Origin of the sequence: Brachybacterium tyrofermentans (assembly GCF_014897585.1) — a bacterium.
GTDB classification, from domain to species: Bacteria; Actinomycetota; Actinomycetes; order Actinomycetales; family Dermabacteraceae; genus Brachybacterium; species Brachybacterium tyrofermentans.
The window spans coordinates 1-56,782 of record NZ_JABUXW010000019.1; the positions used below are offsets into that span (position 1 = coordinate 1).

At 69.9% G+C, this 56,782-nt stretch carries 52 protein-coding genes and 2 tRNA genes (1 of these 54 cut by a window edge); 19 read left to right on the forward strand and 35 right to left on the reverse strand.

The genetic code is table 11. The annotated features are described in order from the left end of the window. Positions 1-179 precede the first annotated feature (179 nt). The 3 genes from INT49_RS14195 (at position 180) to INT49_RS14205 (ending at position 1,543) form a co-directional block, all read left to right on the forward strand. Positions 180-253, forward strand: a tRNA-Met gene (locus INT49_RS14195). A 166-nt stretch (positions 254-419) separates the two neighbouring features. Then, on the forward strand, positions 420-1,094 hold the full coding sequence (locus tag INT49_RS14200) for a pentapeptide repeat-containing protein (protein ID WP_319021630.1): 675 nt from the start codon (positions 420-422) through the stop codon (positions 1,092-1,094). Between the two features lie 92 nt (positions 1,095-1,186). Continuing rightward, a complete protein-coding gene (locus INT49_RS14205; protein ID WP_193118406.1) occupies positions 1,187-1,543 on the forward strand; it encodes a VOC family protein in 357 nt (118 codons plus the stop codon). Positions 1,544-1,612: 69 nt separating this feature from the next. Here INT49_RS14205 and INT49_RS14210 read toward each other — a convergent pair whose 3' ends face one another. The 7 genes from INT49_RS14210 to INT49_RS14240 are packed head-to-tail and all read right to left on the reverse strand — an operon-like array spanning position 1,613 to position 9,997. Next, complete coding sequence (locus tag INT49_RS14210) at positions 1,613-2,215, reverse strand: CoA-binding protein (RefSeq protein WP_193118407.1); 603 nt, start codon at positions 2,213-2,215, stop codon at positions 1,613-1,615. Continuing rightward, the gene (locus INT49_RS14215) at positions 2,212-3,723 is read right to left on the reverse strand and encodes an O-acetylhomoserine aminocarboxypropyltransferase/cysteine synthase family protein (protein WP_319021631.1); all 1,512 of its coding nucleotides are present in this window, start codon (positions 3,721-3,723) and stop codon (positions 2,212-2,214) included. The genes INT49_RS14210 and INT49_RS14215 overlap by 4 nt, the downstream gene beginning before the upstream one ends. Then, entirely contained in the window at positions 3,720-4,958 is a 1,239-nt protein-coding gene (gene sfnG, locus INT49_RS14220; RefSeq protein ID WP_193118408.1) for a dimethylsulfone monooxygenase SfnG, read from the reverse strand. Before sfnG ends, INT49_RS14215 begins: the two co-directional genes overlap by 4 nt. Before the next feature lie 56 nt (positions 4,959-5,014). After that, positions 5,015-7,102 (reverse strand): acetate--CoA ligase, encoded by a 2,088-nt coding sequence (acs, locus tag INT49_RS14225; RefSeq protein ID WP_193118409.1) that lies wholly within the window; start codon positions 7,100-7,102, stop codon positions 5,015-5,017. After that, complete coding sequence (locus INT49_RS14230; protein WP_193118410.1) at positions 7,099-8,031, reverse strand: ABC transporter permease; 933 nt, start codon at positions 8,029-8,031, stop codon at positions 7,099-7,101. The genes acs and INT49_RS14230 overlap by 4 nt, the downstream gene beginning before the upstream one ends. After that, complete coding sequence (locus INT49_RS14235; protein ID WP_193118411.1) at positions 8,028-9,068, reverse strand: aliphatic sulfonate ABC transporter substrate-binding protein; 1,041 nt, start codon at positions 9,066-9,068, stop codon at positions 8,028-8,030. Before INT49_RS14235 ends, INT49_RS14230 begins: the two co-directional genes overlap by 4 nt. Beyond that, entirely contained in the window at positions 9,065-9,997 is a 933-nt protein-coding gene (locus INT49_RS14240) for an ABC transporter ATP-binding protein (RefSeq protein ID WP_193118412.1), read from the reverse strand. Before INT49_RS14240 ends, INT49_RS14235 begins: the two co-directional genes overlap by 4 nt. Positions 9,998-10,537: 540 nt before the next feature. Here INT49_RS14240 and INT49_RS14245 point away from each other — a divergent pair. Beyond that, entirely contained in the window at positions 10,538-11,431 is an 894-nt protein-coding gene (locus tag INT49_RS14245) for a C40 family peptidase (RefSeq protein WP_193118413.1), read from the forward strand. 166 nt (positions 11,432-11,597) lie between these two features. On the opposite strand, the gene INT49_RS14250 is transcribed toward INT49_RS14245, so the two are convergent. From INT49_RS14250 to INT49_RS14260, 3 genes are read right to left on the reverse strand one after another with little or no spacing between them, the layout of a single operon-like run. After that, positions 11,598-12,293, reverse strand: coding sequence for a GNAT family N-acetyltransferase (locus INT49_RS14250; protein ID WP_319021632.1), 696 nt, complete (start codon positions 12,291-12,293; stop codon positions 11,598-11,600). Continuing rightward, complete coding sequence (locus tag INT49_RS14255) at positions 12,290-13,408, reverse strand: glycosyltransferase family 4 protein (protein WP_193118414.1); 1,119 nt, start codon at positions 13,406-13,408, stop codon at positions 12,290-12,292. Before INT49_RS14255 ends, INT49_RS14250 begins: the two co-directional genes overlap by 4 nt. Positions 13,409-13,418: 10 nt before the next feature. Continuing rightward, entirely contained in the window at positions 13,419-14,567 is a 1,149-nt protein-coding gene (locus tag INT49_RS14260) for an NAD-dependent epimerase/dehydratase family protein (protein ID WP_193118415.1), read from the reverse strand. A 154-nt stretch (positions 14,568-14,721) separates the two neighbouring features. Here INT49_RS14260 and folP point away from each other — a divergent pair, with 154 nt between their 5' ends. Continuing rightward, positions 14,722-15,765: a dihydropteroate synthase gene (folP, locus tag INT49_RS14265; protein WP_226850590.1), complete on the forward strand. Its 1,044-nt coding sequence runs from the start codon at positions 14,722-14,724 to the stop codon at positions 15,763-15,765. 21 nt (positions 15,766-15,786) lie between these two features. Here the strand turns inward: folP and INT49_RS14270 are convergent, their stop codons facing one another. Then, entirely contained in the window at positions 15,787-19,098 is a 3,312-nt protein-coding gene (locus INT49_RS14270) for an alpha-mannosidase (RefSeq protein ID WP_193118416.1), read from the reverse strand. A 162-nt stretch (positions 19,099-19,260) separates the two neighbouring features. After that, entirely contained in the window at positions 19,261-20,097 is an 837-nt protein-coding gene (locus tag INT49_RS14275; RefSeq protein WP_319021633.1) for a serine hydrolase domain-containing protein, read from the reverse strand. Between the two features lie 246 nt (positions 20,098-20,343). On the opposite strand from INT49_RS14275, the gene INT49_RS14280 reads away from it, so the two are divergent. The 9 genes from INT49_RS14280 to INT49_RS14320 all read left to right on the forward strand — a co-directional run bounded on the left by INT49_RS14280 (position 20,344) and on the right by INT49_RS14320 (position 31,467). Next, positions 20,344-21,096, forward strand: coding sequence for a L,D-transpeptidase family protein (locus INT49_RS14280; protein WP_193118417.1), 753 nt, complete (start codon positions 20,344-20,346; stop codon positions 21,094-21,096). A 336-nt stretch (positions 21,097-21,432) separates the two neighbouring features. After that, the gene (locus tag INT49_RS14285; protein ID WP_193118418.1) at positions 21,433-22,164 is read left to right on the forward strand and encodes an FhaA domain-containing protein; all 732 of its coding nucleotides are present in this window, start codon (positions 21,433-21,435) and stop codon (positions 22,162-22,164) included. Positions 22,165-22,171: 7 nt separating this feature from the next. Then, positions 22,172-22,699, forward strand: a complete 528-nt coding sequence (locus tag INT49_RS14290; RefSeq protein ID WP_193118419.1) for an FHA domain-containing protein FhaB/FipA — start codon at positions 22,172-22,174, stop codon at positions 22,697-22,699. Then, entirely contained in the window at positions 22,696-24,087 is a 1,392-nt protein-coding gene (locus tag INT49_RS14295) for a PP2C family protein-serine/threonine phosphatase (RefSeq protein WP_193118420.1), read from the forward strand. The genes INT49_RS14290 and INT49_RS14295 overlap by 4 nt, the downstream gene beginning before the upstream one ends. Then, complete coding sequence (locus tag INT49_RS14300) at positions 24,087-25,478, forward strand: FtsW/RodA/SpoVE family cell cycle protein (protein ID WP_193118421.1); 1,392 nt, start codon at positions 24,087-24,089, stop codon at positions 25,476-25,478. Before INT49_RS14295 ends, INT49_RS14300 begins: the two co-directional genes overlap by 1 nt. Beyond that, positions 25,475-26,920, forward strand: coding sequence for a peptidoglycan D,D-transpeptidase FtsI family protein (locus tag INT49_RS14305; RefSeq protein WP_193118422.1), 1,446 nt, complete (start codon positions 25,475-25,477; stop codon positions 26,918-26,920). Before INT49_RS14300 ends, INT49_RS14305 begins: the two co-directional genes overlap by 4 nt. Continuing rightward, a complete protein-coding gene (locus INT49_RS14310; protein ID WP_193118423.1) occupies positions 26,917-28,485 on the forward strand; it encodes a serine/threonine-protein kinase in 1,569 nt (522 codons plus the stop codon). The genes INT49_RS14305 and INT49_RS14310 overlap by 4 nt, the downstream gene beginning before the upstream one ends. After that, complete coding sequence (gene pknB, locus INT49_RS14315) at positions 28,482-30,788, forward strand: Stk1 family PASTA domain-containing Ser/Thr kinase (RefSeq protein ID WP_193118424.1); 2,307 nt, start codon at positions 28,482-28,484, stop codon at positions 30,786-30,788. Before INT49_RS14310 ends, pknB begins: the two co-directional genes overlap by 4 nt. Further along, positions 30,781-31,467 (forward strand): anthranilate synthase component II, encoded by a 687-nt coding sequence (locus INT49_RS14320; protein ID WP_319021634.1) that lies wholly within the window; start codon positions 30,781-30,783, stop codon positions 31,465-31,467. Before pknB ends, INT49_RS14320 begins: the two co-directional genes overlap by 8 nt. Before the next feature lie 104 nt (positions 31,468-31,571). On the opposite strand, the gene INT49_RS14325 is transcribed toward INT49_RS14320, so the two are convergent. Genes INT49_RS14325 through INT49_RS14335 form a run of 3 tightly spaced genes read right to left on the reverse strand, consistent with a single transcriptional unit; the run spans position 31,572 to position 33,273 of the window. Next, complete coding sequence (locus tag INT49_RS14325; protein ID WP_193118426.1) at positions 31,572-31,751, reverse strand: hypothetical protein; 180 nt, start codon at positions 31,749-31,751, stop codon at positions 31,572-31,574. Next, positions 31,751-32,494 carry a class E sortase gene (locus INT49_RS14330; RefSeq protein WP_226850592.1) on the reverse strand — a complete coding sequence of 248 codons (744 nt, stop codon included), beginning with the start codon at positions 32,492-32,494 and terminating at the stop codon, positions 31,751-31,753. The genes INT49_RS14325 and INT49_RS14330 overlap by 1 nt, the downstream gene beginning before the upstream one ends. Then, positions 32,491-33,273: a DUF881 domain-containing protein gene (locus tag INT49_RS14335; protein WP_193118427.1), complete on the reverse strand. Its 783-nt coding sequence runs from the start codon at positions 33,271-33,273 to the stop codon at positions 32,491-32,493. The genes INT49_RS14330 and INT49_RS14335 overlap by 4 nt, the downstream gene beginning before the upstream one ends. Positions 33,274-33,388: 115 nt before the next feature. Here INT49_RS14335 and INT49_RS14340 point away from each other — a divergent pair, with 115 nt between their 5' ends. The 5 genes from INT49_RS14340 (at position 33,389) to INT49_RS14360 (ending at position 36,265) form a co-directional block, all read left to right on the forward strand. Beyond that, entirely contained in the window at positions 33,389-34,072 is a 684-nt protein-coding gene (locus INT49_RS14340) for a cell division protein CrgA (RefSeq protein WP_193118428.1), read from the forward strand. Positions 34,073-34,219: 147 nt separating this feature from the next. After that, positions 34,220-35,272, forward strand: a complete 1,053-nt coding sequence (locus tag INT49_RS14345) for an LppM family (lipo)protein (RefSeq protein ID WP_193118429.1) — start codon at positions 34,220-34,222, stop codon at positions 35,270-35,272. A 109-nt stretch (positions 35,273-35,381) separates the two neighbouring features. Then, positions 35,382-35,454, forward strand: a tRNA-Arg gene (locus INT49_RS14350). Positions 35,455-35,616: 162 nt separating this feature from the next. Then, positions 35,617-35,880 carry a hypothetical protein gene (locus INT49_RS14355; protein ID WP_193118430.1) on the forward strand — a complete coding sequence of 88 codons (264 nt, stop codon included), beginning with the start codon at positions 35,617-35,619 and terminating at the stop codon, positions 35,878-35,880. A 58-nt stretch (positions 35,881-35,938) separates the two neighbouring features. After that, positions 35,939-36,265 (forward strand): hypothetical protein, encoded by a 327-nt coding sequence (locus tag INT49_RS14360; RefSeq protein WP_193118431.1) that lies wholly within the window; start codon positions 35,939-35,941, stop codon positions 36,263-36,265. Between the two features lie 59 nt (positions 36,266-36,324). Here INT49_RS14360 and INT49_RS14365 read toward each other — a convergent pair whose 3' ends face one another. From INT49_RS14365 to INT49_RS14460, 20 genes are all read right to left on the reverse strand, one after another. Further along, positions 36,325-36,660, reverse strand: a complete 336-nt coding sequence (locus INT49_RS14365) for a hypothetical protein (protein WP_193118432.1) — start codon at positions 36,658-36,660, stop codon at positions 36,325-36,327. Then, positions 36,657-37,070 carry a hypothetical protein gene (locus tag INT49_RS14370; RefSeq protein WP_193118433.1) on the reverse strand — a complete coding sequence of 138 codons (414 nt, stop codon included), beginning with the start codon at positions 37,068-37,070 and terminating at the stop codon, positions 36,657-36,659. The genes INT49_RS14365 and INT49_RS14370 overlap by 4 nt, the downstream gene beginning before the upstream one ends. Next, positions 37,063-37,518, reverse strand: a complete 456-nt coding sequence (locus INT49_RS14375) for a hypothetical protein (RefSeq protein ID WP_193118434.1) — start codon at positions 37,516-37,518, stop codon at positions 37,063-37,065. Before INT49_RS14375 ends, INT49_RS14370 begins: the two co-directional genes overlap by 8 nt. Beyond that, entirely contained in the window at positions 37,518-39,236 is a 1,719-nt protein-coding gene (locus INT49_RS14380; RefSeq protein WP_193118435.1) for a peptidoglycan-binding protein, read from the reverse strand. Before INT49_RS14380 ends, INT49_RS14375 begins: the two co-directional genes overlap by 1 nt. Before the next feature lie 113 nt (positions 39,237-39,349). After that, entirely contained in the window at positions 39,350-40,894 is a 1,545-nt protein-coding gene (locus tag INT49_RS14385; RefSeq protein WP_226850618.1) for a right-handed parallel beta-helix repeat-containing protein, read from the reverse strand. Positions 40,895-40,896: 2 nt separating this feature from the next. Continuing rightward, positions 40,897-41,748 carry a hypothetical protein gene (locus tag INT49_RS14390; RefSeq protein WP_193118437.1) on the reverse strand — a complete coding sequence of 284 codons (852 nt, stop codon included), beginning with the start codon at positions 41,746-41,748 and terminating at the stop codon, positions 40,897-40,899. Positions 41,749-41,939: 191 nt separating this feature from the next. Continuing rightward, a complete protein-coding gene (locus tag INT49_RS14395; RefSeq protein WP_193118438.1) occupies positions 41,940-45,302 on the reverse strand; it encodes a hypothetical protein in 3,363 nt (1,120 codons plus the stop codon). Beyond that, positions 45,302-48,898: a phage tail tape measure protein gene (locus INT49_RS14400; RefSeq protein ID WP_193118439.1), complete on the reverse strand. Its 3,597-nt coding sequence runs from the start codon at positions 48,896-48,898 to the stop codon at positions 45,302-45,304. Before INT49_RS14400 ends, INT49_RS14395 begins: the two co-directional genes overlap by 1 nt. A gap of 195 nt (positions 48,899-49,093) precedes the next feature. Continuing rightward, entirely contained in the window at positions 49,094-49,603 is a 510-nt protein-coding gene (locus INT49_RS14405) for a DUF7426 family protein (protein WP_193118440.1), read from the reverse strand. A 121-nt stretch (positions 49,604-49,724) separates the two neighbouring features. Further along, positions 49,725-50,216 carry a phage tail tube protein gene (locus tag INT49_RS14410; protein WP_193118441.1) on the reverse strand — a complete coding sequence of 164 codons (492 nt, stop codon included), beginning with the start codon at positions 50,214-50,216 and terminating at the stop codon, positions 49,725-49,727. A 12-nt stretch (positions 50,217-50,228) separates the two neighbouring features. Then, entirely contained in the window at positions 50,229-50,663 is a 435-nt protein-coding gene (locus INT49_RS14415) for a minor capsid protein (protein WP_193118442.1), read from the reverse strand. Further along, on the reverse strand, positions 50,660-50,998 hold the full coding sequence (locus INT49_RS14420; protein ID WP_226850594.1) for a minor capsid protein: 339 nt from the start codon (positions 50,996-50,998) through the stop codon (positions 50,660-50,662). The genes INT49_RS14415 and INT49_RS14420 overlap by 4 nt, the downstream gene beginning before the upstream one ends. 13 nt (positions 50,999-51,011) lie before the next feature. Then, positions 51,012-51,338 carry a hypothetical protein gene (locus tag INT49_RS14425; RefSeq protein ID WP_193118443.1) on the reverse strand — a complete coding sequence of 109 codons (327 nt, stop codon included), beginning with the start codon at positions 51,336-51,338 and terminating at the stop codon, positions 51,012-51,014. Beyond that, positions 51,335-51,760, reverse strand: coding sequence for a hypothetical protein (locus INT49_RS14430; protein WP_193118444.1), 426 nt, complete (start codon positions 51,758-51,760; stop codon positions 51,335-51,337). Before INT49_RS14430 ends, INT49_RS14425 begins: the two co-directional genes overlap by 4 nt. 149 nt (positions 51,761-51,909) lie before the next feature. Next, the gene (locus INT49_RS14435) at positions 51,910-52,236 is read right to left on the reverse strand and encodes a hypothetical protein (protein WP_193118445.1); all 327 of its coding nucleotides are present in this window, start codon (positions 52,234-52,236) and stop codon (positions 51,910-51,912) included. Positions 52,237-52,323: 87 nt separating this feature from the next. Then, complete coding sequence (locus INT49_RS14440) at positions 52,324-53,172, reverse strand: N4-gp56 family major capsid protein (protein ID WP_193118446.1); 849 nt, start codon at positions 53,170-53,172, stop codon at positions 52,324-52,326. A 12-nt stretch (positions 53,173-53,184) separates the two neighbouring features. Next, positions 53,185-53,937, reverse strand: a complete 753-nt coding sequence (locus tag INT49_RS14445) for a hypothetical protein (RefSeq protein WP_193118447.1) — start codon at positions 53,935-53,937, stop codon at positions 53,185-53,187. 56 nt (positions 53,938-53,993) lie between these two features. After that, positions 53,994-55,076 (reverse strand): phage minor capsid protein, encoded by a 1,083-nt coding sequence (locus INT49_RS14450; protein WP_193118448.1) that lies wholly within the window; start codon positions 55,074-55,076, stop codon positions 53,994-53,996. A 6-nt stretch (positions 55,077-55,082) separates the two neighbouring features. Further along, positions 55,083-56,654 (reverse strand): phage portal protein, encoded by a 1,572-nt coding sequence (locus INT49_RS14455; protein WP_193118449.1) that lies wholly within the window; start codon positions 56,652-56,654, stop codon positions 55,083-55,085. Continuing rightward, positions 56,611-56,782, reverse strand: the final stretch of a protein-coding gene (locus INT49_RS14460; protein ID WP_193118450.1) for a PBSX family phage terminase large subunit. Its footprint extends 1,127 nt past the window's final position; only the last 172 of its 1,299 coding nucleotides appear in the window; the start codon falls outside the window, past its right edge; the stop codon is at positions 56,611-56,613. The genes INT49_RS14455 and INT49_RS14460 overlap by 44 nt, the downstream gene beginning before the upstream one ends.

Sequence of the window (56,782 nt, forward strand, 5' to 3'; positions counted from 1 at the left end):
CCTCGCCTCAAGCCCCCACCGACCGGGAGTGTTGCTTAGACGCTATGACACCACCCGAAGAACCCGGACGACGCCCCGAGTCAGCAGGAGTCGGCTCATGACAGGATGCTCGACACCGCCGCTCACGGACCTTCAGGATGGGCTTCGTCGCCGGGCGCTCGCCTCCGGACCTGGCGTCACGCTCCGTAGCTCAGCCCGGTAGAGCAGCTCCCCCATAAGGAGGCGGTCGCAGGTTCGATTCCTGCCGGAGCGTCGTCGTCACTCGACAGCCCGTCGGCGCCACCCGTCGGCGCCACCCGTCGGCATCACCCGTCGTCGCAGCCCCACGTCGTCGCCCGTCAGCCCCGCCACGTAGTCTCGGAGTCGTCTCCCGCCACTGCAGTCCCGTCGCTGCAGGAGGCCCCACCCCCGATCTCGAGGTGTCCCCCATCGCACGCCGGAATGCCACCACCAAGAAGCCTGTGCTGAGTCGACTCATCCTGCCCGACCTCGAGCCGGCGGACGCCGATCAGCTCGAGGCTCACGACAGCCACGAAGGGCTCCGGCTCGAGGGGGCGGACCTCTCCGGGCTCGACCTCACCGGCGCCACCTTCACGGAGTGCGAGCTGGTGGGCGTCACGGCGCACACGACCACGCTGACGCACGCACGGCTGATCGAGACGCGCCTGGAACGGCTGAACGCCCCGGTCCTGGACGCGACCCGCAGCACCTGGCGCGACGTCGAGCTGAGCGGGTCGCGGCTCGGCGCGCTGGACATCTACGACGCGGAGATCCGCTCCACCCGGATCGTGGGCAGCAAGTTCGACTGGATCAATCTGCGCTCCTCGACGCTCGAGGACGTGCTCTTCGAGGACTGCACGATCGACGAGCTGGACCTCGCCGGCGTCACCGCCACGCGAGTCGCCTTCGTGAACTGCCGCGCCAGCAGCGTCGCCCTCGCCCACGCCCGATTGAAGGACGTGGATCTGCGAGGGCTCGAGATGGGCGCGATCAGCAACCTCGAGGGCATGTCCGGCGCAACGCTCGACGCCCAGCAGGTCACCGAGATGGCGCCGGCGTTCGCGAGCCACCTGGGGATCCGCGTCGAAGGCTGACCACGCCCTCTCCACTCCCGAGTCCCGGACGCCGACGCTCCTGGTGCACTACGGTGCGAGAACCGCTGGCACCCTGCCGAAGGAGCATCCCGATGACCGGAATCCGCGCTCTCACCCTCGTCCTCGACGAACCGTCCTCGATCGCGAGCGCCCTGCGCGACGCGCTCGGCTGGACCATCGAATCCGATGTCGGCAGTTTCGCCTCGCTGACTGCGCCGGGCAGCATCCCGCTCTGGATCAACGCCCCGGCCCCGGGCGACGAGACGTCCCGCGGCGTCGTGATCCACATGCACTGCGACGACGTCGACGAGGCGTTCCAGCAGGCGATCGAGCGCGGCGCGCTCGCGGTGCGGGAGCCGGTCGACATGGACTTCGGCGAGCGCTCCGCCTGCGTGCAGATCCCCGCCGCCCCCGGCGTCACGATCGACTTCTCGCGCCCGCTGGGTTGATGCCCACCCCGGTCAGCAGAACGCGGGCCGAGGTGATCCCCGACCCGCGCCTGACTTGCGAGCGTACGCTCAGCCGCGCCCGCTGAGGCGCTGTTTCCGCGAGGTGATCTCGCCCGTGTTGAACCCGGCCAGGTGCAGTCCGCCGTGGAAGCGGGCGTGCTCGATCTTCACGCAGCGGTCCATCACCACGTCGAGCCCGGCGGCCTCGGCGATCGCCGCGGCCTCCTCGTTCCACGAGCCCAGCTGCAGCCACAGCGCCTTCGCGCCGACGTCCACCGCCTCCTGGGCCACGCCCGGCAGGTCGGCGTCCTTGCGGAACACGTCCACCAGGTCCGGCACCACCGGGAGGTCGGCGAGCGAGGCATAGGCCGGCTGCCCGAGGATCGTGTCGGCCCGCGGGTTGACGAAGTACACGTCGTACGGCGAGCTCGAGCGCAGGTAGGTCGCCACGAAATAGCTGGCCCGCGAGGGGTTCGCCGAGGCGCCGACGATCGCGATGCTCTTCGCCCGACGCAGGATCGCCAAGCGATCTGGGGCCGACGGACCCTGCCAGGTGCGCAACGGGGCGCCTGCCTCGGTCGCCCCGGTCTGGCCTGACGGGCCCGACGGGGCTGAGGGAACTGGCGGGACGGCGCAGGCCGAGCCCGCACCCTCCACACTGATGCCGGTCATCGTGCCTCCTCCGTCCGCTGGGCTTCCGTCCGCTGGGTTTCGGTCCGCGGGGTTCCTGTCGCCGTGGTGATCGCCTGGTCAAGGTCCCACAGGATGTCGTCGATGTCCTCCAGGCCGACCGAGATGCGGATCAGGTCCGCCTTGACGCCGCCTGCGGCGAGCTGCTCCGGGGAGAGCTGCTGATGGGTGGTCGAGGCGGGGTGGATCACGAGCGTGCGCGCGTCACCGATGTTCGCCAGGTGCGAGGCGAGCTGCAGGTTCGCGATGACCTCCTCGCCCGTCGCCCGGGCGGCAGCGGCTTCTTCCTCCTCGGTCCCGAACTCCCCCGTCGGCCGCACGCCGAAGGCGAAGACGGATCCCGGGCCGAGCGGCAGGTACTTCTGCGCCCGCGCATGGTGCGGATGGGACGGCAGCCCCGCCCAGGTCACGTACGAGATCCGCGGATCCTCCTCGAGCCACTGCGCGACGGCCGCGGCCCCCGCGAGGTGGGCGTCGATGCGCTGCGGGAGCGTCTCGACGCCCTGCAGCAGCTGGAAGGCGGACTGCGCGGGCAGCGATGGGCCGATGTCGCGCAGCTGCTCCGAGCGCAGCTTGGTGAGGAAGCCGTACTCGCCGAAGTTGTCCCACCACCTGATGCCGCCGTACGACGCGACCGGCTCTGTCATCTGCGGGAAGTTGCCGTTGCCCCAGTCGAAGCGGCCGGACTCCACGACCACGCCGCCCAGGGTCGTGCCGTGCCCGCCGAGGAACTTCGTGGCGGAGTGGATGACGATGTCGGCCCCGTGCTCGAGCGGACGCACCAGGTAGGGGGTCGCCAGCGTCGCGTCGACCACGAGCGGCACCCCGTGCTCATGGGCGAGGGCGGCGAGGCCCTCGAGGTCGGCGATCTCGCCGGAGGGGTTGCCGACCATCTCGACGTAGAGCACCTTCGTCTCCGGCCGGAACGCCGCGCGGAAGTCCTCCGGGTCCGACGAGGGCACGAAGGTGGTCTCCACGCCGAAGCGGCGCAGGGTCACGTCGAGCTGGGTGACGGTGCCGCCGTACAGCTGCGCAGAGCTCACCACGTGGTCGCCCACGCCCACGAGCGCGGCGAAGGTGATGAACTCCGCGCTCATCCCCGAAGCCGTCGCGACCGCACCGATCCCGCCCTCGAGCGAGGCGATGCGCTCCTCGAAGGCCGCCACGGTGGGGTTGCCGATGCGGGAGTAGATGTTGCCGTACTTCTGCAGGGCGAAGAGGTTCGCCGCGTCGGCCGCATCGTCGAAGACGAACGAGGTGGTCTGGTAGATCGGGACCGCTCGCGCGCCGTGCTGGGCATCGGGCGTTCCGCCCGCGTGGAGGGCCCGGGTGCGGAACCCGAAGCTGCGCTCGGGGCTCGGCGCCGGTCCGACCGACGAGGTCTCCGCCGGGGCCGACGAGGACTGCGCCGCGGTCGCCGGGGACTCCGCCGAGGCCGACGGGGGCTGCTGCTCCTGCGCGTGCTGGGTCAGATCGGTCGGCTCGTTCACGCAGACACCCCCACCGTCGACGGGTGGTCCTCGGGCAGCGTCTCGGCGGTCGCCGCGGCGGCCTCCTCGGCGCTCACGCCGGGCACCACGGGCAGCAGGTCGGTGTTCAGCTCGGTCCCCTGGGCCCGGGCGAGGGCCTTCTCCTTCTCGCGCACGATCGGCATCACGTCGCGGCCGAAGGCGGCGGTCTCCTCCGTGAAGTGGAGGTAGCAGGTCAGCAGCAGGTTCACGCCCACCTTCTTGTACTCGATGATGCGGTCCGCGATCTCCTCGGGGGTGCCGATGAGCTGAGTCTTGAAGCCGTCGTTGTACTGCACGAGGTCCTCGAAGGAGGAGTCGGCCCACATGCCCTTGCCGTCCTTGGTGGAGGCGCCGGCCTCCTGCACGGACTGCCTGAAGCCCTCGACGGCGGGACGGTGCGCCTTGGCGACGATCTCGCGCAGGGTCTCCTCCGCCTCCTTCCGGGAGTCCCGCGCGATGACGAAGCCGTTCAGGCCGAACTTCGGCGCACGACCGGCCTCCTGGGCGGATGCCAGCACGCCGGCGACGTTCTCCTGGTAGCCCTCGAGGGTGCGGCCGTTGGAGAAGTACCAGTCGGCGACGCGGCCCGCGGTGGCCTGTGCGGCGGTGGAGTTGCCGCCGAAGAAGATCTCCGGGTGCGGGCGACCGGGCACGTCGACGGGCTTGGGCGAGAGGGTGAAGTCGTCGATCGAGTAGTACGTCCCGTCCTGGGAGTAGCCGTTCTCGGTGAGCAGACCGCGCAGCGCGGAGATGAACTCCTCGGTGCGCACGTAGCGCTCGTCGTGCTCGAGCCAGGGCAGCCCGAACTTCACGAACTCGTCCTTGAGCCAGCCGGAGACGATGTTCACCGCGGCGCGACCGCCGGAGAGGTGGTCCGCGGTGATCAGCCACTTGGCGAGCACCCCGGGGTGCCACATGCCGGGGTGGAAGGCGGCGATCACCTTCAGGCGCTCGGTCGCGCCGAGCAGGGCGAGGCTGAAGGCGGAGGCCTCGTGCTGCTTGTCCGCGCCGTAGCTCGCGGCGTAGCGGGTCTGGGTCAGCGCGTACTCGAAGCCGGAGTTCTCCGCGACCTGGGCGAGGCGCGAGTTGTAGGGCAGCTGCCAGTCGGTGCGCTGCTCGATGGTGGAGACGACGAGGCCTCCGGAGACGTTCGGCACCCAGTACGCGAACTTCAGCGGCGTCTCGAAGGTCGAGGCGGGGACGGTGGTGGTCATGGGTCCTCCAGGGTCGTGGGTGGGAATCGACGTCGGGGTCCGGGTCGGAGTCTGGGTCAGGGGTGCGGAGCGACGGCCGGGTCGTCCGCGGGGAGCTCGGCGAGCACCGCGGCCACGGCGTCGACCGCCTCCGGGTTCTGCAGGGACGTGACGTCCCCCAGCGGCTGCGGGGTGCGCCCCGCACGCCGGGCGCGCTCAGCATGGACCAGCTGGGCGAGCAGGCGCCGCATGATCTTGCCGGAGCGGGTCCGCGGCAGGTCCGGCACCTCGATCACGAAGCGGGGCTTGGCGATCGGCCCGATCTCCGTGGCGACCCGGGCGCGGAGAGCTCCCGGGTCCAGAGCTGCCGTGCCCGAGGGGATCACGAACACGGCCACGGCCTGCCCGGTGAGCGGGTCCTCGACGCCGGCGGCGCCGACCTCCTGCACCGACCGGTCCGCGACCAGCGCGGATTCGATCTCGATGGTGGAGAGCCGATGTCCGGAGACGTTCACGACGTCGTCCAGGCGGCCGAGGATCCAGAAGCAGCCGTCGGCGTCGACCGTGGCGGAGTCGCCGGCGACGTAGTAGCCGCCGTGCTCGCCCCGGCCGGCGTAGTCCGCCCAGTAGGAGTCGCGGTAGCGCTCGGGGTCGCCCCACACGGTGCGCGCCATCCCGGGCCAGGGCCGACGGGCCACGAGCGTGCCGGCCACACCCGTGGGCTGCTCGGCGCCCGCCGCGTCGACGACGGCCATGTCGATGCCGGGCAGCGGCACGGTCGCCGAGCCGGGCTTGAGGGTGGTCACACCGGGCAGGGGCACGAGCATCGAGGCGCCGGTCTCGGACTGCCACCAGGTGTCGATGATCGGCAGCACGCCGCGGCCGAAGGTGCGGTGGAACCACACCCAGGCCTCGGGGTTGATCGCCTCGCCGACGGTGCCCAGCAGGCGCAGCGAGGACAGGTCGTGCCCGGCGGGCAGCTCGTCCCCGAACCAGCTCATGAAGGTGCGGATCAGGGTGGGCGCCGTGTAGTAGACGGTGACGCCGTAGCGCTCGATGATCTCCAGGTGCCGCTCGCGGGTCGGCTCGCCGGGGGTGCCCTCGTAGATGACCTGCGTGAGCCCGTTGGAGAGCGGACCGTAGATCTCGTAGGTGTGGGCGGTGACCCAGGCGAGGTCCGCGGTGCACCAGTGGACGTCGTCGCTCGTCGCGTCGAAGTGCGCCCAGTGCGACCACGAGGTGTGCGTGAGATAGCCGCCCGCGGTGTGCACGAGACCCTTGGGCTTCCCGGTGGTGCCGGAGGTGTAGATGATGAACAGCGGATGCTCGGCGTCGAAGCTGCGGGCCTCGTGCTGATCGCTCGCCGTGCCCACGCTCTCGTGCCACCACACGTCGCGGCCCGGGGTCCAGGCGATGTCCTGGCCCGTGCGGCGCACGACGAGCACGTGCTCGAGGTCGGGCAGGTCGCGGGCGGCGTCGTCGGCCTGGGACTTCACCTCGACGGCCGTCCCTCGGCGGTACTGGCCGTCGGAGGTGACCAGGAGCTTCGCCCCGGTGTCCTGCAGGCGGAAGCGCACCGCCTCGGCGCTGAACCCGCCGAAGACCAGGGAGTGCACGGCACCGATGCGGGCGCAGGCCAGCGCGATGACGACGGTCTCTACGAGCACCGGGAGGTACACGACCACGCGGTCGCCGGGCACGATGCCCAGATCCGTGAGGGCGTTGGCGGCCCGGCTCACGCGGCGCTGGAGGTCCTCGTAGGTGACGGACTCGCGATCCCCTCCCTCTCCCTCGAAGTGCAGGGCGACCTTCGTGCCCCTCCCGGCACGCACGTGGCGGTCCACGCAGTTCTCGGCGACGTTCAACCGTCCGCCGACGAACCAGCGGGCGGCGGGGACGCTCAGCACGCCGGTCGCGGGATCCGTCGTCGGCGGCTCCCACTCGTGGGCGGTGTGCCAGGGCTCGGCCCACTCCAGGCGGCGCGCGGCGGCCTCCCAGAAGGCGGTGGGATCCGCCGACGCCGTGGCGTAGATGCTCGCGTCCACGTTCCAGGTCCCCTCGAGCGCGGGGTCCGGCGCGAAGGCGCGGGTCTCGACCAGTCGGGTCTCGGTCGGTCGGCTCTCAGCCCGTCGAGTTGCGGTCTGTCGGTCCTCGGTGATGCTCATGTCCACCTCCTCAGCAGCTTCTTCTCGGCGATCCCCAGCAGGGCGTTGGTCAGGCTGCCCAGCAGGGCGAGCAGCACGATGGCCAGCAGGATCCGGTCCACCCGGCCGGTCTGCTGGGAGTCGTTGAGGATGAATCCCAAGCCCATCGAGGAGGCGATCAGCTCGGCGGCGACCAGGAACAGCCAGGCCTGGGCGAGCGCGAGGCGCAGCCCGGAGACGACCGAGGGCACCACGGCGGGCAGCTGGATCGTGCGGAAGAGCGACCAGCCGCGCAGGCCGAAGCAGCGCCCGGCCTCGACCAGATGGGGGTCGATGTGGCGCAGCGCGGCGGCGACGGTGGTGAACACCGGGAAGAAGGCACCGATCGCGATCAGCGTGATCTTCGATTCCTCCCCGATCTGCAGCCACAGGATCAGCAGCGGCACCCAGGCCAGCGAGGGCACCGCGCGCAGGGCGGCGAGCGTCGGGTTCAGCAGCGCGTCCCCCGCGCGGGACAGGCCCACGACGGCGGCGACGGCGAGGCCCACGACGGAGCCGGCCGCGAAACCGATCAGCACACGCTGCACGGAGATCGCGATGTGCAGTCCCAGCTCGCCGCGCTCGAGGAGCTCGGCGCCGGCCTGCACGACGGCCCACGGACCGGGCAGGCGATAGGCGGGGACCAGCTCGGCGGCGGTCGTGAGCTGCCAGGCCAGCAGGATCAGCAGGGGCAGCACGGCGCCGGCGGCGAGGCGCACGCCGGTGCGGTCCCAGACGGTGCGGGGAGCGGACGGAGCATCCGCTCCGGCCCGGCCCGTGCCCCCGCCTGCGCTCCCGCCCGTGCTCCCGTCGGCGCGACGGGCGGCGTCCAGCGCCTCGGCCTCGGCGGTCCGCCCGGCGGCGCTCGCGGCGTCGACGACGAGGGCGTCGCCGGATCCCGGCACGCTCATTGCTTCTCCACCGCGGCGGTCGCGAAGTCGGCGTGGAGGATCTCGCCGCGGGCCGTCTCCACGGCCTCGGCCCCGCCCTGGACGTCCCCGGAGTCGGAGAGCATCGGGGAGATCGCCTCGAGCACGGCGAGCTGATCCTCGCCGGGCACTCCGGAGACGTCGAGGTTCGAGCGCTCCTGGATCACGGTGGTGGCGACGGCGAGGTCGATGCTCGCCTCGTCGGCCAGCAGCTGCGCAGTCTCCTCGAGGTTCTCGAGCGCCCAGGTGCGGGCCTGCTCGTAGGCGTCCACGACCACCTGGGCGACGTCCGCGTGGTTGTCGATGAAATCCTCGGTGGCGTTGAGGAAGCCGTAGGTGTTGAAGTCGACGTTGCGATACACCAGCTGCGCACCGGACTCCTGCTCGGCGGCCGCCATGATCGGGTCCAGGCCGGACCACGCCTCGACGCTGCCGCCCTCGAGGGCGGAGCGTCCGTCGGCGTGCTGCAGGGGCTGGAGCTCCACCTCGTCGACGCCGAGGCCGGCCTCGGCGAGTGTCTGGACCAGGAAGAAGTAGGGGTCGGTGCCGGGGGTCGCGGCAACAGAGCGGCCCACGAGATCCGCGGGGCCGGTGATGTCGCTGTCCTCGCCGACCACGAGGGCGGACCACTCGGGCTGGCTGTAGATGTCGATGACCTTGATCGGGGAGCCGTTGGCGCGCGCCAGCAGCGCGGCCGAGCCGGCCGTGGAGGCGACGTCGGCCGATCCGGAGCGCAGGAACTCGTTGGCCTTGTTGGAGCCGGCCGACTGCACCCACGTCACGGTCACGGCGCTGCCGAGAGCGTCCTCGATCAGCTTCTGGTCGCGCACCACGAGGCTGAGCGGGTTGTAGGTGGCCCAGTCGATGGTGAGGGTGCCGGTGCTCCACTCCCCCTCGCCGCCGCCTGCGCTCGCGGTGTTCTCGGACCCTTCGCCGGGCACGCAGGCGGCCAGGCCCATCCCGGCCATCGCCGAGAGGCCGAGGGCGGTGGCGGTGCGGCGGCTGATGCGAGGGGTCATGAGGAGATCTCCGTGGTGGTCTGGGCGGGCTGGATGGGCTGAGCGGGCTGAGCCGGCTGAACCGGCTGAGCGGGCTGAGCGGGTTGGGGCGAGTGGACGCCGAGACCGGCGAGCAGCTCGACGCGGAGCTCGGCCAGGGAACGGTCGGCGCGATCACGGGGGCGGGCGCCGGGCACCTCGAGGGTGCGGGCGATCGAGTCAGCGGCGGGGTCCTCGAGCAGCGAGCGCAGCAGCAGCACCCGGTCGGCCAGGTAGAGGGCCTCCTCGACGTCGTGGGTGACGACGAGGACGGTGGTGGGCTCGGCGGCGTGGATCTCGAGCAGCAGGTCCTGCATGCGCAAGCGGGTCAGCGCGTCGAGCGCCCCGAAGGGTTCATCGAGCAGGAGCACCTCGGGGCTGCGGGCGAGGGCCCGGGCCAGGGAGGCGCGCTGGGCCATGCCGCCGGAGACCTCGCGGGGACGCTGGGTCGCGGCGTGCTCGAGGCCCACGAGCTGGAGGAGCTCGCGCACGCGCTCGCGTCCTTCGCGCCGTCCGGTGCCGCGAGGCAGGCCGAGGGCGACGTTGTGCTCGAGGGTGCGCCAGGGCAGCAGGCGCGGCTCCTGGAAGGCGACGGCGGTGCGGGGATCGGTGCCGCGGATCGACGTGCCGCCGATGCGGATCAGGCCCTCGGTGGGGGAATCCAGGCCGGCGACCAGGCGCAGCAGGGTCGACTTCCCGCAGCCCGAGGGACCCACCACGGCGAGGATCTCCCCGCTGGGCAGATCGAGGTCCAGACCGCGCAGCACGTCGCGGGCCCCTTGCGCGGACGGGAACGAACGGGCGATCGACTCGAGCCGCACCCCGCTGCGGGGCGTCGATGAACTCCCGTGACGTTCCGGGAGGCCGGAGCGCGCGACGGGTGCGGAGTCGACATGCACGGTGCTGGTCATGCCTCGCATCATGGTGGCGGACACGCCGACGATGCCAGCGCGGCGTCATAAGACGAAACATTCAGGACGGGTAGCCCCGCTATGCACCGTCACCCTGGTTCACGGACGAGACCTGGGACACAGCCCTCGCCGAGGGCACAGTTCTCGATCCGGACTCGGCCCACGCTCCGGACGATCCAGGCTGTACGCCGCACGTCGCACGACGCATAGCGCCCGATGCGGGTCGAGTGTGACGTGCAGGGCGAGGCGTGTGGCGCGGGCCATGCTCCACTGCCATATCGCGCCATGTTCCGGCCACCTCGCGGGCCCGCGGGTCAATAGACGACAAATCCCGCGACCCGTCTCGTTCAAACCCCTCGATTCGGACGCGGTCCGCTCCTAGCGTTGAGGCCTCATCCCCCGGATGCCCCGGCTGTGGGCACCGATCATTCGGGCACAGGCTCCCCGGGCACCATCGTCCGTCAGGACAGCACCGCTCCACCGAGCACCGCGTCGCGGGATGCGACAGACCACCAGCAGCACGCGAGAAGGATCAGACCCATGACGCACCAGAACACGCACCGCGCCCTCGGCCGCGCCGTCACGCCCCTCACCGCCAGCCGCCGCGCAGCTCACGTCTTCGGCGGAAGCGCCGTCCTCGGCACTGTCCTCGTCGGCACCGCCTTCGCCGGCGGCACCGCCGCGATGGCCAACGACGAGGCCCTCATGGGCTCCGACCAGCCCGCCACCACCCAGTCCGCGCCTGAGCAGACCGCGTCCGAGCAGTCCATCGAGACCCAGCCGGCCTCCGCCGAGACCTCCTCGCAGTCCTCCTCGGAGACGCTGCGCCAGGGCGATTCCGGCGCCGGCGTCGAGGAGCTGCAGGATGCGCTGAACGCGCAGGGCGCGGATCTTCCCGAGACGGGCTACTTCGGCTCCATGACCGCTGACGCGGTCGTCGAGTTCCAGGCCGCGAACGGCCTCCAGGTCGACGGCGTGGTGGGTGCGGACACCCACAGCGCGCTCGGCGGCGGCTCGGCAGAGTCCGCTCCGGCCGAGGCCACCCAGGCCAGCGCCCCCTCCGCGGGCGCCTCCGCGGTCCCGGCGAGCGCCAGCTCCGCGAGCGGCGACTCGATCATCGACGCCGCCCGCTCCGCCATCGGCACCCCGTACTCCTGGGGCGGCACCTCGCTGAGCGGCATGGACTGCTCCGGCCTGGTCGCCTACGCCTACGAGGCGGCCGGCATCGACGCGCCGCGCACCAGCAGCCAGCTCGCCAGCCAGGGCCGCAGCATCTCGCAGTCCGAGGCCCAGCCCGGCGACCTCGTGATCTGGCCCGGCCACGTCGCGATCTACGCGGGCGACGGCCAGATCATCGACGCCTCCGGCTCCCAGCAGGAGGTCGTCGAGCGCGGGATCTGGGGCAACCCGACCGGGTTCGTCACCTACCGCTGATCCGCCCCTGCGGCCTCAGCGCCGACAGATCGAGGCCCGGTCCCGCAGCATGCGGGGCCGGGCCTTCGTCATGCCCGCCCGACCGACGGAGCCGTGGCTGAGCTCTGCAGAAAACAATCGACCAACGACCAACGACCGACGACCGACGACGAGAAGCGATCTGCGATCAGCGGCGCAGACGGTGCTCCAGGGACGCCTTCACGCCGGTCCACTCGTCGGCGAGGATCGAATAGACCACGGTGTGGCGGATCGTGCCGTCGGGCATGATCCGGTGCGCACGCAGGATGCCGTCCTGCTGCGCGCCGAGGCGCTCGACGGCGCGGCGCGAGGCGATGTTCAGGTGGTGCACCCGGAACTCTACGCCGAGGCAGCCGAGCTCCTCGAAAGCATGGGTGAGCAGGGCGAGCTTCGTCGCCGCGTTCAGTCCCGTGCCGTGGGTCGAGCCGGCCATGTAGGTGGTGCCCAGCTCGAGGCGACGATCCCGGAGCGAGATGTTCAGGAAGGTCGTGTGGCCGATGACCCGCCCGCTGTCGCGCTCGAGCACGGCCCACGAGACCGTGCTGCCCGCCTCGTCGGAGGCGCACTGGGCGGCGACGCGCTCGGCGACCTGCTCCGGCGCCGGCACGTGGGGTGCATAGGGGATCCGCCAGATCTCCCCGTCGGCCACCACGGCCCGGAGCCCCTCGACGTGCTGCGGGCCGATGGGCTCGAGGCGCACGCGCTCGTTCTCCAGGACGACGGGCTGCGGCCGGTCCATCGCAGAGGTCGGGACCGACGCCGTCGCCGTGAGCGCGGCGGCGCGGCCCGCGGGCGCTGGAGCAGCGGGCGGTGTGCCCGCCGGGGTGGTGGGGGTCGTGCTCACCGGTGCTTCTCGATCGCCATCTCGTAGTAGTGCAGGAGATCGTCGGAGGCGTTCTCCCAGGAGAACTGCTCCGCCTCGGCGCGCGCGGCCGTGCGGATCCGTGCCCGCAGGGCGGGATCGGCGAGGCGGTCGAGCGCGGCATCCAGCGTCGCCTCGTCGCCCGAGTCGAAGAGCAGCCCGTTCTCCCCGTCGGTGACCTGCTCCATCGTCGGCCCCGAGCGGGCGGCGACCACCGGGAGCCCGGAGGCCATCCCCTCGAGGATCACCAGCCCGAGGGTCTCGGTGACCGAGGGGAACACGAAGGCGTCGGCGCTCGCGAAGGCGCTCGCGAGCTCCTCCCCCTCCATGAAGCCGGGGAACAGTGTCGCGGTGCCCTCGAACAGCGTCTCGAGCTCGCGGCGGTAGGGGCCGTCGCCCACGATCGCGAGAGCCACGTCGTCGCGTCGGCCCATCATCGACCGCAGCCGATGGATCTCCTTCTCCGCCGCGAGCCGGCCGACGAAGACCAGCAGCTTCATCTCCGGATGCCCCTGGGTGAGCCGCTCGCGCATCTCCGCGCTCGCGAAGCGGGGATCGAAGGTCCGCGTGTCCACGCCGCGGCGCACCACGTGCAGGTTCTCGATCCCCTTCTCCGCCAGCTCGGCCATCATCGACTGCGAGGTCGCGATGTTGATGTCGGCCAGCGCATGGTTGCGCTTGATCTGCCACCACACCGGACGCTTGCCCCAGCGGTAGGCCCGGTAGAGATCCAGGTAGCGCGGGATGTGCGTGTGATAGCTCGCCACCAGCGGGATGCGCTGCCGCTTGGCGGCATAGGCCCCGGAGGAGGCCAGCAGGATCGGCTGGGCGGCGTGGACGACGTCCGGATGGAAGCCGCGGATGATGCCGTCCACCGTGGGGTTGGGGAGGGTGAAGCGCCGGTGCTTGTAGAACGGCAGCGTCACCGGCTTGATGCCCACCACCCGGGCCCCGTGGTGCTCGGTGACGCCCAGGTCCGGGGCGATCACCATGACCTCTTGACCCAGGTCGGTGAACCGTTCGACGGCGTGGCGCAGACGTGTCACCACGCCGTCGACCGACGGCAGAAACGTCTCCGTGACGATCGCGATCTTCACGGAAGGATGCTCACTTCCAGGTCACAGTGGGCATGACCAGCTCACGCTTGACGCGGTCGGTGTTGTCCATCGCGACCCTGAGGACCTCGGTGAGGTGCTCCTCGGTCAGCAGGTGCGGCTCCAGGCCCAGCGAGAGCAGGTTGGTGTTGACCGCGTTGTAGTAGTGGTCGTACTTCTCCACGCGCGGGTTCTCGGTGGTGGACAGCGACACCTCGCTGCCGAGCTCCGCGGCCACCTTCTGCACCTTCTCCGCCAGCTCCTTGACCGAGAACTGCTCGGTGAACTGGTTGTACACGCGGAACTCGCCGCGGTCGGCGGGGTTCTCGCAGGCGATCTCGATGCAGCGCACCGTGTCCTGGATGTCCAGGTAGCCGCGGGTCTGGGAGCCGTTGCCGTAGACCGTGAGGTCGTGGCCGATGGCCGCCTGCACGATGAAGCGGTTCAGCGCGGTGCCGAACACGGCGTCGTAGTCGAAGCGGTTGACCAGGCGCGGGTCCAGGCGGGTCTCGGCGGTCTCCAGGCCGTAGACCACGCCCTGGTTCAGGTCGGTGGCGCGGATGCCCCAGATCTTGCAGGCGAACATGATGTTGTCGCTGTCGTGCACCTTGGTGAGGTGGTAGAACGAGCCGGGCTGCTTGGGGAAGGGCAGGCGGTCCGTGCGACCCTTGTGCTCGACCTCGATCCAGCCCTCCTCGATGTCGATGTTCGGCTGGCCGTACTCGCCCATCGTGCCGAGCTTGACGAGGTGGCAGTCCGGCGCGAAGTCCTTGATCGCCCACAGCACGTTGAGGGTGCCCTCGACGTTGTTGCGGTGGTTCTCGATCGCGTGCTCGCGGTCGATCATCGAGTAGGGGGCGCTGCGGTGCTCGGCGAAGTGCACGAACGACTCCGGCTGGATCTCCTGGAAGATCGCGGCGACCGCGTCGTAGTCCGTGAGGTCCGCGATCTTCACGGCGATGTCCTTGCCGGAGACCTCCTTCCAGACCGCCACCCGCTCCTCCAGCTCGAGGATCGGGGTCACCGAGTTGGAGCCCAGCTCCACATCGATGTCCCGACGCACCAGGTTGTCCACGATGGTGACGTCGTGGCCCTTCTGCGAGAGGTACAGGGCCGTGGGCCAGCCACAGAATCCATCTCCACCGGCGACGACGATCTTCATCTCGTGAGTCCTCCCAAAAAGGTCCAGGTCCCGGCCGCTGCGTTCGTGCTGGCGGCCGGAGTACGACAGTGCGTGTCCACTACTCTTAACGTAGTGCAGGTCGCGGGCTGCTCAAAGACGAGGAAAGCCCGCCTTAACAGCGGAGGAACGTGCCATGACGAACGCGGACGACCGGGGTGTCGAGGGTTCGTCAGTGCGTTCCGACCCGGCAGAATCCACTGTATCCCGCACGCCTGAGGCATCGATGGGCGTCCCGCCGGTTGCCGCATCTGTCGCGACGGCGGGTACTCCTTGTGCCTCGGAGGCCAGCGTCGCGATCACCTCGGAGCCTGCAGAGCAGCTCGCCCCGCGGCCCCTCCCCGACACCCGTACCCGGGTGCTCGTGATGGGCATCGTCAACCGCACCCAGGACTCCTTCTTCGACGAGGGCCGCACCTGGGGGCTCGATGCCGCGGTCCGGGCCGGGATCTCCGCCGCCGAGGCCGGGGCCGACCTCATCGACGTCGGCGGGGTGAAGTTCGCGCCCGGGGAGCCGCTGCCGGCGGCGGAGGAGATCGACCGCGTGGTCCCCGTGATCTCCGCGCTGCGCCGCGAGCTGCCCGCGCACGTGCTGCTGTCGGTGGACACCTTCCACGCCGTCGTCGCCGAGGCGAGCATCGCGGCCGGCGCGGACCTGATTAACGACACGACCGGGCTGTCGGACCCACAGATGGCCGCGACGGTCGCGCGCACCGGGGCCTCCCTCGTGATCACCCATTCGGTGGCCGCGCCCCGGCAGGCCTACCCCCGACCGCAGTACGACGACGTCGCGGAGGAGGTGCGGGAGTTCCTCGCCGCCCGCCTCGAGCGGGCCCTGGAGGCCGGGATCGACCGCGAGCGGATCGTGCTGGACCCCGGGCCCGACCTCAACAAGAGCACGCTGCAGACCCTCGAGGTGCTGCGCGACTGGTCCGAGTACACCGCGTTCGGTCTGCCCGTGCTCGCGGCCCTGTCGCGCAAGGACGTCATCGGGGAGTCGCTGGGCCTGCCCAAGGAGGAACGTCTGGAAGGCTCGCTGGCCGCCGCCGCCTGGGCCGTGCACCAGGGTGCCCGGATCCTCCGCGTCCACGACGTGCAGGCCACGGCCCGCTTCGTGCAGATGCTCGAGGTGATGGCCGGCTGGCGCGACCCCGCCGGCCCCCTCGTCCACAACACCTGAGAGCAGCTCTCTCCCTCAGGCTCAGCCGCGGCGGGTGATGCGCAGGGTCTTGATCTCGAAGGGGTGGAAGGTCAGCTCCACGTCTCCGGCCCCCGCGCCGTCGCCCAGCCATGCGCTCGCGGCACCGACCCGGCCGCCTGTGCTGTCTGAGCGGTCGGCGCCGTCCCCGGTGCGCTCGAGCGCGGAGCGGAAGGCCGGGGCATCCTCGGGGAAGGGTCGTTCGAGCAGGTCCACCACGCTGACCTCTCCCCCGCCGAGCGCCGCGTCCAGCTGCACGCGTGTCGAGGCACGCGCACCGGCTGATTCGTAGAGCCGCACCACGAGGTCGCCCGAGCGGTCCTCGGCGAGCTTCACGGTCTCCACCAGCACGCTCGAGGCGTCCACGGTGACCAGCGGTGCCGAGGCCGTGGTCGCGACCGCGGCGCTCACCGCACGCTCGGGCAGGTTCAGCCGGTAGCCCTCCTCGATGGCCTCGGCGATGCCGGCGCCGGGGCGCACCGCGACGCGCAGCGTGTACCGACCGTGGTCCGCGCCGGGGTCGGGGAACTCCGGGGCACGCACCAGGGTCAGACGGGTGGTGGTCGTCGTGCCGCCGTCGGCCTCCCGGAGCGTGCGCAGCACGTCGTGCCCATAGGTGGAGTCGTTGGCGATCGCCACGCCGTAGCCGCCCTCGGCGAGGTGCACCCAGCGATGGGCGCAGGTCTCGAAGCGGGCGAAGTCCCAGCTGGTGTTCACGGGGATCGGTCGGTCGATGTGCCCGAACTGGGTCTCGCTGCTCATGGTCGCCGCCCGCACGTCGAACCCGAAGGCGAGCTTCAGGGCCTTCTTCCGCTCGCGCCAGTCGATGTCATGGACGATCTCGAGGGACTTGTCCTCCGGGCGCAGCACATAGGTCTTCACGATCGTGGAGCCGGCGCCGGTGACCCCGGAGGTGTCCGTGCCCTCGGCGACGGCGGTGGAGCCGCTGGCAGCGGAACCACTGGAGGTGGAGTCGCTGGCAGCGGAGTCGCTGGAGGTGGAATAGGTGAAGGAGACCCGCACGCCGGCGCCCTCCTCGGTGACCTCGACCCCGGTGGGCGCCTCGAGATCGCGCACCACACGGCGGTAGAACTCGTCGATGTCCCAGGCGTCCCACGCGTTGGGGGTGTCGCGATGCAGCTGGAGCAGCGCGCCACGGGCTCCGGGGGCGATCGACTCGCGGCCCGTGGTCCGGTCCACGAGGGAAGAGATCGCGCCCGAGGAGTCGAGCACCGCGCGCAGCGCGGAGTTCTCCACGGAGATGGTGTCGCCCGCGCGGATCACGACCACGCCCTCCGAGTTGCTGCACACGGGGCCGACGCCATAGGCCGGGATGCCGCGGCGCGGCACCGGCGCGGTGTTCACCAGCAGCCGGGGCCCGTCGGCCCCGTCGGCCCCGGTGGAGCCGGTCCCGTCGATCCCGTCGATCCCGACGGAGCCTGTCGCGCCGACCCCTGGCCCGTCCCCGAGCGCGGCGAGCGCCCCGGCGATGATCGCCTCGGCCCGCTCGGCGGTCGCGGCGTGCCCCTGCTCGGCCTCGCGATGCACCCAGGCGATCGAGGAGCCGGGAAGGATGTCGTGGAACTGGCCCAGCAGCGTGGCCTCCCACAGGTCCGCGAGCTCCTCGTAGGGGTACTCGACGCCGACCCGGATCGCGGCGAGGGAGGCGAGGAACTCGGCCTCGTGCAGGAGGTGCTCGCTGCGGCGGTTGCCCTGCTTGGTGCCGAGCTGCGCGGAGTAGGTGCCGCGGTGCAGCTCGAGGTAGAGCTCGCCGTTCCAGATCGGGGCATCGGGATACTCGGCCCGTGCCCGGTCGAAGAACTCCTGCGAGGTGCCGAACTCGACCTTCGGGGAGCCCTCGAGGTCCGCGGCGCGGCGCCCGGCGGCCATCATCTCGCGGGTGGGCCCGCCACCCCCGTCGCCCCAGCCGAAGAGGTCGATGCCGATGCGGGAGCGGCCCTTCTCCTTGAAGTTGCGCTCGAAATAGGCGAGCTCCTCGCCGGAGAGCATCCCGTTGTAGGTGTCCGCCGGCGGGAAGTGGGTGAACACGCTGGTCCCGTCGAGGCCCTCCCAGCGGAAGGTGTGGTGGGGGAAGGAGTTGACCTGGTTCCAGGAGACCTTCTGGGTGAGGAAGTTGTCCTGCCCGGCGAGCGCAGCGATCTGCGGCAGCGCGGCGGAGTAGCCGAAGGAGTCCGGCAGCCAGGTCTCCCGTGTCTCGACCCCGAACTCCTCGAGGAAGAACCGCTTGCCGGCGACGAACTGGCGGGCCATGGCCTCGGAGCCGGGCATGTTCGTGTCCGACTCGACCCACATGCCGCCCACCGGCACGAAGCGCCCGGCGGCGACGTGGCCCCGGATGCGGGCGAACAGCTCCGGGTAGCGGTCCTTCAGCCAGGCGAACTGCTGGGCCGAGGAGGCGGAGAAGGTGAGGTCCGCATCGCTCTCCAGCAGTGCGCAGACGTTGGAGAAGGTGCGCGCCACCTTGCGGACGGTCTCCCGCACGGGCCACAGCCAGGCGGAGTCGATGTGGGCGTGGCCGGTGGCGAGAACGGTGAGCGCGGAGCCGTGCGCCGGGCTCTCGAGCACCGGTCGCAGCACGTCACGGGCGGCGTCGACGGTGCCGGGCAGGTCATCGGGATCGGCGGTGTCGCAGGCGGCCTCGAGCGCCCGCAGGATCTCGTGGCGCCGCTGGCCGGCCTCCGGCAGGGAGACCATGAGGCCGACGAGGGCGCGCACGTCCTCGGCGAGCTCCCAGATCCGCACGTCGCGGCGGGACAGCCGGAGCTCGCTGATCGTGTAGAGCTCCTCCTCGGGAATCGTGGCGAGATCCCCGAGCGGGGTGGGCGCGAAGGTCCAGTCGCCGGGGACCATCGGGTTCGCGGCGCATTCGAGGTAGTAGTCCAGCTCCTCCCCCGGCGCCACCGGCAGATAGCGGTTAAAGGGGTTGATCGCCTTCACGGGCACGCCGTCGGGAGTGAAGACCAGCGCCTCTGCCTGGAAGCCGGGCTGGCCGGTGAAGGAGAGGTTGACGATCAGCTCGGGGGCGCTGGTCCCGTCGTCCGCCCAGTGCGCAGGGACCGTGCCGGTCACGTGCAGCCAGGTGGTGGACCAGGCCCGGCCGAGCGGGGCGCCGACCTCGATCGGGACGTACTGCGGGGCCTGCTCCGTGATCGCCTCGCGCGGAGGGATCGGTTCACCGGGGACGCGATACGCGGTGATCGTCACCGGTGCGGTCTCCCGGGAGATCGCCGGCGCCAGGTGGTCCTGGCTGAAGCGGCGGATCCGGGCCTCGGTGAGTTCCCTGTCGTCGAACATGCAGCTGCTCCTCGGGGCGCGCTCGGCGCCGAGCTCGTCGGGGCCGGACGCACCGGCCGTGGTTCGCGGCGCGGCCGGAGGGCCGCGGAGGATGCATCGACTGTATAGACCTCGCCCGGCAGGCGTCATCCCCGGGAGGACGGGTGGGGCGCCGCGGCCCGCTCAGCGCCCGAAACGCGCGAGGATCGCGTCGGTGAGCCCCGGCCAGATCCGCACGTGGGTCTGACCGAAGCGCTCCGCCCCGAGGAATGAGGCGGTCAGCCCTGCCGTCGGATCCACCCAGAGGAAGGAGCCGGACTGACCGAAGTGCCCGAACGTCTCCGGGCTCGAGGCGGATCCCGTCCAGTGCGGGGACTTGCCGTCGCGGATCTCGACGCCCAGGCCCCAGTCGTTGGGCTTCTGCCGGCCGTAACCGGGGAGGATGCCGGCGAGGCCGGGGAACTGCACGGACGTCGCCTCGCGCCACAGATCTGGCGAGATCAAGGTGGGCTCGAGCAGCTCGCGGCCGAGTGCCAGGAGGTCGCGGATGCTCCCGCGGTATCCGGCGGCCGGCGACCCGGTGAGCTCGACGTCGCGCAGCCCGAGGCCCTGGACCACGGTCTGCTCCAACCAGTCGTCGAGGTCATGGCCGGTGGCCTCCTCGAGATGGGCGGCGAGCACCTCGAACCCGGTGTTGGAGTAGATGCGCCGGGCACCCACAGCGCCGACGACGTCCTCGCCGTCGAAGGCGTAGCCGGCGGTGTGGGCGAGCAGGTGACGCACCGTGGCGCCCTCGGGGCCGGCCGGGTCCTCGAGATCGACGAGGCCCCGGTCCACGGCGATCAGGGCGCCGAGCGCCGTGAGGGGCTTGGAGAGGCTGGCGAGCTCCCAGACCCGCTCGGGGTCGCCCTGGGTGTGCACCGTGCGCTGCGCGTCGGACACCCCGAGCGCGTGCTCGAAGTCGGCATCGACAGGGATCGCGGGGTCGGCAGGGATCTCGGGCTGGGTCTCGGGCTCCACGCCGTCAAATATGGCATATCCCCGATCGGTGCCCGCTCCGACCCCGGCATCAGGCTGTCCGGTTCGTCCGGTACGTCCCGGCGACCAGCGGAAATACAACCTACGCACCAGTCACCCCACAACCTGCACATTTTGCCTCTTGTTTACTCAATCGCACCCAAGGCATGATGCACGTGGCGTCACGTCGTCGTGACGTCGGGGAAGGGCCCGCCGCGACCGCTCCGGGCCGAACGACAAGGGGGAACCATGTCTGCACCGACCTCAGCCCGCACCGCCGAGAGACCGACCCCGCCCGGGTCACAGCTCCTGCCGATCGCGACGCCCTCGCGCCGCACCCTGCTGCTCGGGGTGGGAACCCTGGGCACCGGACTGGCCGTCGGCATCGGCCCGGCGAGCGCCGCGCCGACGCTGCGCAAGGGCTCCCGCGGCTCCGCCGTGACGAAGCTCCAGAAGGATCTGTGGCGACTGAAGTTCTGGTGCGGCACGGCCGACGGCAGCTTCGGCCACCTGACCCAGCAGGCCGTCTACGCCCTGCAGAAGGTCGCCGGCCTCAGCCGTGACGGCGTCGTCGGACCGAACACCTATGCGGCGATCCGCAATGGAGCCCGCCCCTCGCGCAGGATCACCTCCGGCGTCGGGTTCGAGGTGAACCTGAGCCGTCAGATCATCATCGCCACCACCGGAGGGAAGCTCTCCTACATCCTCAACACCTCCACCGGCAGCGGCAAGCGCTACTACTCCGGCGGCCGCTGGAAGACGGCGACCACCCCCAAGGGCAGCTTCCGGATGTACAGCCTCTACAGCCGTGGCTGGCAGAGCGGCCCGCTGGGCTCCCTGTACCGCCCCGGCTATTACGACAGGGGCTGGGCGATCCACGGATCGAACTCGATCCCGAGCTATCCGGCCTCCCATGGCTGCTCCCGCATCTCCACCGCGGCGAGCGACATGCTGTGGACCCGCAGCTGGTTCAAGTCCGGCCGGCGCGTGGTCGTCTACTGATCACACCTGCACTCCACCCAGCTCGCTCGGCACCACCGAGCACACGAGCAGCTGTGCCCGACAGAGCCCGACAGAGCACAGCCGCGCACGAGCCCGACAGAGCGCAGCTGAGCACGAGCGAGCACCACAGAGCACGACGCAGCAGCCCGCGGGGCGGCGCGACAGGGACCTTCGGGACCCGCCTGCGCCGCCCCGTCCTTTACGAGACCTGCACGAATCCCTTGCCGTCCCCCCGCCCCGTCAGCCCGTCGAGCGCCTGACCACGCGCTACGATCGAGGAGGCATACTGCCCCGTCTTCCGTCGGGGCGCAGGGACAGCGACAGCGAAGGACCACCGTGGGGATCTTGGATCGGATCGAGCGCGGGCTCGACCGCGGCGTGACGAGCATGTTCTCGCCCGGTCGCGGCCAGCTGAAACCTCTCGACCTCGCGCAGGGGCTCAAGCGCGAGTGCGATGACCAGATCCAGGTGCTCGACCGCACCCGGACCCTTGCCCCGAACGTGTACACGATCTACCTGCACCCTCAGGACTTCGAGCGCTTCGGGTCCTGGCAGGACACCCTGATCGACGAGCTCCAGCGCGTGCTCATGGAGCATGCCGAGAAGCAGCGCTATATGTTCGTCGGCGGCGTGAGCGTGGATCTGGCCGAGGACGAGGAGGTCCGGGCGGGCCGCTTCGAGACGGAGTCCCGCACGGAGCGCGGCAGCGTGGCGCCCGCGACCGGCGCCGCACAGGCCGAGACCGGCGGCAGCCCGATCATCGAGATCGACGGCCAGCAGTACCTCCTGACCGGCCCGGTGACCGTGATCGGCCGCGGCGGGGACTCGGACATCATCCTCGAGGACACCGGCGTCTCCCGCCATCACCTCGAGCTGCGGGCCGATCCGACGGGCGGGCCCAGCGGCACCGGCGAGCTCGTCGCGACCGACCTCGGCTCCACCAACGGCACCTTCGTCGACGGCGAGCGCATCCGCACCCCCGTCGCCCTCCAGGACCGCTCGCTGGTCAAGATCGGTCGCACCCGGCTGACCGTGCGGCTCCCCGCCGCCGGCCAGGTCAGCTGGTGAGCGCCGCATGAGCGAACTGACCCTGGTCGCCCTCCGTCTGGGCTTCGTCCTGGCGCTGTGGATCTTCGTGATCGTCGTGGTCCTGGTGCTGCGCAACGATCTGTTCGGGACCACCGTGGTCACCCGCTCCAGCCGCGACCCGCGTCGTGATCAACGCCCCGCCGCCGGACCGCCGGGAGGCGCGGCCGCCCCGGCCGGCGCCGACTCGGGCTCGGCGCGCACGGACCCCGAGGTCACCGCGACGGCGATGGTCGTCACCGCCGGGCCGCTGCGCGGCACCTCGCTGACCCTCGGCTCCACGCCCATCCTCATCGGCCGGGCCCCCGAGTGCACCCTGGTGCTGGACGACGACTACGCCTCCAACCGCCACGCCCGCGTGTTCCAGCGTGAGGGCGAGTGGATGGTGGAGGATCTGGGATCGACCAACGGCACTCTGCTGTCGGGTCGTCGCATCGACGGGGCCGTGCCCTTCCGGCCCGGCGCCCAGGTGCGGATCGGCCGCACCGAGATCGAGCTGAGACGAGGTCCGCGATGAGCATCGCCCTGCGATACGCCGCGCGGTCCGACGTCGGCCTCGTGCGGTCCAACAACCAGGACTCGGGCTATGCCGGCAGCCACCTGCTGGTGGTCGCCGACGGCATGGGCGGTCACGCCGGGGGCGACGTCGCCTCCTCGGTGGCCATCGGGCGCCTCGCGCGCCTGGACTCCGAGACTCCCGCCTCCGACATCGTCGCCACCCTCGAGGAGACGGTGCTCGACGCCAATCAGGAGATCCTGCGCCGCGCGCGGGACGAGCCGCAGCTGCGCGGCCTGGGCACCACGATCACGGCGATGCTGCGCGCGGAGGGCAAGTTCGCCCTCGCCCACATCGGAGATTCCCGCGCCTACCTGCTGCGCGATGACGAGACCACGCAGATCACCAAGGACCACACCTTCGTGCAGCGGCTGCTGGACGAAGGGCGCCTGACCGAGGAGGAGGCCGAGCGCCACCCCCAGCGCTCGGTGCTGATGCGGGTGCTCGGCGACGTCGACGCCGATCCCGAGCTCGATCTCTCGCTGCGCCCCGCCCACCCCGGCGATCGCTGGATGCTCTGCTCGGACGGCCTCTCCGGCCTCGTCTCCCTCGACACCATCGATGCCACCCTGCGCGGCTTCGAGGATCCCGGCCAGTGCGCCGAGGAGCTGATCCAGCTGGCCCTCAAGGGCGGCGGGCCGGACAACATCACCTGCGTCATCGCCGACGTCGTCGACCTCGACCAGCTCCCGCGCGGGGAGGAGGCGCCGTCCACCGCACCGCAGATCGTGGGCTCGGCGGCCCGCAACCGCCATCGGCCGACGACCGCGTCCGGGCCCGCCGCGAAGGCCGCAGCGCTCACCCGTGAGGAGCCCTCGGCTCCCTATGAGGACTCCGACTTCTCCGAGGACGAGCCGCCCCGCCGCAGCCCGTGGCCCGCACTGGTCGCCGTGCTGCTGCTGGTGGCCGTCCTCGGCGGCGCGCTCTGGGCGGGATACGCCTGGTCGCAGCGCCAGTTCTATGTGGGCACCGACGGCACGAACGTCGTGCTCTATCAGGGGCTCTCCCAGGACCTCGGCCCGATCTCCCTGTCCGAGCCGGTCGAGGTCTCCGAGATCGCCCTGGACGAGCTCCCCCAGGTGACCCAGCAGCAGGTCACGAACACGATCACCGCCGGCGACCGAGAGGCCGCCGAGGAGATCATGGACCGGCTCGAGCAGTCGGCGCTGGCCAACCGGCCCCCGCCGGTGGTCACCGACCCCGCACCCTCCGACGGCGGCGGCGAGGCGTCCGACGGCGGGGGCGACGCCTCCGACGGGGGCGGCGCCCCGCTCGAGCAGAGCACCGGACTCACCTCCGACCGTCCCGCGGAGACTCCCTCCCCGCCGGATGAGGGCGAGGAGTCGTAATGGCCACGATCGTGTCCTACACCGCTCGCCCGCGCCGGCTGACCCAGGCCCTGCTGCTGGCGTTCGCGGTGGTGATCGGAGTCGGCGCCTACGCGCTGGTCGGGCTGGGCCGCTTCGACGAGGTCCCCGCCGACCTGATGCAGGTCGGCGTCGGGTCGGCCGTGCTCGCCGCGGCCCTGCAGGTCGTCGTCATGTGGCGCACCCCGTATGCGGACCCGGTGATCCTGCCGCTGGTCGTGCTGCTGAACCTGCTGGGCATCGCCATGATCAAGAGCGTGCACGCCGCGAACGAGATCTACGGCCTGCGCACCTCCGCGAGCGCTGATCGGCAGATGCTGTGGGGCATCGTCGGCGTCGTCCTGTGCCTCGTCGTGCTGGTGCTCCTGCGCGACCACCGGCGCCTGCGTCGCTACACCTGGATCAGCGCCGTCGTGGGCGGCGTGCTGCTCCTGCTGCCGCTCGTGCCGGTGATCGGCGACTCCCGCAACGGCTCGCGGATCTGGATCAACATCGCCGGCAACAGCTTCCAGCCCGCCGAGCTCGCCAAGATCGCCTTCGCGATCTTCTTCGCGGGCTACCTGGTCTCCCGCCGCGACACCCTGGCCCTGGCCGGGCCCAAGGTGCTCGGCATCCACCTGCCCCGCTGGTCCGACTTCGGCCCGATCCTGGTGGCCTGGGGCTTCGCCATGGCGGTGCTGGTGTTCGAGACCGACCTGGGCACCTCGCTGATGTTCTTCGGGCTGTTCGTGGCGATGCTGTACGTCGCCACGGACCGGCTGAGCTGGCTCGTGATCGGCGCGGTCATGTTCCTGCCGCCGGCCGTGTTCGCCGCGACCCAGATGAGCCACGTGCGCACCCGCCTGACCTGCTGGCTGGACCCGCTCTCGAGCGACAACTACAGCAGCTGCGAGCAGATCAACCAGGGACTGTTCGGGCTCGCCAACGGCGGCATCACCGGGGCGGGCCTCGGCGAGGGGCGCCCCGACGTGGTCCCCCACGCCGAATCCGACTTCATCTTCACCTCCTTCGCCGAGGAGCTCGGCATGGTCGGCGCGTTCGCGCTGCTGCTGCTCTACCTGCTCCTCGTCCAGCGGGCCATCCGCGCCGCCGTCGGCATCTCCGACGGCTTCGGCACCCTGCTCGCCGGCGGGCTCGGCTTCACGCTCGCCCTGCAGGTGTTCGTGGTCGTCGGCGGCGTCACCCGCGTGATCCCGCTGACCGGCCTCACCCTGCCGTTCCTCGCCGCGGGAGGCAGCTCCCTGGTGTGCAACTGGATCATCGTCGGCATCCTGGTGCGGCTCTCCGATGCCGCCCGTCGGCCCGCGGCCCGCCAGGTCGAGGGCCTCGACGCCCCTGCCGCCCCGCGCCCGGCCCCGGAGGTGGTGTCATGAACAAGCCCCTCCGTCATGTCTGGCTCGTGGTGGGCGTGCTCTTCGTGCTCCTGTTCACCTCGACCACCTACTTCCAGGTCATCGCCCAGAGCCGGTTGAACGCCAACGGGCAGAACCTCCGCACCACCTACAACGAGTACGGACGCCATCGGGGCCCGATCGTGGTGGACGGCGAGGCGATCGCGAACTCGACCGCCTCCGGGGACACCTACGGGTACCTGCGCGGCTATGACCCCGGCGCCATGTACGCCCCGGTCACCGGTTACTACTCGGTGGTCTACGGGTTCTCCGGGATCGAGCGCTCGCTGAACGACACCCTCTCCGGGGAGGCCGATGCGCTGTTCTACCACCGCATCTCGGACATCCTCTCGGGCAAGCAGGGCCGCGGCGCGACCGTGGAGCTCACGCTCGACGCGAAGGCGCAGGAAGCCGCCTGGGACGCGCTGGACGGCCGTCGAGGCTCGGTGGTCGCCCTGGATCCGGAGACCGGCGCGGTGCTGGCGATGGTCTCGGCGCCCAGCTACGACCCGAACCAGCTGGCCTCGCACGACACGGCGGCCGTCCAGGAGGCCTGGTCGCAGCTGAACGACGATCCGGATCGGCCGATGACCAACCGCGCTATCGGCGGCGACCTCTACCCGCCCGGCTCGGCCTTCAAGCTGGTCGTAGCCTCCGCCGCCCTCGAGTCCGGCGACTACACCGCCGACTCGGTGATCCCGGGTCCCGGCACGTACACGCTGCCGAACTCCTCGTCGGTCATGAACAACTTCTCCGCCGGCCGCACCGATCCCTGCGGGCCCGACGACGAGTCGACCCTCGCCGAGGCGCTGCGTCAGTCCTGCAACACCTCCTTCGCCCAGCTCGGGGTCGCGGTCGGCGAGGACCAGCTGGCCACGACCGCCGAGGAGTTCGGCTTCGGCCAGCGCCTGGAGATCCCGCTGTCGGTGACGCCGTCGAGCATCGGCACCGATCTGGACGATGCCCAGCTGGCCACCACGTCGATCGGCCAGTACGAGGATCGGGTGACGCCGCTGCAGATGGCGATGGTGGCGGGCACCTTCGCCAACGACGGGGTGATCATGGAGCCGCAGCTGGTGCAGGCGGTGCGCACGAGCGATCTCTCGACGGTGGCGGAGCTGAGCCCGAAGGAGCTCGGCCAGCCGCTGAGCGCCTCGAACGCCTCGCAGATGCGCCAGATGATGGTGGGCGTGGTCGAGGACGGCACCGGCACGGCGGCCGCCATCGACGGCGTCGAGGTCGGTGGCAAGACCGGCACCGCGGAGTGGGGCGAGGATCGCGCCGCGCACTCCTGGTATGTCGGGTACGGACAGGTCGACGACCAGAAGATCGCTGTCGCGGTCGTGGTCGAGGAAGGCGGATACGGGTCGCGCACCGCGGCACCGATCGCCCGGGATGTGATGGAGGCGTTGATCAATCCATGAGGACAGAGCCAGGGCTCGTGCTCGAGGGACGCTACGAGCTGACCTCGCTCATCGCCACCGGCGGCATGGGACAGGTCTGGAAGGGCCTGGACCAGGAGCTGGACCGCGATGTGGCGATCAAGGTGCTGCGCGAGGAGTACGCCGGGGACGACGGCTTCCTCAAGCGTTTCCGCGCCGAGGCGCGACATACTGCCGCGCTCTCGCATGACGCGATCGCCGCGCTGTACGACTACGGCGAGCTCGACGGTCGCGCCTACATCGTCATGGAGCTCTGCCCGGGGCGCCCGCTGTCGGACATCATCGAGGAGAACCCCGGCGGCCTGCCGGAGAAGCGGATCGTCGCGGTGCTCATCGAGCTCGCGCGCGCCCTGGACGCCGCCCACTCCAAGGGCGTCGTGCACCGCGACGTGAAGCCGGAGAACGTGCTGGTCGACGAGCAGGCCGACTGGTCCATGAAGATCACCGACTTCGGGATCGCCCGCAGCAAGGACCAGGCGCGGCTGACGAAGACCGGCCTCGTCATGGGCACCGCCCAGTACCTCTCCCCCGAGCAGGCGATGGGCAAGCAGGCCACCTCGCTGTCCGACATCTACGCGCTGGGGATCGTGGCCTACGAGATGCTCGTGGGGCACCGTCCCTTCACGGGCTCCAGCCAGGTCGAGATCGCGATGGCACAGGTCAAGCAGCAGCCGCCCGCGCTGCCGGAGGCGATCAACGCCGATCTGCGGCACCTGGTCATGATGACCCTCGCGAAGGCCCCGGCGAACCGCCCCCGCTCCGCGGCGGCCGTCTCCCGCATCCTCGAGGCGATCCAGCGCGGCGTGGAGCCGCACTTCACCACGGGCGCGATCCCGGTGACCCGCGTCGAGGACCATGACTGGACCGGGGAGAACGCGGTGCGCCCCGGGGGCTCGACCGGGGAGCATCCACGGCGGGCTCCGGGCACCTCGCCCACGGGCACCCGCACCGCGGCGATGCCTCTGCCGCTCTCGGGCCGGCGGGGCATCCGCCACCGCTCGGGAGGGTCCGCGGGCTCCGCGATGTCGGCGGTGTCTGCTGCCTCCGCGGCATCGGGGCCCTCCGCCTCCTCGGCGAGCTCCGTGCACTCCGCGGCCTCGGCCCGATCGGCCGCCTCCCCGGCTCCGGCACCGCGCTCGCTGCGCAGCGCGCCGGCAGACCGTGCCGCCACGGGCCGCTCGGCCCCCGGCGGGACGGCCGGGGGCCCGGGGACCGGCGCTGCCGCAGGATCCGGAGCTCGAGCGGGAGCGGGAGCTGCCCAGGGGCCCGTCGGGGCGCGTCCGCTGGGCGATGTGGACACTGCGGCCTCGTCGCGGACGGTGCGCGGGACCTCGACCGGTCGCCGCATCGGGCCGTTCTCGATGCCGGGCCTGATCCTGGTGATCGTGCTGGTCGCGGTGATCGCCGTAGCGGTCGCTGGCGGCATGGGCTGGCTGCCCGTCGGGGCGATGGGCGTTGATCACGTCGGCTCGGAGGAGACAGCGTCAGCACGTACGATGATCGGATCGGTCGGTGTCGGCCACGGCACGAGGACGGGTGTGGAGTGAGCGAAGAGAAGGTGGTCCTGGGGGGTCGCTACACCCTGGGAAAAATCCTCGGGACCGGCGGCATGGCCGAGGTGTTCCTCGCGGAGGACTCCCGCCTGCATCGCACCGTCGCCGTCAAGGTGCTGCGCTCCGACCTGGCCCGCGATGCGAACTTCCAGGAGCGGTTCCGCCGTGAGGCGCACAGCGCCGCCTCCCTGAACCACCCCTCGATCGTCGCCGTGTACGACACCGGCGAGGAGCATCAGCGCACCATCACCGGCGCGGACGTCACCATCCCGTACATCGTCATGGAGTACGTGCACGGCGACACCCTTCGCGCGTACATCGACCCTCAGGACCCGATGGACGCCCATCAGGCCGGCGAGATCATGGCGGCGCTGCTGAGCGCCCTGGAGTACTCGCACCGCGCCGGGATCGTGCACCGCGACATCAAGCCGGGCAACGTCATGATCAACGACGCCGGCGCCGTGAAGGTCATGGACTTCGGGATCGCGCGCGCCATCGCCGACGCGACCAGTGCGATGACCGCCACCCAGGCCGTGATGGGCACCGCCCAGTACCTCTCCCCCGAGCAGGCTCGCGGCCAGCTGGTCGACGCCCGCTCCGACATCTACTCCGCCGCCTGCGTCATGTACGAGATGATGACGGGCCGCCCGCCGTTCACCGGCGACACCCCGGTCTCCATCGCCTACCAGCATGTGCGCGAGGAGCCGACCCCGCCGTCGGCCTACAACCCGGCGATCACCCCGGCGCTGGACGCCGTGATCCTCACCGGCCTGGCCAAGGATCGCGAGGAGCGCTACCCGAGCGCGGTGGCCTTCTCGCGGGACATCGCCACCGTGGTCGGGGGGCGCGCTCCCGCACTGGTCGCCGGCGCCGTCCCGTCCGGGACCGATGCCGACGCCACGACCGTGCTGGGCCCCGTCGACGACGCGACCGAGGCCCTGCCGGCGATGGCCGGCGCCGGAGCGGTCGGCGCCGCCGGGGCGGGAGCCGCCGCGAACTGGAGCACCGATCGGACGCCTGCCGTGACCGGCGGGCTCGCGGCGCACCAGGCCCAGGAGGTCGAGGAGGAGCCGAAGCGCAAGCGGCCCTGGTGGCTGATCATCCTGGTGATCGTCGCTCTGCTGGCGCTGGTCGGCGCGGCTCTCGCCTACTACCAGCCCTGGAAGGACGACGGCCCCGAGATGGTGCCCGTCCCCGCCGTGGCCGGGCTCAGCGAGGACGAGGCGAGCGCGAAGCTCGCCGAGGTCGACCTCACCCCGGAGTTCGACCAGGTGCAGTCCTCGGATGTCGACGAGGGTCTGGTCATCGAGACGGAACCGGGCGAGGGCGAGGACGCGCCCGTCGGCTCCACCGTCGCCGTGAGCGTCTCCGCCGGCCCCGAGGCCGTCAAGGTCCCCGCGGACCTCGAGGGCATGACGCGCGACGAGGCCCAGCAGGCCATCGAGGATGCCGGCCTGGTGATGGTCGTCGGGGACGAGGAGGACGCCCCGCAGGAGCAGGGCACCGTCACCCGCGCCAGTCCGCAGAGCGGCTCCACGGTGCCTGCCGGCACCGAGGTCGAGGTGCGTCTCGCCTCCGGCATGGTCGAGGTCCCCGATGTCACGGGCACCCAGATCGAGAAGGCCACGGAGGTCCTCGAGGCCCGCGGCTTCGAGGTCCCCGAGCCCTCGGAGAAGGAGGACGCGGACGCCGATCCCGGCTCCGTGACCTCCCAGACCCCGACCGCAGAGGCCGGGACCCAGCCGTACGGCTCCAGCGTGGATCTCGTGATCGCCGCCGCCCCCGGCCCGGTGAAGGTCCCCAACGTGACCGGCCAGACCCTCGAGGACGCCCAGGCGACCCTCAAGGAGGCCAGCTTCGGGACCACCCAGGAGAGCGAGAGCTCCGACAGCGTCCCGGAGGGGCAGGTCATCGGCACCGATCCCGAGGCCAACTCGTCGGTCGAGCGCGGGTCCACGGTGAACATCATCGTCTCCAGCGGTCCGGAGGAGACCACCCCGCCGACCCCGACCGATACACCGACCACGGACCCGACCGAGGACCCCACCACGGAGCCGACCAAGGACCCGACCACGGAACCCACCGAGGACCCGACCACGGAGCCGACCAAGGACCCGACGACGGAGCCCACGGACGAGCCCAGCAAGCCGCCGGCCGATGAGGCCGCGGGGAACGGCAAGGGCACCGGGAACAGCAGCGTGAACAGGAATGCGAACGCTGACGGCAGCGGGAACGGGAACGGGAACGGGAACGGGAACGGGAACGGGAACGATGGGAAGGGCAGCACCGGTGAGTGAGTCCGCGATCTCCGCAGCGAAGGAGCCGAGCAGCGAGGGCGCCCGCATCCTCGTGATCGACAACTACGACAGCTTCGTCTACACGATCGTGGGCTACCTGCAGCAGATGGGTGCCCGCACCCAGGTGGTGCGCAACGACGAGGTGCCCGCCGATGCCTCCGGCGCCGTGGATCTCACCGGCTTCGACGGGGTGATGGTCTCCCCCGGCCCCGGGAACCCCAGCACCGCCGGCCGCTCGCTCGACGTCATCGGGGCCTGCGCGCAGGGCTCCGTGCCGATGCTCGGCGTGTGCCTGGGCCACCAGGCCCTCGGGCAGTACTTCGGGGCCACGGTGGGTCATGCCCCGCAGCTCATGCATGGCCGCACCAGCCCCGTGACGCATGAGGGCCGCAGCGTGTTCGAGGGCGCGCCCTCCCCGATGACGGCGACCCGATACCACTCGCTCACGGTCGATCCGGCGACGGTCCCCGACTCGCTCGAGGTCACCGCCCGCACCGCCGACGGCATGATCATGGGGCTCGTGCACCGCGAGCTGCCGCTGCATGGCGTGCAGTTCCATCCCGAGTCCGTGCTCACCGAGAACGGCCACCTGATGCTCGCGCGGTTCCTGCAGCTGTGCGACGGGATCGACGCCGTCGAGCGCTCCGCGGGGCTGCAGCCGCTCATGACCGCCGGCTGACCAGACGACCTGCGCCGGGCGCCAAGCGCCGGCGGCCACCGGTCTCGCCGGTCATCAGACTCGTCGGGCGCGCAGTCTTCGCCGCTCCAGGCCCGACCGACCTCTTAGTCGGCCGTCCCGGCCGTATCGGCTCCCACCAGCCCGTCGTTGAACGGCATATAGGGCGCGATCGCGGGGAACACCCAGCCGAAGAGCGCCACGACGATCAGCACGAGCAGCACCACGGTGAGCAGTATCCGCGCCCACAGCGGACCGGGCAGATGACGGAACATCCAGGCGTACATCAGGTCTCCTCCGTGGTGGCGAGGGCCTCGGGGATGCCGTCGGCGCGATCGGTCCAGTAGGCGAACTCCGCGTGGACGATGTATCGCTCACGGGCCGAGTACATCGGATGGCAGGCGGTCAGCGTCATCATCTGCTCGGTCGGCTCCGCGTCGGGCTCCCCCGGGGCCGGGGCGATGACCTCCACCGCGGAGGGGTCCACGATCAGCGACTCGGTCACCTCGTACACGTAGAAGGCGTCGGCCGTCTCGACGACGATCGGATCGCCGGGCTGCAGGCTCGCGATGTCCTCGAAGACCCGGCCGTAGGTGTTGCGGTGCCCGGCGACCGAGAAGTTCCCGACCTCGCCGGGGAGGGCCGTGTCCGGGTAGTGGCCGGCGCCCTTGACGTTGAGGACCTCCTCGAGGCTCACCCCTTCGGCGAGCGGGAAGGTGTCGCGGTCGAAGGTCGGCACGTGCATGGTGCCCCAGACCCGGTTCTCCCCCAGGGTGTCGGGACGCGGCGGCGGGCCGTCCTGGGCAGGGGCGATCGTCTCCTGGTCGACGCTCCCCCAGTCGTCCTGGAGACCGGCGATGATGCCGGACTGCTCCCGGTCCGCGACGACGTCGGTCCACCACAGCTGCCAGACCAGGAAGAGGAGGAGCAGGGCGCCGAGGGTGAGCAGCAGCTCGCCGACGATGCCGATGGCAGCGGCGAGAGGACCAGGTCCGTGCCGATGCGTGGGGGTGGAGCGTCTGGCCATCATCCAGCTTTCGCGATGTCGAGGGTCAGGGATCCTTCGAAGGCGGGGAGGGTGGCGGCGTCCACGGTCTCGACACGTTCGCCGAGACCCACGTAGTCCACCCATTCACGGTATACCTGCACCCCGGGTGTCGTGTCGAGCTCGGCCAGCATCTGATCGGTCGGGCCGATCACCGTGATGACGAACGGCGGCGAGTAGACCCGTCCCTCGAGCAGGAGGGTGTTGCCCGCGCAGCGGAAGGCGCTGCCGTTGACGACCCGCTGGTCCTGCAGCATCATCGCCTCGGCGCCCCCGGCCCAGAGCGCGTTGATGTAGGACTCCATGTCCTGCTGGTGCACCACCAGATCATCCGGCTCGACATCGGGGATCGAGCCGAGCGTGCTGGTGGAGGCGTCGGTCAGGGTGATCTTCAGGGCCGGCCCGCTGACCTCGCTGAGCCCGATGGCATCGGCGACGACGGTGGTGCGCTCCTGGGTGATCGCGTCGCCGCTCCCGGCGGAGAGCTCCTCGACCTCGGCACGCTTCTCCGTCGCCTCGTCCGTGAGCTGCTCGATGGTGCGGCCCCGTTCGTGGAGCACGCCGACGACATCGCCGCTCTCATCACGGATCGAGCTCCCGCCGGAGATCCGAGCGGTGGTCGCGAACAGCACGCCACACAGGATCATCACCAGGGCGAGGCCGACGCGCTGCCGGGGACCGGGGGCTCGCCGTGGAGGGCGGCCCGACGAGGAGCTGGACGAGGACCCCTCGGAGCCCGACGGTGCAGCGGTATCCGCAACCATGGCCCCTCCTCGCTTCGCACGCTCAGTCCACGCCCATTACCCTAGGCCAAGGTCCGCATCCGCGGACCCGTGCGGCACGCCCGCGCGACAGGCAGTCCCGAGGGAGCACCTTTTCATGGCCAGGAGCAAGAAGACGTCGTCCGCACGGGCGGCATCGGCAGCGAAGGCCGGAGCCGTCGAGCCCGCGACGGACGATCTCGACGAGCTCACGACCGCCGCGGATCCCGCCCCGGACACGGCTGCGAAGGACTCGACGACGAAGGGCTCGACCGCGAAGGATTCGGCGAGCGCAGGGTCCGACGCCGATGATGCTGCCCCGGACGCCTCCCCCGCAGGTACCGGTGGAGCCGCCGCCAAGGATCCCGTGAAGCGCTCGCGCGCGACAGCGAAGAACGCGACAGCGAAGGACGCGAAGGACCCGGTGCCGGCCAAGGGCTCGCGCAAGGCGTCCGGAAAGTCTGCGCGCAAGAACGCCGAGAAGGGCTCCGACACGGACTCGGGGACGACCACCGGCAGCGAGGTCAGCGAGAAGGCGAAGGACGCCACCCGCTCCACCTCGCCGAAGAAGGCCGCCGCCGCGGAGACCGCGCGCACGGGCCGACGTCGCGTCGCCGCCGAGGCACCGAACCCTGCGTGGCTGGCCCCGACGGCCGTCGCGTTCCTCCTCCTGGGGCTGGCATACCTCGTCACCTTCTACCTCTCCGGCGGCACCCTGCCCCTGCCCATCGGGGACTGGAACCTCGCGGCCGGCTTCGGCGTGATGCTGGTCGGCGGCGGCATGCTCATGTTCTGGAAGTAGTCCTTCCACGCTGCAGTTCTCCGGTTGATGCCGCGGTGGGGAGTCCTCCCCACCGCGCAGAGGATTCTGTCCAGGTATCCTGAATCTGATACAGCGCGCTATCAGCGCGCAGTGCTGACGATTCCAGCATCACGCGACGGGGGAACCATGAAAACCATCTCAGCTCGGCGACGGCTCTACGCCCTGCTCGTCCTACCGTTCGTGCTGCTCCTCGCGGGCTGCGGAAAGATGCACGCGGAGTTCGAGGTCAAGGACGTCGACTCCATGCAGGTCTCCTTCGACATGGGGTTCAAGCCCTCCTTCGTCGAGAGCGAGTTCGACAACGCGCAGGCCATGTGCGACGACATCGAATCGGACGAGCCCATCGGCACGGTGTCGATCGAGTCCTATGAGGAGGACGGCCTCTGGGGCTGCCGCTTCTCCGGCCCCATGGAACGTTCCGAATTCGGTGACGGCATGGAGCTCGCGGAGTCCGATGGCGAATACCACCTGACCATGGACATGGGTTCCGAGGCGCTCACGCAGGAGGATCTCGACATGTTCGCGTCCATCTACGGCGCGGACGTCTCCGATTTCGATTTCAAGATGACCTTCACCTTCCCGGGCAAGGTCCTCGAGTCCCAGGGCGGCACGATCGACGGCAACACCGTCACGTACACGGACATCGTCGATTTCTACAGCGGCGTGGACATCACGGCGGAGTCGGGCGGATTCCCGTGGCTCATCGTGATCATCATCGTGGTGGTGCTCGGATTCCTGCTGCTGCTCGTGCTCGCAGCGATCATCTTCTTCGTGATCCGCGCACGCCGTAAGAAGACCTCGAACGGCGCTTCGGGCACAGGCGTCCCGGCGGCCTTCGGCGGCGCTGCTGCCGGCGCGGCCTCGATGCCCTCAGGCAACACCCCTCCCGCCACGCCTCAGAACGGGCAGCAGTGGGGCCAGGCGTCGCCTCCTCCCGCAGCACCCCAGGACGGCCAGCAGTGGGGCCAGGCATCACCGCCTCCCGCAGCACCCCAGGACGGCCAGCAGTGGGGCCAGGCATCACCGCCGGCCGCCGCACCCCAGGACGGCCAGCAGTGGGGCCAGGCATCACCGCCGGCCGCTCCGCCGAGCGATCAGGACCAGCCGTGGAACCAGCAGCGCCCGGACTCTGAGAACCCGCAGGGAGGGAACCAGCCCCCGCAGAATCCGGGCTGGTGATCCCAGGTCCAACCGCCGATCCTGGAGTCGTGTGAGGAGCGTCATGACTCCAGGATTGGCGCGGATCGGAGCGGTCAACTATTGTTGACCAGGTCAGTTCAACTGACAAGCGCCCGTAGCTCAACGGATAGAGCATCTGACTACGGATCAGAAGGTTGGGGGTTCGAATCCCTCCGGGCGCACTTACGGAAACGCCCCTCACCAGCAGTTATGCACTGCGGTGGGGGGCGTTTCTCGCGTGTTGACCACTATTTGAGCACATAGCTCCCCTCGGGTGTTGCTGCACTGCAATGGACGCTGTAGTGTCTGACCCAGTACAGCAACAGCAACGAGGGAGACCAGCCATGACCGCCAGCATCACGCAGGACAGCCTGACCACCGCCGAGGACACCGGCACCTCGGACCTCCGCATCATCACCGACGGCGGCGACCTCGTGGACTACACCGCGTACGCCGACCCCGACGATGCCTTCCACGCCTTCCAGGCAGTCATCCCCCTGCTGCACGACGGCGAGATTGCCCAGCTGATCGAGGCGGACCTGATCGCGTTCGAGCACAACCCCGAGTACCACGGCACCGCCGCCCACAACCTCGCGTACTACGCCTGATCACCCCCACGGCGGGGGCCAGCCGGTCCCCGCCACCCCACCTGAGAGGATCCCGCCCATGAACACCGCCACCGCCTACGCCCGCCGCGCCCGCGCAGCCCGCGACGCCGCCCGCACCATCGCAGCCCAGACCCGGCACTTCACCCGCGCCGACGACCAGCGCGCCGCCCGCCTCGGGGACTACGCCACCCGCTGCGCCCAGCTCGCCTACGCTGCAGCAGGCACCGACTCCCGGCCCATGCGCCTCGCCGGAGACCACGAGGACGACACCTGGGCCGCATGGCAGATCATCCGCCACGACCGCCAGCGCCGCGCCGGACTCCGAGGACTCCGCAGCGGCCAGATCCTCCCCACCGAGCAGCAGGTCCCGATGCACCTGCAGTGAACGCAGAAAACCCCCCTCCCGGCCCGTAGGCCGAGAGGGGGGATCTGTGCGCCAGCAGGTCAGCTGCGGCGGTGGGTGGCACCCTCACGAGACGGGAGCGCGTGCCCCATCACCGCGTACACGGCACGCGACATGACAGCCACACCCGCGATGAACAGGACACCGGAGGACACCGCAGCGACCGCCGAGTCCGGCACGCCGACGGCCACGCCAGAGACGACGTAGGCCACGACACCGAGGACGACGGAGGCCGCGACAGCGACCAGCTGCGTCCGGCCCTGCGGCCACCACGGCTGCTTCACCAGCTGCGTGAACACGGACGCGAGCACGCCCGCGATAAGCACCACCGCCGCCAGGGGCGACAGCTCGGACAGAGTAGAGACAGCCTCGTTCATTCGTTCGGATCCTTCCGTGGGATGGTCAGGTACGGTGCCAGCTCGCCCGGCACCGACGGGGGGTCAGAACCCGGCAGCTGCTGCGCGATCCACGCATACAGCAGGCGGGCCAGCTGGATTGCCTTCCAGCGGAGGGTGCGCTCGGTCTCGACCTCACGGCCAAGCTTCTCGGCGCGGAGCTTCTGCGACGACTCCGCGTCCTGCAGCCGGGAGACCTCGGACGCCAGGTGCTCCGTCAGCCGGTCGAAGCCGACCAGCGGGTCAGCCTGCGTTGCCGCCTCCTGCACATGCTTTTCCTTCACGCCAGCTCTGCGAGACTTCCGCATCTGGACCACCGCAGTGAACGCGCCAGCGCCGATGGTGCCGATGGTGCCGAGCAGCGCGACGAGGACAGCTGCGGTATCACTCACTGCGAGCCACCTCCTGCACTGCACGCTCGATCAGCACCCGCTTCCGGGCCTGCAGGTCGATCAGGGACAGCTGCACTGCCCTGCCGAGGGTGAGCCCAATCGCGTACGCGAACACGAGGACAGTGGGCAGAGAGGACAGCAGGGCTCCGGTGCCGAGCAGCCCGAGGAACGTCTGCACCAGGTAGACGCTCGTGCCCATCACGAGGAACCAGGTGCCCATCCACTCGAACCGGTACCGGCCCCGCAGCACGCCGTACATGCACGCGAGCGCAGCCGGGAAGGTGAGACCGCCCCAGAGGCCGAGGACGAGGACGCCCTCGACCGGCTGCGGCAGGATGATCAGCAGCAGCAGCACGAGACCGCCCGCGAGTGCCATCGCCGCGTAGGCGAGCAGCATCACGAGCGACCAGGTGCGGGAGGGCGGAACCGGGTACGGGTCCGTCCGCATCACTTCACCGGCAGCAGCCACGCTGCGTACCAGGTGTCCGGCCCGATCTGCTGGTCCTGGGTGATGCCCGCGAGGCGCTGCAGGTTCTCAGCTGCAGCAGCAGACTCGTCGCCGTACCGCCCGTCCACGTCGAGGCTGTAGCCACGCTCGACCATCTGCGCCTGCCAGGTCCGCAGGCCTTCCGCGCCGTCGTCCACGATCTCGCCAGGGTGCAGGCTGTTCGGACTCTTGCCGGACACGGACTCGATAGGCCCGTCGGCGGGGCCGTAGTAGCAGACAGCTCCGGGAGTGCGGAGCAAAGGGAAGTCGGGAGCTGCGATGAGGGCCACGAGGGCGTCCTTTCCAGAGGGGAGCCCTGCAGGAGCGCTGCTGGGCGGCGTGATGATCTGCGCCGGGGCACCGCCACGCGCCGCAGTGAGGATCGCGGCCACCGGCAGATCGCCGGGGTCGCCGTGGTCGTTCTCGGGGACGTGCTGGTGACCCAGCCACCCGCTGTAGCTGGTCCAGTCGTCGCCGGACAGTCGCTGTGTCGCCTGCTCCCCGTACGAGCCGGGGTAGGCCACCCAGGACACGGTGGAGGCGAGCGGGATGTCCAGAGACGCGGACACGGACGCGACGACAGCCGCGAGCGCGTCACGCGCCCAGGCCTGCTGCAGCAGATCCGGCAGGAACGGGTAACCGTGCTTCGAGGCAAACGCCCGGTCGCACGACCCGATCACCTCGATCTGGAACACGGACCAGTTGTTGGTCTCCACCCCGCCCGGCTTGTTGGCGAGGGCGCGGGAGGGCCGGTCGATGCGGAAGTGCTGCCGGGCCTCGATGCTCTTCCCCGCGAGGTCAAACCGCACCGTCATGTGCGGGGCGGAGGACCCGCCGCCGTAGCCCGGCCACGTGCCAGTCTCCGTGGAGTGCAGCAGCCCCTTCGGTGCGCCGCCCTTGTACTCCTGGCCCGGGTGCTTCGCGTCGAACGCCTGGGTGGTGGCGTCAGCCCACGGGAAGACTCCATCGACCGCGACACCGAGTGCGTCACCGGCAGGCTTCGCCGCCGACGGCGGGGTCACGACGACGGCCTCACCTTTTCCCTGCATCGCCGCCTTCGTGCCAGGGCCAACGATCCCGTCTGCCTCGAGGCCGTGCTCGGTCTGCCACGCCTTGATCAGCTTCACGGTGCCGACGCCGATCTTCCCATCGACCTCCGCGCCGACAACCTCCTGCACCCAGGCGTGATCGAGCCAGCCACGGGAGGCGTAACGATTCCCGCCGACGAACACGAAGTGCCAGGCTTCGCCCAGCTTCTGCCCCTCGTCCCAGGACCAGCCCCAGGCGCGTCCCTCACGCCGGAACACGTCCTGGATCGGGCCGGGGTGAATGTCCACCGCGAGGCCCGACCCATGCTTGGACCAGCGCGGCGAGGCCGTGGGCGGGCGACCAGCGCGCCGCTCCCAGGTGGACCCGTCCCAGCTGCGGTCGTCGTCCTTGTACCTGGCACGCGACACGCGACGGTAGTTCCGCTGCAGCATCTCGATCTGCTCTTCGATCGGGCGCAGCGCGTCGTACAGCTGGAAGTTGCTGCCGGACTTCGCGACCGCGAGCGCGACGAGATGAGAGAGCGATTCTGCAGCTTCGCGCTGCAGCTGCTCGTGTCGGCCCTGGTTGGACCAGGAGCGGGGGAGATCTCGCAGTCGAGCGTCACCCCGAGAGAGTGTCAGCAGGGACATGCCATGCCTCGTTTCTGCCCGTTCTGGGCGCGTTGATAGGCCCAGCGGGGGCTTCCCCCGTTGGGTGTGTGTTCGTGCCGTGCTGGCCCGGTTCTGAGCCGGTGGGGGTGGGGTCAGGTCAGGGACACGGAGGCGCTGATCGGGAAGTACCCGCCGCCGCTGCCTGGGTTGGACTCGAACAGCAGCTGCAGCTCGCCGGATGCCCGGAACCGGTACAGGCCCGTATTGTCCCCGCTCGACGCCCATGTGTAGCTCAGGTAACGGTCGTCGGTGGGCCGGTAGTCCTCCGGCAGGGTGCCGACCGTGTTTGTGCTGCCCGTGGTGGCGTTACCGTCTTTGTTCGGAGCCCCGCGGAGGTGGATCGCGTTGCCGTCCACCATGTACTGCAGGACATCGGGGCCGTCCTGCCAGCCCGGCGACCGCAGCGGGAGGTCGGTCCACGACACCTCGGGGTGGCTGTTCCCCGAGCAGCCGAACTGCTCACGGTCCACGTTCCAGACGTGCAGGGGGTTGTCGTAGCCGCGCACGGTGTTGCCGGTGATGGTGCCGGACGCCGGGGCACGGTTGTCATCCTGCGCGCCGTGGAACTTGATCGCGCCCTGGTCCTGCGGGTTGGACTGCACGAAGCTGATCGTGTTGCCGGTGACCACGCAGTCCTCGACCGGGATCCGCCGCGACGAGTTGCCGGACAGGACCGAGATGCCGGAGCCGCAGCGGTTCACGACATTGCTCGTGAAGTGGATGCGCCGCCCCGAGTGAGTGTCCAGCGCTTCCCACTCGACGTCGGTGACGATGTTGCTATCGACCAGCACGTCCTCGGAGCGGCCCGCGTTGTTGTTCGTCCGGTCCGTGACCGCGATGCCGTAGCACTGCGGCAGGGTGCCCTGGGTGATCCGCGCAATGCGGTTCCGGCTGGCCGTGCCACCCTTCGCTGACGCGACCATGACTGCCGCGTACACGACGTCCTCGATCACACAGTCGGTGACCTCGAAGTTGCGCACCCATTCCAGCCAGATCGCCGAGTAGAGCCCGCCCGTGAGGGTGCAGCGCCGGATCGTCACCTCATCGAGCAGCGCCGAGTCGGTGCCGAGCGCGTAGATCAGCCGCTGGTCCGTGTTCTGCCCGTTCCCGGAGCCGGTGAGGGTCGCGTCCTCGACCGTCACTCCCCCGGACGTGATGTGCAGCCCGTACTGGTCGTCAGCCACCAGCCACTCACCGCCCCGGATGATGACGGGCTGCTGCACCCTAACGGGCGCGTCCAGCCGGTACTGATCCCCCTCGGGGCACTGCACGACCGCGCCCTCGGGGAGACCTGCGAGAAACGATTCCCAGGCCTCGGACTCGTCGCTCTGCCCGTCGCCGTCGATGCCGCCCTCGCGGGGACTGTGCGCCCCGCCGCCCGGCTGGGAGCCGCCGCCGAGGACGCCCAGGATCGTTGCCTGACCGCGAGACTTCGCCACCACCACCCGATCACCGAGAGCGACGACTGCAGCTCGCCGGGGCGGGACCACCGAGGCGTCGTCCTCCCCGTCGTACGTGATCCGCACCGGGTCGGTCTGCGTGACCGTCGCTGTCCGCAGCCGGACACCCTCACGCTGCAGCACATCGCGGGCGATGCCCCGCACCTGCTGCAGCACCTCACCGATCAGCGCATCCATGCTCACAGGTCCACCACCTTCCGCAGCTTGCTCTGCACCATGCCGTCGAACGCGAGCGTCCAGTCCTGGTTCTGCACCGTGTACAGGCCAGAGACGCCATGCTCCCGAGACTCGAAACTCACCACATCGTTCACGGTGAGCTGATACGGCGGATGCTCGATCTTGACCGTCTCCTGCGGAGAGGACAGCTCGATCAGCCGCCGCTCCGCATAGGCCTGCAGCGCGGCCTGCGAGGTCGTCTGCACGTCCGTCTCCACCTGGGTCCGCCAGTGCCCCAGGTGCTCGAACGAGAACTCGTTGCCAGCCTCGTTGCGCGCCTCCGCGACGAGCGCCGGCAGATCTTCCTCCGACTGGGAGACAGCCCGCACCCGGTTCGGCACCGCCCCGATATCACGGGTCACCGCGAACTCGGGCAGGTACAGCCCCGTCAGCGACGCATTGACGCCGTCCACGAACTCCACGCTCACCGGACGCCGTGCAGGCTTGATGTACGGATCGGCCTGGAAGTTGCCGTGCCCGTCCGTGTGCAGCGAGAAGTACCCCGCCGCGTCGAGCAGCTGGTTCACGACCTGCAGCTTCGAATCGTCCGGCTCCGACTCCACGGAGGTGAGCAGCTGCTCGCCCTCGTCGTCAATGCCGGTTGCCAGCTCCCCCGTCGTCTCGATGATTTCGCGGATCGCCTGGGTGACGTTCGATCCCTTCTCGATGCCGTAGCTGCGCCCGAACGCATCGCCCTGCAGAATCGTCGTCTTATCCAGCAGCGACACGTCCAGCTGCTGCTGCTGCCCGTAGGTCACCTCGGGCACATCCGGGAGGAACACGCCCAGCGGCCACTCGGTGCCGTTCACGTCCACGACGGGCCGGATGCGGACCTGCGTCCAGTCCTCGACCTGCCCAGTGTCCACAATCGTCACGGAGGCCGAGGCCTTGACCGATGCGGCGGCGGACCGGGACACGCTGCCGGAGCCGGTGAGGACTCCCCGCAGCGTGCCCAGGTTCGCGCCGGAGCGGTCCAGCAGGTCGTACGTGTGCCGTACTCGGAACATCACTCCCCCTGCCGCTGTTCAAGCTCCACGTCGGACACGCGGGCCGCGCCCTCGACGTAGTCCGCTTCCTGCACACCGATGTTGACCGTCTCCACGTTCCCGGTCTGCGCGAAGTCCACGGAGAGGACCCCGAACACCTTCCTGCCGGTGCAGTCGCGGAAACACACCAGCGACCGCTGCCGCAGCAGCGCCACCCAGTCAGCTCGGGAGCTGGTGGGCAGGTAGTAGTGCGGGAGGATCCGCCCGGTGAAGCTCGTCGTGTACTCCTGGCCGGGGCCGAAGAACGCCGTCGGCTTGCTCTGCCCAGCGAACCGGTGCAGCGCCTGATCGACGCCGTGCTCGTCCGTCGCCTCGTTTCCGCGTGCGAGGCACAGCTGGTCCATGCCCGCGCTGCCGTTGACGAACACCGGGTCTCGGTCATGCACCCACGACGCGGTGGCTGCAGGACCCTCCTGCTCCGTCGGGAGGACGGTGCGGGAGACGGCCCGGTATTCCACGTCCCCGATGTGGGGAGTGCGGTCCGTGATCGTGGAGCTGGTGCCGATGCCGGACGCGATGCGGAGCCACGACCCGTCGGGCTGTCGCCGCTCCACGTCGATAGCGTCCACGTCCGTGACACCGGGCGTGCTGCCGTCGAAGTAGTCGCCCGCCAGTACGGTCGCGGCGTCCTCCGTCGGTGCCGTGGTGACCGATACGTGATCGATCCACACCTGCGCGCCAGCGTCCAGCGCGCTCCGGTCCGTGTCCGAGTAGAGCCACAGATAGACCCTGGTCTCGCGAGTGCCCTCGGGGACCTCCGTCACCGTAGAAACGCGGGTGACCGCCTCGGGGTGCTCGGCGCGGTCCCAGTACGTCTGCGGCGCGCTGATGTACTCCCCGTCCGTGTCATAGAACTGTGTCTGGACCCGCACGTAGGTGATCCCGTCGTCCCACCCAATATCGGCGGCGAGGGCGAGCCACGAACCCGGCACCAGATAGAACCTCGGCGCACCGATGTACCCGGTGCCGCCGCCGTCGGCGGTGACGAGGCCCTGCAGCCCGTCCGGCCCGTCGGCCTCTGCCGTCACCGCCACGCTCTTCGCGCTCGTGAACGGGTTTCCGCGCCCCATGTCGGGGTGGTCAACATGGTTCGTGGCGTGGACCTCGGTCGGGAGGTAGCGGCCCAGCGCCGCCTTCACCTCATCCTCCGTGTCGGCCTCGACCAGCAGGACTCCTGCGACCGTGAACGACTCCTCCGGGTTGCTGGGCCGGAACACCGGCCACACGTAACCGTCGCCCTCCACGGCCTGCCCGTAGCAGGACACGACGCCGCCGCCGGGCGGGAGGGTCTTGTCGGACGAGGCGCGGGTGTCGCCGCTCGTGAACTGCAGCCGGAGGTTCGCTTTCACGCCCGGCGCGATGTCCATCGTTGCCGCCAGCCCGTACCACTTCCCCGGCACCGCGACGGGCCGGTTCGCGGACCCTGGCGACACGTACTTGCTGCCGCTGCCCGCGTAGTCCACCTGCAGCACCGTCTCGGTGATCCCGGCGAGCCAGGGGAACCGGGTCCCGCGAGGCTGGTCCGACAGGACGGCCCCGCCCGACCCGGACCACTCTGCGGTAGTCGGTTCAGGGTCCAGCAGGTTCCCCGGCACATCCGCGAGGATCATCTGCGACGTGGACTCCCCCGGCGCGCCCGTCCACTGGTACGACGCCCGCAGCTCCTGCGACTCTCCGAAGCCGATGTTGACCGCGCCCGAGGCCTGGTCCCAGACCGGGAACGCCTCGACTATCGCCGGGAGCGGGAAGTCCGTGGTGAACACCGACTGATCCGGCTCGGACCACAGCCCGTCACCGTTCCGCACCGACAGCTGCAGCACGTACTCGGTCTGGTTCGCCAGCCGCGTCTGCAGCTCCGCGCTGCTCGCCGTGGAACCCGCCTGGTTCTCCACCGCCGTGCCGGTGCCGTGCAGCGACAGGGTGGCGACCCACTCCGACTGCTGCAGCTGCGACTCCGGCCCGCCCGGCTCGTACGTCCAGTCCGCGAGCAGCCGCGAGGTTTCCAGCGGCTCCTGGTGCACCGGGGCCTGCAGCAGCACCAGGGGGCGCGTGGACAGCAGCGGCCCGTTCGTAGAGGACCACGGCGACCAGTCGGGGTGCGCGCCCTTCGTGCGAACCCGCCACTCAAGCCTGGCCCGCGCCCCGGCAGGATTCGGCGTCACCTCGAAGCTGTCCTGCGCCCCAGAGATGACGGTCGTGTTCCAGTCCCCGCCCTCGATCCTCCACCAGACCTCAGCACTGGTCTGGGCCGTGGTATCGACCGCCAGGTGCTCCCACTGCAGCGCGAGAGTGTCCCCGATTTCCCAGGTGCCGCTGTCCGACGGCCCCAGCCGTGCGGGTTGCTTCGGAGCCGCCTGCAGCTGCACCACGTTCGAGTGCGCCGAGTAGTTCGACGTGAGCGTGATCTGGGATCTGATCTGCGTGGCGACCTTGTACTGGTGCGTCACCGAGGGGTCAGCGTCCGTGTGAGTCCACGACTGCGCCGAGCCACCGATGGTGCCCACATCGACCCAGCCCGCGCCGTCCGGGTTGTCCGCGATGATGAACGTTCGCGTCCGGTTCGTGCCAGCGGCCTTGTCCGTCCAGCCGATCCTGACCGACTGCCCATCCTTGACCGCGTGCACGTTCGTGGGATACGAGGGCATCGTGCCCAGCGTGCCGCCAGAGACCCAGTCCGAGGTGCCGCCCGGCCCCTCAGCGCGGACCCGCCACTGGTGCTCGTCGTTGCTTGACAGCGACGTGTCCGTGTAGCTCGTCGCGGACCCGGACAGCAGCGCCCGGTGGTACCACTTGCCAGTGCTCCGCGCCCACCGCTGCACCCGCAGCTTGTCGTACCGGCCACGCGCCGAGGAACGCCTGTTCCACGACACCTTCACGGTGTCCGCCGACCGGTACGAAGTCGCGCCCCACGACGGAGCCTTCGGCGTCAGGTACAGCGGAGCCAGCGACCCGGTAATGGTGATCGAGCCACCATTGCCGAGCGCCGACGTGCCGGTGTCCGACAGCTTCCCGGTGATGCGGAACGACTTGCGCCCATCCGCATCGTGCGGGACGTTGAACTCCCAGTCCGCGAGGGTCCCCCAGGACCGAGGCCCGATGCGGAAGTTCACCTGGTCGCTGTGCGAGGCATCGCCAGACACTGCGACCGAGGCACCGTCACCCTGGTTGTACGTCGGGCTGTTCCTGCCGCCGTTGTACGCATAGATGCGGACCTTGACCCGCGTGTAGTTCCCCGACAGAGACTGCCGGACAACGTTCACCCGCACCCGCATCTTCGACCCGTACGAGCCGATGCTGGTGTCCTTCGACCATGAGGTTGCCATTACAGGACTCCCATCCTTGCCTTCGTGCGGGTGCGAGACGCGCTGCCGGACAGCCCCGCCTCGACCCCCTCTCGGGAACCGGACCGGACCTGTTCAGCGACGATCTGCGCGAACCGCTCCATTTCGTCATCGGTCATGCCAGCGCCGAGAGCGCGAGCCGTGTTCTCCGTCGTGCGGACCTGCTCGCCACCGTTGAACCGGACCATCTCGGGACCGGCCTCACCGACCATGTGCCAGCCGGGAGACGCGGACGTGGTGCCCTTCTCGTACCCGCTCACGTTGCCGTCGAGCGCGTCGAGGATCCCGCCGCGCTTATACGCGACGTGCACGTGGTTGTAGTGCATCCGCTTCGTCGCACCGGTGTTCGCGTACTGCCGCCCGCTGCGGTGCATGTTCGCGGCACCGAGCGGCGAGTACAGCAGCTCCGTCGGGTGTGATCCCTGCAGGACCGCCCGAGCGAACGCCATCATTTCCGAGGTCGGACCCGAGCTGTTCGAGAAGTCTCGAGCACGGTTCAGGCCGTGCATCGACGGGACGCCGGACGCGGTGCGAGCGCCGGGCCGGTAGCCCGAGGTCATCGTCAGCCCGTACTGCCGTGCCAGGTTCGCGGCCCACGTGAGCGAGCCGCCAGTGCCGACGTTGCCCGCAGCCGGAGCTGCCGGTGCCGTCTTGCCAGACATCCACTCACCGATTGCCGAGCCTGCGTTCTTGCCCGCCTGCACGGTCATCTCACGGACCATGCCGGAGCCGGGGATCAGGTCGGTCGCCTTGCCTGCCAGCTTCGAGATGATCCCGGCAGGATCCGCGACCGCCTCCGCGATGGTCGAGGCCTTGTCTTTCGCCCAGCCCCAGGCATCGCCTGCGGCACCCTTGATGCTGCCCCAGATGCCGCCACCGGCGAACTCCTGGTGCCCGGCACCGAGGAACGACTGCACGCCGGAGACGCCGCCGCCACGCGCTGCAGCGTTGATGCCATGCACCCAGTCAGATCCGAGAGCTCGGCCCGCCTCCGGTCGAAGGATCGGCTCACCACCGGACAGCGACAGCCGCCCACCGGTGGGAGACACGAACTCGTGCACGTCCCGGCCCGGTGTGTAGCCGGGCATGATGCCACCGGTGGCGAAGCCGACCGATGCTGCGGGCAGACGCCACTTGCTTTTCAGGTTCAGCTTGTCCGCGACGCCGTTGAACGTGGATCGCAGCGTGTCGTTGTACACGTCCTCGACCACGAACCGGACCGGTGCGCGAGCTGCGTCCTTCACCGCGTCCCACGCGGTCTGGATCCCGGCCTTCATCGTGTCGAACGCATCGCTGATCCGCTCCGTGACGCGGGACAGCTTCGGCTCGATGGTCTTCTCGAACCAGTCCGCGACCGGCTGGATCACGTTCTTACGGATGAACGACCAGACCTTGTCCAGACCGCGCTTGAACGACTCGAACTTGTCACCGATGAACCCGATCACCTTGCGGAACGTCGGCCACGCGGTGTTCTGGAACCAGTCAACGACGGGCTGGATCACGGAGTTACGGACGAACTTCCAGACGGCCTGCAGCAGCAGCTTCCAGCCCTCGAAGCTCTGCCCGATCCACCCGATGACCTTGTCGATCAGCGGCCACACCGTGCCCTTGAACCAGGACACGACGGGCTGGATCACGCGGTCACGGACGAAGGACCAGGCCGCGCCGATCCCGTCCCGCATCTTGACGAACGCGGCACCGATCCAATCGATCACCGAGGACAGCAGCGGCCAGGCCGTGTTCTTGAACCAGTCCACGACTGCGCCGATAGCCGACTTGATGCCGTCCCAGACCGGCTGCATGACGTTGTGCCAGAGCCACATCGCAGCCGGGGCCAGCACGTTCTCGAAGTTCCAGACGATGAGGTCGATGTACAGCTGGATCGCGGTCACGACAATGGCGACCGCGAGCTTGATGCCCTCCCAGGCGGGCTGGAACACCGACTGCCAGAGCCACATCACGGCCCCGGCGACCGCGTCCCAGGCGGTCTGCAGAGCAGGCCACGCAGTCCCGGTCACCCAGTCCACGGTCGCGCTGATCGCGGTCTGTATCCCGTCCCAGGCGGGCTTGATCCCGTTCTCGTACAGCCACACCGCGCCCGCGCTGATCGCGTCCCAGGCGGCGAGCATTCCCGGCCACAGGGTGCCCTCGACCCAGCCCCAGACAGCTGCTGCTGCCGACTTGATCGCGCCCCAGACCTTCTCCCAGATCGCCTGCCCGGCCTCGGTCTTGGTGAAGAACAGAACGAGGCCCGCGACGACCGCTGCGATCCCCGCGACGATCCACGTAATCGGGCTCGCCAGCAGAGCGCTGTTCCACGCCCACTGCGCTGCAGTCGACACAGCCGTCGCCGCCTTCGTGACCGCCTGCCACGCGGCGTATGCCTTCATGCCGAGGTTGACCGCGCCGATCACGGCAGCGAACCCGCCCAGAGCGAGCACTGCAGGCTTGACATACTTCACGAGGTTGTCAAGGCCACCGGACGCATCCCGCAGCCAGTCCACAGCATCGGTGAGCATGTCCACCAGCTCGATCTGCACCGAGCGTCCGAACGTTTCCAGAGCGTCCGAGAGCGTGTCGTTCGCCGTCTCCGACATGCCAGCCATTGCGCCGTCAACGTCTTCCAGACCGGCACCGGCACCGCCGAGCGCTTCCAGAAACTCCGGCAGATTTTCCTTGCCCAAGTTCCGCAGATCCTGGCCGAACAGCTTGCCCGCCATAGCGGCCTGCTCTGCCGGGTCCTCCACGGACAGCAGCGCCTCGGTGATCGTCTGCGTCGCCTCCTGCGCGCCCTCGCCACCTTCGAGCATCTGGTTCGCCAGATCCTGCCCTGACAGACCGAGATCCGTCAGCGTGTCCTGCGCGCCGGAGTTGTTAAGGTCCGTCACGCGGTCGCCCATGCGGCGCACGGACCGGCCCGCAGCGTCGATCCCCTTCTCGCCGTTCTTCGACGCAGCCGCGAGAATCCCCATCGTCTGCTCGCCGTTCAGGCCCATCTCCGCGAAGCGGGGACCGAACTTCTTCGTGGCGTCCAGGACGGGGTTGACCATGTCCGGGCCAGCCTCGGTGGCGGCGCGAGCCATGACGTCGAACCCGGCGTTGGCGTCCTCGACCATGCCCTCACGGAGCAGCGTCCCGACCGTCTTCGTGGCGTCCGAGACGGAGACGCCCATCGTGTCCGAAAAGTGATAGGCGTACGTGGACATCTGCTCAAGATCCTCTTGCGAGGCGTCCCGCATCCCGTCGATGTTGCCGATCACCGACGCGATAATGTCGTTGGTGTCCTCCATCGACTTGCCGATGTTCCCGGCGTACAGATCGCCTGCGGCCTTGCCCGCCTTCTCGGCTTCCTTCGAGGTGAGGTTCAGCTGCGCCGCGACCTTTTTGTTCGCGGCCTGCATGTCCACTGCGCCCTTGAACCCGACCGCGAGCGCAGCTGCAGCTGTCGCACCTGCAGCTGCGCCCGCGACCTTCCAGTCCTTGCCCTTGAGAGCGCCGAGCGCTTCGCCCACACCCTGCTGGAACTTGGACGGGTCCAGGTTCAGGTAGCCGGTCAGCTCGCCAATGTCAAGCGCCACGCTGTTACCCCTTTCGGTTCTCCGGGTAGATAGCGCGGTGCAGCCGCGTCCCGGTGTCTGTCAGTAGTTGCAGGATGCGGACGGACAGCCACCGCCAGTTGCGATGCCAGAGGATGCCGGACGACAGATCGAGGCCGTACACGCTGTGCATGTCGGCCTCGATCAGTACCCAGTGCTTGAGCAGCTGGTGCCAGCTCAGCCCGCCGCCTTGCGCCCGCCGCCGCTCGTCTTCGCTCGGGTACTCGTACCATTCCCAGAGCCCGGTCGCTTCGTCGTACTCGCCCCGCCCGTACGGGTCGTCTTTGCCCGTCGCTGCTCCCGGTTGCGGGCCTGTGCTTTTCCCCCCGCAGCCCAGTAGTCCATCGCCGTGTCCTCGTCGTACACGGTCCAGAGCATCGCCGCCGTCGCCGCGAGCTTGAGCCTGATGTACGAAACGCCGTCGTCCAGCAGCTCCTGGTACTGCTCTCCGAGGACGTCGGGGTACAGGTCCATCTCTTCCGCGTCGGAGACGATCTGATCGTCAGCGCTGGGATCGTCAGCGCCTCGCGATGCGCGCTCTGCAGCAGAGATGAGCCGCTGCACGCGGAGACCAGTCATCGCGTCGAGCGGCTGGATCTCGTAGATCTTGCCCCGGTAGGGCAGCTGCAGCGTCTCGTCCTCTGCAGCGAAGTCGTCGTAGTCCTGCATGTCGTTCTTGTCGGTCATGGCGCGGGCCATTCCTTCCAGTCAGTGTGTGAGTGCGTGAGACAGCTACGGCGGGGACGCTGTACGCCCCCGCCGCAGCTGCAGCCGCTACCGGATCAGTAGCTGGACCGGTAGCGGTCCGTCATTCCCCCGGCGCTGCCTCCACCGGGTTGTCGATGCGCTCGCGGGCACCGTTGCCGGTCAGCGTGAGCGTCGCGGTCGACAGAGCAGTGGTGCTGCCGCCGTCATCCGCGAACCCGGCCATTGCTCGGCCCTGGTACGCCTCGTCGCCGCCGTTGCGGTTGTACCAGCGAACGTGGACGGTGCCGTCGATCCCGAACTGGTCCGAGGCGGCACGCACGATCTCCTGGCCGGGGTCGTACTCAAGCTCGCCCGCAGCGCCGGACTGCTTTCGAGCGACCTTGACCGAGAGGGACCACGACTGCCCGGTGCGGGTCTGCGAGGTCCAGCCGTCGCTGTCGTAGTCGGAGTCGTCCTCGAGGTTGTCGTCCTTGCCGGGGGTGAACTCCTGCACGCCCCGGATGGGGAGCCACGAGTCGGCGGTCGGGTCGTCCGCGCCGGGCAGAACCTCGACCTTGAACTTGCGTGCGAGGGTGCTGATCATGTCGTTCATCCGTTGTTCTCCTTAGAACGGTCGGTACTGCGTGGGGTGGTGGATCTGCAGTCGGTAGTTGTCCGTGCGCTCCCAGCGCCGGTTCTCGTCCATCCCGAGGCCTGCCCAGGACAGCCGGTGCGCCTCGATGACGGGCACACCGGCGAGAGTGAAGTGCTCCCGGCCCTGCAGCAGCCCGAACAGGGTGGCCGCGAGGTCGTTCGCATCGTCGGGGTGAGGTCCGGCCCGGAACCGCGCCTGCAGCAGCACGGCACTGTCCGCGAGCGCCGGGTCGTCCTCGGTGCCGTACACGGTCAGGGCGACCGCCACGTCGTAGCTCTGCGGGAGCAGGCCGACGGTGATGGGGACCTCGCCCGGCTGGTAGATGCCGTCGGGACGCCAGGCCCCGACGCCAGCTGCCTGCAGCAGCTCAGCGACACCGGCCACGACTGCGCGAGAGGGGTTCACAGTGCCCCCCTGATCCCGTCCGCGATGATCTGCCGGACCTGCTCTTTCTGCTCCTGCAGCGTCAGCTCTAGCCACTTCGCTCGACGACCCTCGTCATGCCGGGCCGTCAGATTCTCGTGCACCGGCACCGCGTAGGGGGTGTCGTAGGTGACTGCAGCCTGGGTGCCCTCGTCGTTGACGGAGGCGCGCCCGGAGCGCTGCAGCGTCCCTTCCTCGTGCGGGATGCTGCGGTTGGCCTGTTCGAGCACGTACTCGGCAGCGATAGCCAGCGCTCGGCCCGACGCCTCGCTGACGGCCTTGCCGGGGTCGGCCCCGGCGTTGAACTCGACTTCCATAGGGGTCCTCCTGTCAGGTCAGCGCGACCTCCGTGTGCGAGGGCAGATCGAGCGGGCGACCATCGCGGCGCGCCCTGCTGATCACGAGCGCGTCACGGTCTTCGAGGTGGACGATCGAGCCAGGCTTGAACGTCTCCCCGTCCTGCAGAGACACGAACACGGTGGCCTCCGAGGTGGTCTCGGTGCCGTTCTCGTCGCGGACCAGCTTCCGGGTCTCGTCGAGGTAGCAGGGCAGTGAGTCGCTGGTGTCGGCGTACACGTCGCCATAGGCCCCGACGCCCACCCAGCTGTCGACCGTGACGGTGTGCATGAACAGCTCGTCGAGATCTTCGCCGCTCATCCCGTCACCTCGATCCGCGTATTCGGCAGAGCGCCCCGCAGAATCGTGGTCGCGAGGTCGCACAGCTCGGTGAGCGCTGCGACCAGATCCATCTCGGACCGCTCGGACACCTCGTATCCCAGCGATGCTGAGCCGATGCTCTTGGACGTCACCCGCGCCTGGCGAGTGAGCCCTGCGACGCCGAGGTCGGGGTCGATCCCGAGACGATGCCAGAGCGCCGCCTGGGCGCACGTAGCGTCGCGGAATGCCTGCCGCACCGTCGGGTCGAGCGGATAGCAGTCCTCGTCGACGCTGTAGAGCGCCGAGATGAGTGCATCGTCGACGCGATGCGAGGCAGCTCGCAGCAGACGCTCCGGGGACTCGATGGGCTTCTCCCACTGGTCCCACTCGTTCAGGTCCTCCGCTGTCGCGTAGACGCGCACGAGGCACCTCCTGTCGTGAGTGTGTGCGGGCTGGGGGGGGTGACGAGGCGCGCTGCAGCCCATGACAGCCGGGGAAGGGATCACCCGACCGGTCTGCAGCTCACGAGGCCCGCAACTCGTGTTCACGCCCCGCCACCCAGATCAGGGGGTCAGGCCTCGGGCTCGAGCGCCGTCACGCGGGCGACCAGGGCGTCCCAGTCCTCCTGCGAGGGCGCTCCGTCCTTGCCTGCGGGGCCGGTCGCGCCCTTGGCACCGTCCTTGCCCGCAGAGCCGGTCGCGCCCTTAGCGCCGTCCGCGCCAGCCGGACCCTCGGGACCCTCGGGACCCTCGGGACCCTCCGGGCCGGGCGTCAGCTCGACGCCGTCCACGTTGGTCCGTGCCTCGACGATCGCCGCCCGGATCTTGTTGTGATCCGCGACGTGCGTCTCTGCACCCTCGACCGCCTCAGCGGGAAGGGGTGCCTTCCAGTCAGCCATGCTTGGCCGTCCTTTCCTGTCGTGCTGTCAGAGGTGGAGCGCAGCCCCTACCAGGCGGGCGTCAGTAGCTCGCCTGGTAGAGGTCTGTCATTCCCCCGACGCATCTCCGAGGGTGCCGACCAGCACGCCCTTGTCGGACAGACGCTTCACCGCGTAGTGCATCGTGGTCACGACGTCGGTGGAGCGGGCGAGCGCGTGACGCTCGGTCTCGACCAGCGGGCGACGCTTGTACAGCAGCCCCAGCGCCTGGTTCTTGACGACCAGGAACTTGCCAGCCTCGACCCGGTTCGTGGTGAACACCGGCACGCCGCCGATGATGCCGATCTGACCGCGCCGGACCACGGACTCCGCGCCGAGCTTCGCAGCGTTGACGAACTGGTCATCACGGAACGCCTGCGCCTGCTGCGCGGCGTTGATGTACACGCCCGCGAAGTCCTCGGGCTCCCACTCGTCACCGAAGGTGGCGATGCCGTCGACCATCGCGTCCCAGCCGAACGCCTCGGACGTGGTGGTCGCGGACAGAGGCGAGCCGTTGCCGCCCCCGGTGGCCTGGGCTGCGGTGATCAGATCCGCGTCGACCTTGCGAGCCGCGAGCAGCGCGAACTGCCGACGCGCCTCAGCCTCGGGATCACCGAGACCGACGAGACGGGAGCGGTCCGAGATGGACACGCCCTTACCGGCCTCCTTGATCTTCGCGGTGCTGTCCTTCGTGGTCAGCTTCTCCGGCGTGATCGCCGCGCCCTCGGTGAGATCGTCCAGCTCGCTGAGCGCGCCCCACTTCGGGAAGTGGATCGTGTCGCCGGGCTGGCCTTCGAGGGTGCTGTCCTCCTTCACAGCCGGGGAGCCCGCGACGCGAACCTTGCCCTCGAACTCGGCCTGGGCCATGTCCCCGTAGACCTCGGGGACGATCATGTCTGCGCTGGTGGTCTGTGCCATGTTGGCTTCTCCTTACTTGCTCGCCGCGAGGCGGCGGTACGTATCCGGGTCCGATGCGTACAGCTCATTTCGCTGCTGCATCGTCATGTCTCGGAACTTCTCCTGCGTGATCGCGCCGTCACCGTCACCTCCGGTGAAGTCAGCGCTGCTGCGTGCCGCCGCCTGGGTGGACGCAAGATAGGGATTCGTCTTGACCTCATCCTCGATTGCCGCCGCCAGGGCGTCGCTGTCGGTGGGGTCAAGGCCCTTAACTCGCTCATGGAACGAGTTGGTATTGAGAAGGCGGGCCGGGTCGGCGTTCTTGCCGGGCGCTGCGCGGAACACGGCCAGCTCGACGCGAGCGGCGCGGGCGTCGGCCTCGGCCTGCTCGCGGGCTGCTGCAGCTGCCTGCACCGGGTCCTCGTTCGAGCCCTCGTCCGGCTCGATGCCTGCAGCCTTGAGGATCGCCTGGACGCGCTCGTCGGCCTCGGTCTTCGCGGCGTCGCGCTCGGAGCGGTAGCGGCCCGAGTCGTCCCGGCCACGGCGCAGCTCGCGCTGTGCCCAGTCGGGCAGCTCTTCGACGGTCTGCGCCTCGGTCACGCCAGAATCGCTCTGTGCGCGCTCGTGAACCTCTCGGGGCGTAGGAGTGCTGCCCTGCTCTCCCGATCGATCCTGGCCGCTGTTCTGTGCTTCCTGGCCGTCGTTCTGCTGCTGGCTGCTCTGCTGCTGCGCCTCAGCGCTCTGCTGCTGCTGGCCGTCCGTGCTCTGCGGGTCGTCGTTCGGCATTGCTGGTTCCCTCCTGGGGTTGTCATCCCCCCGACGCCTGGCCGGGGGTCCTGCCCTCACCGAGCGGTGAGGTTGGTCCTGTATCCGAGGTTCTTGCGATCGTTCGCGTCGCGCCACGCCTTGAACTCGGTCTGTCGCTGTCGCAGCCGCTGCCGCGTCTTGGTCGTCTGCGGGGCATCGGTGCCCAGCATCTGCTCGTCGAACAGCGCCGCCCGCTTCTGGCGGCGGATGCTGCGCTCGAAGCTGCGCTGCTGCTGCCGGGTCTTGTGCCCGTCCGGGTCACGAGTCGTCGTGTCCGCGCTGGTCCTGCCCGGCAGGTAGATCCCCACGGTGTGCGTGCAGTTCGGGTGCTGCAGCCCAGCACTGCGGGCCTCCCCCACAGTGCCCGCCACCTCCACGCCGTCCGCGAGCTGCCCCGATGTGTCGCCACTGATCGAGAGCACTTCGCCCTCCCAGGGGCCGCACAGATCGCACGACTCCGGCGATGACGAGACGATGACGAGATCCTGGCCGAGCGCCTGCAGCTGGTCGGTGTGACCCTCGATCGCAGCTCGCCCCGCTGTGGTGCGGGTCGCCATTTCGGCGTAGCTGCCCGCTTCCCACCGTCGCCCGCTGCTGTCCACGAATGGCTTCACCCCGTCGAGGGCGTAGCGGCGCACTGCAGCTCGTGCTGCCTCGCGTCTCGTCTGCGCACCAGTGAGCACCTGAGCGGTCGTCTCAGCAGTGACCTGCTGGTACACGTCCGACACTGTGCGGATCAGCCTGGGCCGCAGCCCTGACAGTGCCCGCACCGTGTCCTCAGCGAGCAGATCGACAGCCCGCGAGCCGCGAGCACCACCGATCGCGTCGATGCCCGCAGCTCGCAGCGCAGCCACTGCCTCGCTCTCGCCTGCCTGGTACGCCTCTGCGATGCTGCGGGTGATCAGCTCCGGCGCGGCCTCGTCGAGCCGTGCCAGGTGCGTGTCGACCACGCGCAGCACCGCCGAGAGATCCCCAGCCTTGCGATTCGCCCAGTCCGGGGAGTCGAGCCCCTTCCCGAGCGCCTTCACGATCCGTTCCAGGGTGACGTCCTCAGCGGTCTGGTAGAACGACCGCACCTGTCGAGCGACGCGCCGCGAGTAGTCGGGGCTGATCGTCACGGCGCATCACCCCTCCGAGTCGTCGTCTCCGCTGCTGCCGTAGTCGCCGCTGAGCCCGAACCCGCCGCGCCCGAGATCGTCCGGGTCCGGGGCCGGTTCTCCGAACTCGAGCCGGATCGCTGTCACCTCGTCGTCGACGTCCTGCTCGGACCAGTCCGGGTGCATCATCTGCACGCGGATCTTGGTCGACGCTGCCTGCGCCTGGAACAGTGCCTGCGCCGTCGAAGCGAGCACTTCCTGCGAGTCCTGCACGGAGTCTCCGAAGTCGACCGTGACCGTCTCGTCGAGCTTCCCGCCGCCACGGAACACGGCCTGATCGATCGCCAGTGCCTTACCCGCGAGCTGCGCGAGAGCGGGACGCCATGCCCGGATCTTGCGCTTGCGAGTGGTGAACGATCGAGCCTCGCGTGCCCGCACCTCCGTAGCCGTGAGCGCTGCCCCGTCGCTGTCGGCCCCGAACGTCTGCGCCGAGTAGCCCGCGCTCTGCAGCACCTGCTGCAGCAGAGCCTCAGCAGTCTGCTGGTGCTCGGCCACGCGGATCTTGAACTGGATCTGGGTGATCGGGAGCCCCTCAGCGCCAGCTGCAGACGAGGGGGGAGTGTTGACCGCCTCGTAGACCTCGCGGTCGAGATCGAGGGTCGCGCCCTTGCCGGGTCCGTGATCGTTCAGCGCCGACTGTGCAGCGACGATCCGGGCCTTGCCCAGACGAATGTCGCGCATCCAGCTCGACCAGGTTTCGTCGAGCGCGTCCAGCAGTGGCTCGATCCCGTCGAGATCGGAGCGTCCGAGGTTCGCGCCCAGCGGGTGATCTCGCCAGGCTCGGTTCGGGGACTGGTTCGGGACGTACACGACGTCGAGGCCGGGCGTGAGCGTCGAGACGATCCCGTCAGCGTCCACGACAGCCGCGAAGCCGCGAGTCGCTGAGTGCTGGTCCAGCGGGAGACGCCGCCCGAGATGCGCTGCGGTGCCCTTGTACAGCCCATGCTCGATGATGCCGATGCCGTCGCGCTGCTCGTGTCGTTCGAGGTGCCGCCACACGGAGCCGTCGGCATCTTCGACGATGCGCCAGAAGGTGACGGCTGCGAGCCTGCCCCACCGGAACTCTGGCAGCGCCCGATCGGCGTCCACGCGGGTGAGGAACGGGTGCGAGGCGAGATCCTGGTCCCATGCCACGCGCATGAACGTACCGCCGAGCGCTGCACCGACCTCAGCTGCCGAGGCGAGCTGGTCGTGAGCGTCTGCCCCGATGATCAGGTCGAGCCGGGCCTGGGTCTTGTCGTCCGCGACGGTGAGAGTCGGGGGAGTGGCGAACAGCAGATCCGCGCTCGCCTGGCAGATATCTGCAGCGATGGGGAGGTGCAGTTTCTTCGACGGGGTATCGCCGCCGCTGGCACCCCAAAAGAATCGACGCACCGCGCCGACGAGGCCGGACTGCTCGAACGCGGGCCGGGTCTGCTGCGCGTAGATCTGCGCGAGTCGGTCGGTGCGGTTCGCGTACCACGCATCCCAGCCGCGCATCGCGGGGAGGATCACGTCAAGCTGCGTGGGAGGCCAGGTCATCGTCGCCGGGAGAGGCATCGTCGTGGTCCTTTCGGTTGCGCCAGTCGTCCACCCAGGGACGCCAGATCGTTTCGGTCGTCGCGATGACGTAGCGCATGGCGTCGAGGCTGTGGTCTGCGGTCTTGAGGGGCTTGTCCTCGCCCTTC

What these genes read in the sequence shown, in the direction of transcription:
- INT49_RS14205 (WP_193118406.1), top strand. Translation starts at nt 1,187, where the DNA reads ATGACCGGAATCCGCGCTCTCACCCTCGTCCTCGACGAACCGTCCTCG.
- INT49_RS14210 (WP_193118407.1), bottom strand. Translation starts at nt 2,215, where the DNA reads ATGACCGGCATCAGTGTGGAGGGTGCGGGCTCGGCCTGCGCCGTCCCG.
- sfnG (WP_193118408.1), bottom strand. Translation starts at nt 4,958, where the DNA reads ATGACCACCACCGTCCCCGCCTCGACCTTCGAGACGCCGCTGAAGTTC.
- acs (WP_193118409.1), bottom strand. Translation starts at nt 7,102, where the DNA reads ATGAGCATCACCGAGGACCGACAGACCGCAACTCGACGGGCTGAGAGC.
- INT49_RS14230 (WP_193118410.1), bottom strand. Translation starts at nt 8,031, where the DNA reads ATGAGCGTGCCGGGATCCGGCGACGCCCTCGTCGTCGACGCCGCGAGC.
- INT49_RS14235 (WP_193118411.1), bottom strand. Translation starts at nt 9,068, where the DNA reads ATGACCCCTCGCATCAGCCGCCGCACCGCCACCGCCCTCGGCCTCTCG.
- INT49_RS14240 (WP_193118412.1), bottom strand. Translation starts at nt 9,997, where the DNA reads ATGACCAGCACCGTGCATGTCGACTCCGCACCCGTCGCGCGCTCCGGC.
- INT49_RS14245 (WP_193118413.1), top strand. Translation starts at nt 10,538, where the DNA reads ATGACGCACCAGAACACGCACCGCGCCCTCGGCCGCGCCGTCACGCCC.
- INT49_RS14260 (WP_193118415.1), bottom strand. Translation starts at nt 14,567, where the DNA reads ATGAAGATCGTCGTCGCCGGTGGAGATGGATTCTGTGGCTGGCCCACG.
- folP (WP_226850590.1), top strand. Translation starts at nt 14,722, where the DNA reads ATGACGAACGCGGACGACCGGGGTGTCGAGGGTTCGTCAGTGCGTTCC.
- INT49_RS14270 (WP_193118416.1), bottom strand. Translation starts at nt 19,098, where the DNA reads ATGTTCGACGACAGGGAACTCACCGAGGCCCGGATCCGCCGCTTCAGC.
- INT49_RS14280 (WP_193118417.1), top strand. Translation starts at nt 20,344, where the DNA reads ATGTCTGCACCGACCTCAGCCCGCACCGCCGAGAGACCGACCCCGCCC.
- INT49_RS14290 (WP_193118419.1), top strand. Translation starts at nt 22,172, where the DNA reads ATGAGCGAACTGACCCTGGTCGCCCTCCGTCTGGGCTTCGTCCTGGCG.
- INT49_RS14295 (WP_193118420.1), top strand. Translation starts at nt 22,696, where the DNA reads ATGAGCATCGCCCTGCGATACGCCGCGCGGTCCGACGTCGGCCTCGTG.
- INT49_RS14300 (WP_193118421.1), top strand. Translation starts at nt 24,087, where the DNA reads ATGGCCACGATCGTGTCCTACACCGCTCGCCCGCGCCGGCTGACCCAG.
- INT49_RS14305 (WP_193118422.1), top strand. Translation starts at nt 25,475, where the DNA reads ATGAACAAGCCCCTCCGTCATGTCTGGCTCGTGGTGGGCGTGCTCTTC.
- INT49_RS14310 (WP_193118423.1), top strand. Translation starts at nt 26,917, where the DNA reads ATGAGGACAGAGCCAGGGCTCGTGCTCGAGGGACGCTACGAGCTGACC.
- INT49_RS14325 (WP_193118426.1), bottom strand. Translation starts at nt 31,751, where the DNA reads ATGTACGCCTGGATGTTCCGTCATCTGCCCGGTCCGCTGTGGGCGCGG.
- INT49_RS14330 (WP_226850592.1), bottom strand. Translation starts at nt 32,494, where the DNA reads ATGATGGCCAGACGCTCCACCCCCACGCATCGGCACGGACCTGGTCCT.
- INT49_RS14335 (WP_193118427.1), bottom strand. Translation starts at nt 33,273, where the DNA reads ATGGTTGCGGATACCGCTGCACCGTCGGGCTCCGAGGGGTCCTCGTCC.
- INT49_RS14340 (WP_193118428.1), top strand. Translation starts at nt 33,389, where the DNA reads ATGGCCAGGAGCAAGAAGACGTCGTCCGCACGGGCGGCATCGGCAGCG.
- INT49_RS14345 (WP_193118429.1), top strand. Translation starts at nt 34,220, where the DNA reads ATGAAAACCATCTCAGCTCGGCGACGGCTCTACGCCCTGCTCGTCCTA.
- INT49_RS14355 (WP_193118430.1), top strand. Translation starts at nt 35,617, where the DNA reads ATGACCGCCAGCATCACGCAGGACAGCCTGACCACCGCCGAGGACACC.
- INT49_RS14360 (WP_193118431.1), top strand. Translation starts at nt 35,939, where the DNA reads ATGAACACCGCCACCGCCTACGCCCGCCGCGCCCGCGCAGCCCGCGAC.
- INT49_RS14365 (WP_193118432.1), bottom strand. Translation starts at nt 36,660, where the DNA reads ATGAACGAGGCTGTCTCTACTCTGTCCGAGCTGTCGCCCCTGGCGGCG.
- INT49_RS14375 (WP_193118434.1), bottom strand. Translation starts at nt 37,518, where the DNA reads ATGCGGACGGACCCGTACCCGGTTCCGCCCTCCCGCACCTGGTCGCTC.
- INT49_RS14380 (WP_193118435.1), bottom strand. Translation starts at nt 39,236, where the DNA reads ATGTCCCTGCTGACACTCTCTCGGGGTGACGCTCGACTGCGAGATCTC.
- INT49_RS14385 (WP_226850618.1), bottom strand. Translation starts at nt 40,894, where the DNA reads ATGGATGCGCTGATCGGTGAGGTGCTGCAGCAGGTGCGGGGCATCGCC.
- INT49_RS14395 (WP_193118438.1), bottom strand. Translation starts at nt 45,302, where the DNA reads ATGGCAACCTCATGGTCGAAGGACACCAGCATCGGCTCGTACGGGTCG.
- INT49_RS14405 (WP_193118440.1), bottom strand. Translation starts at nt 49,603, where the DNA reads ATGACCGACAAGAACGACATGCAGGACTACGACGACTTCGCTGCAGAG.
- INT49_RS14410 (WP_193118441.1), bottom strand. Translation starts at nt 50,216, where the DNA reads ATGAACGACATGATCAGCACCCTCGCACGCAAGTTCAAGGTCGAGGTT.
- INT49_RS14420 (WP_226850594.1), bottom strand. Translation starts at nt 50,998, where the DNA reads ATGGAAGTCGAGTTCAACGCCGGGGCCGACCCCGGCAAGGCCGTCAGC.
- INT49_RS14425 (WP_193118443.1), bottom strand. Translation starts at nt 51,338, where the DNA reads ATGAGCGGCGAAGATCTCGACGAGCTGTTCATGCACACCGTCACGGTC.
- INT49_RS14435 (WP_193118445.1), bottom strand. Translation starts at nt 52,236, where the DNA reads ATGGCTGACTGGAAGGCACCCCTTCCCGCTGAGGCGGTCGAGGGTGCA.
- INT49_RS14440 (WP_193118446.1), bottom strand. Translation starts at nt 53,172, where the DNA reads ATGGCACAGACCACCAGCGCAGACATGATCGTCCCCGAGGTCTACGGG.
- INT49_RS14445 (WP_193118447.1), bottom strand. Translation starts at nt 53,937, where the DNA reads ATGCCGAACGACGACCCGCAGAGCACGGACGGCCAGCAGCAGCAGAGC.
- INT49_RS14455 (WP_193118449.1), bottom strand. Translation starts at nt 56,654, where the DNA reads ATGCCTCTCCCGGCGACGATGACCTGGCCTCCCACGCAGCTTGACGTG.